This window comes from Longimicrobium sp. (assembly GCF_048594345.1).
GTDB lineage: Bacteria > Gemmatimonadota > Gemmatimonadetes > Longimicrobiales > Longimicrobiaceae > Longimicrobium.
The window spans coordinates 1-46,538 of sequence record NZ_JBMDXM010000116.1 but is presented as its reverse complement, the minus strand read 5'-3'; the positions used below and the strand labels follow the sequence as shown (position 1 = coordinate 46,538).

At 68.3% G+C, this 46,538-nt stretch carries 39 protein-coding genes and 2 tRNA genes; 35 read left to right on the top strand and 6 right to left on the bottom strand.

Features of this window, described 5'->3' with window-relative positions:
* The first annotated feature begins 164 nt into the window (after positions 1 to 164).
* From ACOJUJ_RS12735 to ACOJUJ_RS12660, 16 genes are all read left to right on the top strand, one after another.
* On the top strand, positions 165 to 500 hold the full coding sequence (locus tag ACOJUJ_RS12735) for a helix-turn-helix domain-containing protein (RefSeq protein ID WP_420127257.1): 336 nt from the start codon (positions 165 to 167) through the stop codon (positions 498 to 500).
* On the top strand, positions 497 to 1,759 hold the full coding sequence (locus ACOJUJ_RS12730; protein ID WP_420127256.1) for a type II toxin-antitoxin system HipA family toxin: 1,263 nt from the start codon (positions 497 to 499) through the stop codon (positions 1,757 to 1,759). The genes ACOJUJ_RS12735 and ACOJUJ_RS12730 overlap by 4 nt, the downstream gene beginning before the upstream one ends.
* Positions 1,760 to 1,798: 39 nt before the next feature.
* Complete coding sequence (locus ACOJUJ_RS12725) at positions 1,799 to 2,434, top strand: IMPACT family protein (RefSeq protein WP_420127255.1); 636 nt, start codon at positions 1,799 to 1,801, stop codon at positions 2,432 to 2,434.
* A gap of 118 nt (positions 2,435 to 2,552) precedes the next feature.
* On the top strand, positions 2,553 to 2,942 hold the full coding sequence (locus ACOJUJ_RS12720; protein WP_420127254.1) for a Minf_1886 family protein: 390 nt from the start codon (positions 2,553 to 2,555) through the stop codon (positions 2,940 to 2,942).
* A 158-nt stretch (positions 2,943 to 3,100) separates the two neighbouring features.
* Entirely contained in the window at positions 3,101 to 3,298 is a 198-nt protein-coding gene (locus ACOJUJ_RS12715) for a hypothetical protein (protein WP_420127253.1), read from the top strand.
* Between the two features lie 78 nt (positions 3,299 to 3,376).
* Positions 3,377 to 4,915, top strand: a complete 1,539-nt coding sequence (locus tag ACOJUJ_RS12710) for an NAD(P)H-hydrate dehydratase (protein WP_420127252.1) — start codon at positions 3,377 to 3,379, stop codon at positions 4,913 to 4,915.
* A 169-nt stretch (positions 4,916 to 5,084) separates the two neighbouring features.
* On the top strand, positions 5,085 to 5,327 hold the full coding sequence (locus tag ACOJUJ_RS12705) for a hypothetical protein (protein WP_420127251.1): 243 nt from the start codon (positions 5,085 to 5,087) through the stop codon (positions 5,325 to 5,327).
* Positions 5,328 to 5,585: 258 nt separating this feature from the next.
* On the top strand, positions 5,586 to 7,712 hold the full coding sequence (locus tag ACOJUJ_RS12700) for a hypothetical protein (RefSeq protein ID WP_420127250.1): 2,127 nt from the start codon (positions 5,586 to 5,588) through the stop codon (positions 7,710 to 7,712).
* Positions 7,713 to 7,818: 106 nt separating this feature from the next.
* Entirely contained in the window at positions 7,819 to 9,096 is a 1,278-nt protein-coding gene (gene eno, locus ACOJUJ_RS12695) for a phosphopyruvate hydratase (RefSeq protein ID WP_420127249.1), read from the top strand.
* Positions 9,087 to 9,401 (top strand): FtsB family cell division protein, encoded by a 315-nt coding sequence (locus tag ACOJUJ_RS12690; protein ID WP_420127248.1) that lies wholly within the window; start codon positions 9,087 to 9,089, stop codon positions 9,399 to 9,401. The genes eno and ACOJUJ_RS12690 overlap by 10 nt, the downstream gene beginning before the upstream one ends.
* 172 nt (positions 9,402 to 9,573) lie before the next feature.
* Positions 9,574 to 9,647, top strand: a tRNA-Met gene (locus ACOJUJ_RS12685).
* Between the two features lie 46 nt (positions 9,648 to 9,693).
* Positions 9,694 to 9,767: transfer RNA gene (locus tag ACOJUJ_RS12680), tRNA-Met, on the top strand.
* Positions 9,768 to 10,207: 440 nt separating this feature from the next.
* A complete protein-coding gene (locus tag ACOJUJ_RS12675; protein ID WP_420127247.1) occupies positions 10,208 to 10,558 on the top strand; it encodes a hypothetical protein in 351 nt (116 codons plus the stop codon).
* 284 nt (positions 10,559 to 10,842) lie between these two features.
* Complete coding sequence (locus tag ACOJUJ_RS12670) at positions 10,843 to 11,181, top strand: hypothetical protein (RefSeq protein WP_420127246.1); 339 nt, start codon at positions 10,843 to 10,845, stop codon at positions 11,179 to 11,181.
* 24 nt (positions 11,182 to 11,205) lie between these two features.
* A complete protein-coding gene (locus ACOJUJ_RS12665; RefSeq protein ID WP_420127245.1) occupies positions 11,206 to 13,524 on the top strand; it encodes a TonB-dependent receptor in 2,319 nt (772 codons plus the stop codon).
* 123 nt (positions 13,525 to 13,647) lie between these two features.
* Positions 13,648 to 14,073 (top strand): hypothetical protein, encoded by a 426-nt coding sequence (locus ACOJUJ_RS12660; RefSeq protein WP_420127244.1) that lies wholly within the window; start codon positions 13,648 to 13,650, stop codon positions 14,071 to 14,073.
* An 82-nt stretch (positions 14,074 to 14,155) separates the two neighbouring features.
* Here ACOJUJ_RS12660 and ACOJUJ_RS12655 read toward each other — a convergent pair whose 3' ends face one another.
* Positions 14,156 to 14,326: a hypothetical protein gene (locus ACOJUJ_RS12655; protein ID WP_420127243.1), complete on the bottom strand. Its 171-nt coding sequence runs from the start codon at positions 14,324 to 14,326 to the stop codon at positions 14,156 to 14,158.
* A 204-nt stretch (positions 14,327 to 14,530) separates the two neighbouring features.
* Between ACOJUJ_RS12655 and ACOJUJ_RS12650 the strand changes: the two genes are divergently transcribed.
* Positions 14,531 to 14,764, top strand: a complete 234-nt coding sequence (locus ACOJUJ_RS12650; protein ID WP_420127242.1) for a hypothetical protein — start codon at positions 14,531 to 14,533, stop codon at positions 14,762 to 14,764.
* A 199-nt stretch (positions 14,765 to 14,963) separates the two neighbouring features.
* Here ACOJUJ_RS12650 and ACOJUJ_RS12645 read toward each other — a convergent pair whose 3' ends face one another.
* Positions 14,964 to 15,641: a hypothetical protein gene (locus ACOJUJ_RS12645; RefSeq protein ID WP_420127241.1), complete on the bottom strand. Its 678-nt coding sequence runs from the start codon at positions 15,639 to 15,641 to the stop codon at positions 14,964 to 14,966.
* Complete coding sequence (locus ACOJUJ_RS12640; protein ID WP_420127240.1) at positions 15,642 to 18,986, bottom strand: Eco57I restriction-modification methylase domain-containing protein; 3,345 nt, start codon at positions 18,984 to 18,986, stop codon at positions 15,642 to 15,644.
* A gap of 299 nt (positions 18,987 to 19,285) precedes the next feature.
* On the opposite strand from ACOJUJ_RS12640, the gene ACOJUJ_RS12635 reads away from it, so the two are divergent.
* The 8 genes from ACOJUJ_RS12635 to ACOJUJ_RS12600 all read left to right on the top strand — a co-directional run bounded on the left by ACOJUJ_RS12635 (position 19,286) and on the right by ACOJUJ_RS12600 (position 30,076).
* Positions 19,286 to 19,633, top strand: coding sequence for a DUF2946 family protein (locus tag ACOJUJ_RS12635; RefSeq protein ID WP_420127239.1), 348 nt, complete (start codon positions 19,286 to 19,288; stop codon positions 19,631 to 19,633).
* 135 nt (positions 19,634 to 19,768) lie between these two features.
* A complete protein-coding gene (locus tag ACOJUJ_RS12630; RefSeq protein WP_420127238.1) occupies positions 19,769 to 20,452 on the top strand; it encodes a ferritin-like domain-containing protein in 684 nt (227 codons plus the stop codon).
* A gap of 2 nt (positions 20,453 to 20,454) precedes the next feature.
* On the top strand, positions 20,455 to 21,174 hold the full coding sequence (locus tag ACOJUJ_RS12625) for a hypothetical protein (RefSeq protein WP_420127237.1): 720 nt from the start codon (positions 20,455 to 20,457) through the stop codon (positions 21,172 to 21,174).
* Positions 21,171 to 21,944, top strand: a complete 774-nt coding sequence (locus ACOJUJ_RS12620) for a DUF4397 domain-containing protein (RefSeq protein WP_420127236.1) — start codon at positions 21,171 to 21,173, stop codon at positions 21,942 to 21,944. The genes ACOJUJ_RS12625 and ACOJUJ_RS12620 overlap by 4 nt, the downstream gene beginning before the upstream one ends.
* 2 nt (positions 21,945 to 21,946) lie before the next feature.
* Positions 21,947 to 24,475: a TonB-dependent receptor gene (locus tag ACOJUJ_RS12615; protein WP_420127235.1), complete on the top strand. Its 2,529-nt coding sequence runs from the start codon at positions 21,947 to 21,949 to the stop codon at positions 24,473 to 24,475.
* The gene (locus ACOJUJ_RS12610; RefSeq protein WP_420127234.1) at positions 24,475 to 28,167 is read left to right on the top strand and encodes a carboxypeptidase-like regulatory domain-containing protein; all 3,693 of its coding nucleotides are present in this window, start codon (positions 24,475 to 24,477) and stop codon (positions 28,165 to 28,167) included. Before ACOJUJ_RS12615 ends, ACOJUJ_RS12610 begins: the two co-directional genes overlap by 1 nt.
* 124 nt (positions 28,168 to 28,291) lie before the next feature.
* Positions 28,292 to 29,455, top strand: a complete 1,164-nt coding sequence (locus ACOJUJ_RS12605; protein ID WP_420127233.1) for a hypothetical protein — start codon at positions 28,292 to 28,294, stop codon at positions 29,453 to 29,455.
* Between the two features lie 111 nt (positions 29,456 to 29,566).
* The gene (locus ACOJUJ_RS12600) at positions 29,567 to 30,076 is read left to right on the top strand and encodes a hypothetical protein (protein ID WP_420127232.1); all 510 of its coding nucleotides are present in this window, start codon (positions 29,567 to 29,569) and stop codon (positions 30,074 to 30,076) included.
* Positions 30,077 to 30,472: 396 nt separating this feature from the next.
* Here the strand turns inward: ACOJUJ_RS12600 and ACOJUJ_RS12595 are convergent, their stop codons facing one another.
* The 3 genes from ACOJUJ_RS12595 to ACOJUJ_RS12585 all read right to left on the bottom strand — a co-directional run bounded on the left by ACOJUJ_RS12595 (position 30,473) and on the right by ACOJUJ_RS12585 (position 38,528).
* On the bottom strand, positions 30,473 to 31,468 hold the full coding sequence (locus tag ACOJUJ_RS12595) for a deoxyhypusine synthase family protein (protein WP_420127231.1): 996 nt from the start codon (positions 31,466 to 31,468) through the stop codon (positions 30,473 to 30,475).
* A 398-nt stretch (positions 31,469 to 31,866) separates the two neighbouring features.
* Positions 31,867 to 37,578 carry an amino acid adenylation domain-containing protein gene (locus tag ACOJUJ_RS12590; protein WP_420127230.1) on the bottom strand — a complete coding sequence of 1,904 codons (5,712 nt, stop codon included), beginning with the start codon at positions 37,576 to 37,578 and terminating at the stop codon, positions 31,867 to 31,869.
* A 740-nt stretch (positions 37,579 to 38,318) separates the two neighbouring features.
* Positions 38,319 to 38,528 (bottom strand): hypothetical protein, encoded by a 210-nt coding sequence (locus tag ACOJUJ_RS12585; protein ID WP_420127229.1) that lies wholly within the window; start codon positions 38,526 to 38,528, stop codon positions 38,319 to 38,321.
* A gap of 141 nt (positions 38,529 to 38,669) precedes the next feature.
* On the opposite strand from ACOJUJ_RS12585, the gene ACOJUJ_RS12580 reads away from it, so the two are divergent.
* The 10 genes from ACOJUJ_RS12580 (at position 38,670) to ACOJUJ_RS12535 (ending at position 46,253) form a co-directional block, all read left to right on the top strand.
* Positions 38,670 to 38,933 (top strand): hypothetical protein, encoded by a 264-nt coding sequence (locus tag ACOJUJ_RS12580; RefSeq protein WP_420127258.1) that lies wholly within the window; start codon positions 38,670 to 38,672, stop codon positions 38,931 to 38,933.
* A 599-nt stretch (positions 38,934 to 39,532) separates the two neighbouring features.
* Entirely contained in the window at positions 39,533 to 39,772 is a 240-nt protein-coding gene (locus ACOJUJ_RS12575; RefSeq protein ID WP_420127228.1) for a hypothetical protein, read from the top strand.
* A 256-nt stretch (positions 39,773 to 40,028) separates the two neighbouring features.
* Complete coding sequence (locus ACOJUJ_RS12570) at positions 40,029 to 40,265, top strand: hypothetical protein (RefSeq protein ID WP_420127227.1); 237 nt, start codon at positions 40,029 to 40,031, stop codon at positions 40,263 to 40,265.
* Between the two features lie 190 nt (positions 40,266 to 40,455).
* Positions 40,456 to 40,692, top strand: coding sequence for a hypothetical protein (locus tag ACOJUJ_RS12565; protein ID WP_420127226.1), 237 nt, complete (start codon positions 40,456 to 40,458; stop codon positions 40,690 to 40,692).
* 354 nt (positions 40,693 to 41,046) lie between these two features.
* Positions 41,047 to 41,319: a hypothetical protein gene (locus ACOJUJ_RS12560; protein WP_420127225.1), complete on the top strand. Its 273-nt coding sequence runs from the start codon at positions 41,047 to 41,049 to the stop codon at positions 41,317 to 41,319.
* A gap of 547 nt (positions 41,320 to 41,866) precedes the next feature.
* Positions 41,867 to 42,616 (top strand): electron transfer flavoprotein subunit beta/FixA family protein, encoded by a 750-nt coding sequence (locus ACOJUJ_RS12555; RefSeq protein ID WP_420127224.1) that lies wholly within the window; start codon positions 41,867 to 41,869, stop codon positions 42,614 to 42,616.
* Between the two features lie 139 nt (positions 42,617 to 42,755).
* Positions 42,756 to 43,742, top strand: a complete 987-nt coding sequence (locus tag ACOJUJ_RS12550; protein ID WP_420127223.1) for an electron transfer flavoprotein subunit alpha/FixB family protein — start codon at positions 42,756 to 42,758, stop codon at positions 43,740 to 43,742.
* Between the two features lie 260 nt (positions 43,743 to 44,002).
* Entirely contained in the window at positions 44,003 to 44,515 is a 513-nt protein-coding gene (locus tag ACOJUJ_RS12545; RefSeq protein WP_420127222.1) for a hypothetical protein, read from the top strand.
* Positions 44,512 to 45,198, top strand: a complete 687-nt coding sequence (locus ACOJUJ_RS12540; RefSeq protein WP_420127221.1) for a hypothetical protein — start codon at positions 44,512 to 44,514, stop codon at positions 45,196 to 45,198. The genes ACOJUJ_RS12545 and ACOJUJ_RS12540 overlap by 4 nt, the downstream gene beginning before the upstream one ends.
* Complete coding sequence (locus tag ACOJUJ_RS12535) at positions 45,195 to 46,253, top strand: HD domain-containing phosphohydrolase (RefSeq protein ID WP_420127220.1); 1,059 nt, start codon at positions 45,195 to 45,197, stop codon at positions 46,251 to 46,253. The genes ACOJUJ_RS12540 and ACOJUJ_RS12535 overlap by 4 nt, the downstream gene beginning before the upstream one ends.
* The last annotated feature ends 285 nt before the right edge of the window (positions 46,254 to 46,538 follow it).

Here is a 46,538-nt window from a genome sequence, read left to right as displayed (position 1 = left end):
CTCGCGGGGGTGTAAGACTCGACTTACGAGTCCACTCGAGAGCCGCCCGTCCTTGCGCGCGCAAGGACGGGCGTCTTTATGCACGTGAACCTTGCTCCGCTATTTAGAGGAAATTATCATTGCCCTTAAGAGACTTAGCGTAAGCGATATTTAACGTTAGAGTGATGAGCCGACAGGATCCAACTCTTCCATTGGCGGTGCGGCGGGTGCTCCGCAAACTCGGTGCGGACATGCGCGATGCCCGTCGACGGAGACGAATCCCCGTGGCGGTACTCGCCGAGCGGGCACTGATCTCCCGTCCTACCCTCACCAAGGTAGAGAGGGGCGATCCAAGCGTATCGCTGGGGATCTACGCGACTGTTCTGTTTGTGCTGGGGTTCGCCAGCCGCCTTGGCGACCTGGCTGCCGTGGAGGCCGATGCGGTCGGTCTTGCGCTCGAGGAGGAGCATCTTCCGCAGCGAGTGAGACTGCCACGCGCACGCGGAAAGAACTCGACGTGAGCGCGCCTGCCGCGTACGTGCATGTGGACCTCGATGGCGTCCCACACCGGGTTGGGCGTCTGTGGGTGCGTGCGTCGAAGGGGCGCGAGACCGCGACGTTCGAGTACGATCCGGAGTGGCTGGCGGCGCCGAGCCGGTATTCTCTGCAGCCCGCCACCATGCCCGTAGGTCCCGGACCGTTCCATACCGCGGCAGGGCAATCGCTGTTCGGTCCCATGGGTGACTCGGCGCCGGACCGGTGGGGGCGAACGCTCCTCGCGCGTGCGGAGCGCATGCGCGCATTGGAAGAGGGCCGGCAGCGGCGCACGTTGCGGGAGATCGATTTCCTGCTGGGCGTAAGTGATTTTGGGCGGGTAGGCGCGCTGCGCTTCACGGCGGAACCGGACGGTCCCTTTCTGGCCGAGGGCGGGCGGCACGGCGTTCCACCGCTGGTGGAGTTGCCGCGCCTGCTCTCCGCAACCGATCACGTGCTGGACGATTCCGAAACGGCTGCCGACCTGCGTCTTCTGCTGGCCCCGGGATCGTCGCTCGGTGGCGCACGGCCCAAGGCGTCGGTACTGGATCGCGACGGAACACTACTTATCGCAAAGTTCCCGGCCAGGAGCGATGCGCACGACGTAGTGCGCTGGGAGGCGGTTGCTCTTGGCCTGGCATCCCGCGCCGGGATTGAAGTTCCGGAGTGGCGTCTGGAGGTGGTGCTGGATCGCACCGTGCTTCTGGTGCGCCGGTTCGATCGGCAGGGAGAGGTCCGCGTTCCCTTCCTTTCGGCGATGAGCATGCTCTCGGCGTCGGATCGCGAGACGCGCAGCTATCTGGAAATCGCCGAGGCGCTGCAGCAGCATGGAGCGCGTACCCGGACCGATCTGTGTCATCTCTGGCGCCGCATCATCTTCACGGTGCTGATCTCGAACACGGATGATCACCTGCGGAACCACGGCTTCCTTTACCTTGGTGAGCAGGGCTGGGCGCTCTCCCCCGCGTACGACCTGAACCCTGTGCCGGGGCATGTGAATGACCGACTGCTCTCTACCGCGATCGGCATGGATGACGATCGGTCCGCATCGCTCGACCTAGCCCTTGAAGTAGCCCCGGACTTTGGTCTCAAGGCAGCGGAGGCGCGACAGATCGTGCACGAGGTCGCGGACGTCGTTGCTGGCTGGCGGAAGGCTGCGGAGCATCTTGGTTTGCCCGCCACCGAAATCGATGGAATGGAGTCCGCCTTCCAGCACCGCGATCTGGAGCAGGCGCAGACTTTCTGAACGATTCGTGACGCTCACGCACTCACGCACTCACGCACTTTGTCCTTCACCACCCTTTCCGCCCCGGCCGAAGCGCAGATCCGCGAAAAGGCGTCCGTCTTCCTGGCGTACGCGGCGCCCGTGACGTCGGAGGCGGAGGCGCGCGCGGTGCTGGCAGAGCGCGAGCGGCTGCACTGGGACGCGACCCACAACTGCTCGGCGTGGGTCATCCGCGGCGGCGTGCGGCGCGCCAACGACGCGGGGGAGCCGTCCGGGAGCGCCGGTGCGCCGATCCTGGCGGCCATCGAGGGGGCGGGGATCACGGACTGCATCGTCATCGTCACCCGCTGGTACGGGGGAACCAAGCTGGGCGTGGGCGGCCTGGTGCGGGCGTACGGCGACGCGGCGGCGCGGGCGCTGGAGGCGGCGCCGCGGCGCACCGGCGTGGAGGCGGCGCGGATCTCCATCCAGTATCCCTACGCCCACACGGCCGCGGTGATGCGGGCCATGGAGCGGGCCGGGGCGGAGGAGATGGAGCACGGGTATGCGCCGTCGGGCGACGCGGGGATCGTGGAATTCAGCGTGCCGGCGGGGATGGTGGACGCGCTGGCGGACGAGCTGCGGGAAGGGACGGCGGGAGCGGTGGCGCCGGAGCGGACCGGCGATCGCGTACTCTATCGGAACGCGGATTCCTGATCGGCGTATTCCTACGCAGCCACGCCGCGGGCCCCCGTCCGCGTGCCGACCACCAATCCCCCCGGCCGTTCTCCCGCGGCCGGTCCGCACCGCCGGAAGTCCTGAAGGAGACACACGGATGGATGGAGCCGTGCTCGCCGATCCCATCATGGAAACGCTGAGAAAACGCCACCCGGCGTACAGCGAGACCGCGTACCTCTTCATCCTTGCCGCACTGCACTTTACCATCGAACGCGTGGGCGAGTCGCGCCACATCACCGGCCCCGAGCTGGCCGAGGGGTGCCGCGACCTGGCGATCGAGCGATTTGGGCTGATGGCTCGCTCCGTCCTGGAGTACTGGGGGATCCGCAGCACCCGCGACCTGGGGCAGATCGTATTCGCGCTGGTGGAGTGCGGGGTGCTGGTCAAGCAGGACGGCGACTGCATGAACGACTTTGAAGGCGTGTTCTGCTTTGAGCAGGTGTTCGAGGCCAACTACCCCTGGTGCAGCGCCCGCCAGCCCAGCTGACCCAACCCCCCGGCCGGCCCGATCTTTCCCGCGATCCCGTTGACTTTGCGCCGTTGTGGCGCGTACTTGGAACAGGCCTTGCGGCGATTTTCCATCGTCCGCGTGTTGGGGGGTGCGTGCGCGCCCGGTGAAGGAAACTTCAGGGTGGGGAGGGAGTCATGCCGGACGAGCGTGAGTTTCCGCAGTGCAAGAAGTGCAACGAGGGCATTCTGGTTCCGCTCTCGGACTACGGCCGCGAGGGGGCGCCCATCACCTACAAGGCGTGGGTGTGCACCAACCCCGACTGCGGCTTCAACATCCGCATCGACAACGGCGAGATCAGCTTTGGCCGCACCATCGGCCAGAGCTTCAAGTGACCGCCGGTTCCCCGGGATGAATGCCCACGGCGCCCCGCGCGCCGTGGGCATTCGATCATCCGCCTTCCGTCCATCCCCATGACCTCGTCCGATCCCGCCTTCTTTGCCCCCGCGCGCGTGCCCGTGCTCACCGCGGCCGAGATGCGCGCGTGGGACGAGCAGGCGATCAACGCGTATGGCGTCCCCGAGCGGGTGCTGATGGAGTCAGCCGGGCGCGCGGTGGCGGCGACCGTGCAGCGGCTGTATCCCAGCGGGCGCGTGGTCGCGGTCACGGGGAGCGGCAACAACGGCGGGGACGCGGTGATCGCCGCGCGCACGCTGTGGATGTGGGGGCGCGACGTGGACGTGGTGCACGTGGGCAAGAGCCCCATCGACGCAACGCTGCTGCACGGGTGGGAGCTGTACACGGCGCAGGCGTCGACGGCGCTCTCCGGCGCGGCGGTGATCCTGGACGGACTGCTGGGCACCGGCGCGTCCGGCGCACCCACCGGCGCCTACGCGGACGCCATCGCCGCCATGAACGCCTCCGGCTGCCCGATCGTGGCGCTGGACGGGCCTTCCGGCGTGGAGCTGACGACCGGGGCGATGCCGGGGGATGCGGTCCGGGCGGACGTGACGGTCACCTTCGGCGCGCCCAAGCGGGGGCTGCTGCTCTTTCCCGGACGTGGGCGGGCGGGGCGGATCGTCGCGGTGGAGATCGGATTCCCGCGGCTGGCGGAGGACGGCGCGTCCGCGCGGCTGATCACGCCGGCGTGGGCGCACGCCGTCCTGCCCCCCGTCCCGCCGAACGCGCACAAGGGGACGATGGGAAAGGTCTCCATCGTCGCCGGGCGGCGGGGGATGGCGGGCGCGGCGGTGCTGGCGGGGCTGGGCGCGCTGCGGGCGGGCGCCGGGATGGCGGCGCTGGTGTCGCCCGCCGCCAACCGCGAGATCCTGCAGACGTCGCTCCCCGAGGCGCTCTTCATCGATCGCGACGTCCTGGAAGCGGACTTTCTCGCCGGGTCCAAGGCCGCCGTCGCCGGGCCGGGAATGGGGACGGACGCCGAGGCGCTGGAGGTGCTGCGCGTCATCGCGAAGGAGAGTGACATCCCGCTGGTGCTGGATGCGGACGCGGTCACGCTTCTCGCGGCCCATCCAGATCTCCGCGACGCAATCGGCGACCGCGCGCTGGTGCTGACGCCGCACCCCGGCGAGATGAGCCGGCTGCTGAGGATTCCGATCGACCAGGTCACCGCCGATCCGTTCGCCGCGGCGACAAAGGCGGCGGAGGACTTCGCCTGCACCGTGCTGCTGAAGGGCACGCCCTCCCTGGTGGCCACGCGCGGGCGGGAGACGCTGGTGAGCGTGGCCGGCCACTCCGGCCTGGCCACCGGCGGGAACGGCGACGTGCTTTCCGGCGTGATCGGCGCCTTTCTGGCGCGCGGTATGGAGCCGTGGGACGCCACCGGCGCGGCGCTCTGGTTCGCGGGACGCGCGGCGGAGCTGGCGGGGCGGGGGAGGGGCCTGCTTCCTACCGACGTGGCGGACGCGCTCCCGGCCGCGCTGCTGGAGGAGCCGGCGCGGGAGAGTGCGCTGGGGCTGCCCGGCATCGTCCTGGACCTGCCGCCGGCGCGGTGATCTACGTTCGGTTCGTGGGGCCCCGGGAACTTGCCGGCATTCCGGTATTTTCCGCGGCCTCATAGGGGTGCGGAGCGGGCTCGCGTGTCCGTTCTTCTGGATGCCCGGCGCGGCCCTCTCCCAGGCCGCTTGGCCGTAAAGGCGTCCGCTCCGCTGGCCAGGAGGCTGTATGCGTAAGCTGAAGCTGCAGGTGGAGGAACTGGTGGTCGACTCGTTCGAAGCGGTCGACAGCAGGCGAACGGCAGGTGGAACGGTTGGCGGGTATGAAAGCCTCGCTCCCACGGACGATCCGGGGTGCGAGACCATCCCCTCCAACGCGTACCAATGCTCCAGGTACTGCAGTGGGCCCAGCCAGTGGCAGACCTGCGACGGTCCCACCTGCAACTCGCCGGACTGTATCGATACGATGTGATCCGGTTCGCGAACTGCATGTCTGGACGGTGAGGGGCGGCTCTGCGACGACTGTCGCGGAGCCGTTCTCCCATCCATCCAGTTTTCCTGGGTCTCAACCGGCACGCGCCCCACATCTGCCGCACGCTCCGGGCTTCGGCCAGCGCGCTGGCATCGTCCATCTGCCCGCCACGGAGCAGCCTTGGAGAAACCCGGTCCCAGGCCACGATCCCGTGCTCCACACCTGCCTGCCCACGTTCCCCTCTGACCAGGAGCGGTCATGTTCGCCAACGTCAACGCAGCGACTCCCCCCGCGGTGGGCAATGGAGCCGCCGATGATTACGCCGCGTTCGTCAATGCGGACGGTGCCGGCGGGACGATCTACGTACCACGCGGGGCGTACAGGATCGGCACCTCCCTGACCCTGGCTTCGGACATCCGGTTCGAGCAGGGCGCGGTGCTTAAGCCGGACGCTGGCGTGGTGGTGACGTTGAACGGTGCGCTGGATGTACGGCTTCAGCGCTTCATCGACAGTTCCGCGGTCGGCAGCGCGGTGCTCATCAACAAGTCCGCGGAGCTTTTTCCCGAGTGGTGGGGCGCGGCGGGCAATGGAACATCGGATGACTGTCCCGCCCTGCAGGCCGCCATGACGGAGGCAGCCCGCACAGGGGGCGTGATGCTGCTGGGTCCCCGCACGTACTACATCGGCGCCAGCCTGGAGATCTGGCCCATCGAGTATGCCGGCAGCAACACCTCCATGAACTTCGAGATCCGGGGCACCTGGATGCACACGGCCAACACCGGCAGGCCTCCCAGGGGAACGGTCATCCTCGCCGGATCGAACGGGAACACCTGGACCGCGCTCAAGACGCACCCGCTCGCCAGCGGACAGACCACGTCGGACTACTGGTACAACTTCGTCACCCTCTCCAACCTGTACCTCAAGGGTCTGATGGGGCCGGGGTACTCGCCGCTCTCGGACGTGGGGCTGGATCTGAACGGCCTCTTCGTCGCGCGGCTGCAGAACATTCACGTGGAGGGGTTCAGCACCGGAATCCGCTACCTGGACGGAAGCGAGATCTTCAACACGGGGATCACCTTCGTGCAGAACTGCGTTACCGGCGTGGAGATCAAGCGCACCCCCACCGTTCCGCCCAGCGAAGTGGAGTGGGACATGCAGATCTGGTTCGAGAACCTGGTGACCCTCAACAACCGGGTGAACCTGGTTCTCGACAATCCCCGCTCCGTCTGGATCAACGGAGGCGAGAACATCCACAAGCAGGGAATCGTGGCCGCCGAGCGGCGCATCGTGATCAGGAACTGCGCGAACAGCCAGATCCACTTTCGCCGTTACACCCTGGAGCACCATGCGTACGTGGCCGATGAGACCAGCAGCTATCAGATCCCGGTGCACGTGGACGACAAAGGACTCTCCGTCCTTACTTTCGACGAGCTGAACTACGAGACCAGCCCTACGTCCGAGCTCATCCAGTGCGACGGGTACTTCGACGCCATCTCCATCCGGAACTCGGCCTTTCCGCGGGCCACACTCGTCGCCGCCACGCACCAGAAGCCGATCGTCACCCTTGCCGCGCCCGCGACGAACGCCTTTACCCGCGCCTGCCGGGTGGAGATGTCGGCGAACAGCCCGGCGGTGGTGAACGGCTGGGTGAAAAACGGGCGGACGAATCGCGATCCCCTGGCCGACGTGGTTCCGTACGGCTTTGGGCAGTACCACGGCCGGCCTCAGATGGATCAGGGCAACGACAACCGCAACACGGTTGGCGGAACCGGCACCTACGGCTGGACCACGTCCAACGTGCTGGTGGGGAACGCCCGCCTGTACTGGGACGCGAGCACCACGGGAACGGTGGCCTTGCTTTTTCCGCGCCCGCTGAAAGGGGTGCAGGTGGTCTACGTGTCGCTGGTGGTAGACGACGACAACGGCGCCACCGTCCCGGAGGTGAACACCATCCACACGGCCGGCGGCACCCTAAGCCGCTTTTCGGGCGATCCGTTCCTTACCGCGACCTGCCCGCTGGAGACGTACGGCGTCGGCTCGGGAACCTTCCAGAAGTACATGGTCTCCGTCATGCTCAAGGAACAGAGCACGATGGCGTCCGGGATGACGGCGCTGGTGCTGAGCAACATCCATGGCGGCGGGACCGGGACCGGGCTGGAGTGCGTGAGCGTGTACATGGACGCTCAACTGTGCGGAGAAGCGACGGTACCGCCCAGGATGATGTCCGCCAACGCGGCGCCGACGGCGCTGAACGGCTATCATTCGGTGGGAGACATGGTGCTCACGCCGGCACCCGCCACGCTGCAGTGCGTGGGGTGGGTCTGTACCGCCGCGGGAGTTCCGCCGGCCGCCACCTTTTCCAAGTTTGGCGCTCTCGTCCCGTAGGATCGGCTCTGGTCGTCCGTAAATCGTTGACACACCGCCGCGCCGAACCTACGTTCCGCGGCGTCACCGCACGATTTTTCCACGCGATCCACAAACAACCGACTACATGGCGATCATCCAGGAGATCCGGGCTCGCGAGATTCTCGATTCGCGCGGCAACCCCACCGTGGAAGCCGACGTGCTGCTTTCCAGCGGCGCCGTGGGCCGCGCGGCGGTGCCCAGCGGCGCATCCACCGGCGAGCACGAGGCCGCGGAGCTGCGCGACGGCGAGAAGAAGCGCTACCTGGGCAAGGGCGTTCGCAAGGCCGTGGAGAACGTGGAGGTCGAGATCGCCGGCGAGCTGATCGGCTACGACCCGTACGACCAGGGCGCGGTGGACCGGGCGATGATCGAGATCGACGGCACGCCCAACAAGGCGCGGCTGGGGGCCAACGCCATCCTGGCCGTGTCGCTGGCCACCGCCCGCGCCGCGGCCGAGGACGCCGGCTTGCCGCTGTACCGCTACCTGGGCGGCGCCATGGCCAACGTGCTGCCGGTGCCCATGATGAACATCCTGAACGGCGGCGCGCACGCCAGCAACAACGTGGACTTTCAGGAGTTCATGGTGATGCCGGTGGGCGCGGAGACGTTCAGCGAGGGGCTGCGGATGGGCACCGAGGTGTTCCACTCGCTCAAGAAGGTGCTCAGCAAGGCCGGCAAGAACACGGCGGTGGGCGACGAGGGCGGCTTTGCGCCCGACCTCAAGGACAACGAAGAGGCGCTTGCGGTGATCCTGCAGGCCATCGAGCAGGCCGGCTACCGCGCGGGCGAGGACCTGGTGCTGGCGCTGGACGTGGCCTCGTCGGAGATGTGGAAGGACAAGGGCTACGTATTTTACAAGAGCACGCAGGAAAAGAAGACCCCCGCCGAGATGGTGCAGTTCTACGCCGAGTGGTCGAAGAAGTACCCGATCCGCTCCATCGAGGACGGGATGGCGGAGAACGACTGGGACGGCTGGAAGCAGCTCACGCAGGAGATCGGCGGCACGGTGCAGCTGGTGGGCGACGACCTGTTCGTCACCAACACCGAGCGGCTGTCGCGCGGCATCGCCGAGGGGATCGGCAACGCCATCCTCATCAAGGTCAACCAGATCGGCACGCTCACCGAGACGCTGGAGGCCATCGACATGGCGCGCCGCGCGGGCTTCAACGCGGTGATGTCGCACCGGTCGGGCGAAACGGAGGACACCTTCATCGCCGACCTGGCCGTAGCCACCGGGGTGGGGCAGATCAAGACCGGCAGCGCCAGCCGCACGGACCGCGTGGCCAAGTACAACCAGCTCCTGCGCATCGAGGAGCACCTGGGCGACGGCGCCCGCTACCCCGGGCGGTCGCTGTGGCGCTAAAGCCCGGCATCGGGCGCCGCCTGCTGGCGGGCGGAGTGCTGGCGTTTGCCGGCTACATGGTCCTGTGGGGCGGGGAGTACTCCGCCTTTCACCTGCTGCGCCTGAAGAAGGAGCGCCGCGAGGCCGACGCGCGCCTGGCCGATACGCGCGCGCAGGTGGACTCGCTCAAGACGCTGGCCGGCAAGCTGGAGCGCGACGATGCCGAGGTAGAGCGCATCGCCCGCGAGCGCTTCGGGATGATCCGCGACGGCGAGCTGCTGTACCGCTTTGTACCCGTGGATTCCGGCGGGGCGGTGCAGGAGTAGGGTCCGCGGATTGATCCCCATGCCCGGCATGGCGAAGCCCCGCGTGGGTTGGCGGGGCTTTCCGCTTTCGTTGCGGCGGCGCGGCGGTTTCAGCCGCTTCGGTCGTTGGCGCGGAATGCCCGGCCAAGGGTTGACGGTATGGCTCAGTCATGGTAAATTGATGGCTCAACGTCGCGGGGTGGAGCAGCCTGGTAGCTCGTCGGGCTCATAACCCGAAGGTCGCGGGTTCGAATCCCGCCCCCGCTATGTCCCGGGCCGGCTCGCAAGGGCCGGCCCGGTTTCATCGGAGGTCGGCAGGGTAGCTCAGCTGGTTAGAGCGTACGACTCATAATCGTAAGGTCGGGGGTTCGAGCCCCCCCCCTGCTACTGGAAAGAGACAAGGCCACGCAACGGGTTCGTTGCGTGGCCTTTGTTCGCTTTATGCGCGCAGCGCCCAAGACAGTCATATCATAATCACAACGACCGGGCGCCAAGCCCTGGACCGTAACGAATCCCGCGCGCGTGGAGTTTTACTTGACTGCGCCCGATGCGGTCGTCAAGGCGAGCCCATCGCGTTATCCCAGTCGCTGCACTTTCAGAAGCAGGAGTTCCGCGCGCTGAGGGTGTATCGGTCCGCGTGCCGGAGAGCCGCAAGGTGGACCAGGGATTCATCGTCGAGAGCCGCCAACTGACCTGCTACGGCGTGCCGCAACTGCGCCTGAGCCCGCGTCCATGCGCGCCAGGGGTTGCGCGCCCCGTCTTTATGAATCAATATTGAGAAGTCAGTCTCGGTAATGGATGCGTAACGACCTACTCCGCCCGAACGCGTGCTCACAATCCGCCGTCCCCTTTCCGCGCTTTTCGCGCTTCTCTACCTGCTGCTGGCGGCAGGTGGGGAGGCGCTGCAGCACGGCGGGAGCCATCCGGCGAATGTATCCGCGGAGGCGCACCTTCACGCACCCGGCGACAGCAACGACGACTGTCCGCCTCCCCCACACGACGAGAACCACTGCCCGGCATGCAAGCTGACCGGGCTTCGCTTCATCGCCACCGGGTCCAGCCACGCCGAGTTCGCCAGCGTCTGGATCACCACCCGGACGACGGTCGCCAGCGACGAAGTCGCGCCGGCGCTCCGTTCGCACGCCCCACCCAGCTCTCGAGCCCCACCTCTCGGCTGACAGCTCCGTCCCGGAGCTGAATCTGGCACACTGCCGCGCGCCCTCTGGTCCCGCGGCGGGATCTGATCGCGTGCGCGCACTCCGCGCGGCGCTGTAGCCGAACAGCCGTACATCCAAATGAACCGTTCGACACCGGTGCCGCGGCCGGCGGTCCTTCCGTCTCCGGAAGCGCCGTCGCGGTCCCGTCACATCGCCTCACCGTTGGTCCGCGCCGGCGGATTCACTGGGTCGGATATCCAGTCCCGGTTGCTGCCGGAAGAGAAGCTGGAGCTCGTCCGCTCCAAGTGCAGGCATACACCGTCGCGATGGTGGGCGACGGTGTGAACGACGCTCCCGCGCTCGCCTGCACCCACGTGGGCATGGCGATGGGCACGCGGGCCAGCGCGCTCGCCGCGGAATCCGCCGGCGCCGTGCCGCTGCGCGACGACTGGCGCCTGCTTCCGGCGGCGGTGCGCCTGGCGCGTCGTGCCGTCCGGATCATCCACCTCAACCTCGCCCGCGTGCTCCTCTACAACGCGGTGGGTGTCACGCTGGCCGCCGCCGAACCGGCGCTGCACGGGGCGCCTCGCGGACGGATTCGCCGTCCGGCGACGAGGATGCCCGCGGCGCTACGCACAACCTGAATCAACCTGAAGGACATACATCTCATGCGCAGTCTTCTGCTCGCCGCCGCTCTGTCGATCATCGTGCTACCCGCCTCCGCGAGGGCGCAGGCGAGCCTGCAACGCGCGCCGATCGGCGTCTCCGCCGGGCGGCCCGCGGAAGCCGGCGCGCTGCACGGCACCGTGGCCGACGCCTCCACCGGGCAACCCGTGGCGGGGGCAACGGTGCGCATCCGCGAGGTGGGGCGCCGCGAGGTGTCGCACCAGGACGGCTCGTTCCATTTCGACGGGCTGCCGGCTGGAAGCTACACGGTGGCCGCCGAGCGCATCGGCTACGCGCCGGGCGAGTTGGCCGTCCGCGTGGTGGACGGCCAGACGGCGAACGCGACGCTCTCCCTCTCGCCCTCCGCGCTGCAGCTCTCCGCCGTCGTGGCGACGGGGACGGGGCGCGAGCGGGGCGGGGACGAGACGTATCGCCCGACGACGGTGGTGGGCGGGGCGGAGCTGCGGCGCCAGCTGGGCGCCACGGTGACGGCCACGGTGGCGGGGGAGCCGGGGATCGCCATGCGCTACAACGGCCCCGCGGCGAGCCAGCCGATCATCCGCGGGCTGGGCGGGGACCGCGTGCTGGTGCTGGAGGACGGCCAGCGCACGGGCGACATCGCCGGGAGCGCGGCGGACCACGGGGTGATGGTGGAGCCGCTGACGGCGGAGCGCATCGAGGTGGTGCGCGGCCCGGCCGGCCTGCTCTACGGCAGCAACGCGCTGGGCGGGGTGATCAACGTCATCCGCGAAGAGGTGCCCCGCACGCGCCCCGACCGCCTCTCCGGCGCCGTGAGCCTGCAGGGCGAGTCCGCCAGCCAGGGCTTCGCGGGCGGCGCGTCACTGCTGGGCGGGATTGGCGGATGGGCGCTGCGGGGTGAGGCCAGTGGCCGCCGCGCGGGAGACACGCGCACGCCGCTCGGCGACCTGCCGTCGACGGACCTGGGCGGATACAGCCTGGGCGCGGGGGCCAGCCGGGTAGGCTCGGACGGCTTCGCGGGGCTGGCGGTGCGCGACTACGCGATGGCATACGGCGTCCCCGGCACCTTCCAGGGGCAGGACATCCCCGGCGCGCACGAGGGCGGGGTGGACCTGGACGTCCGCCGCACGGCGCTGCGCGGCCAGGCGGCGTACCTGCACCGGGTGGGGCCGTTCGGCTCGGTGGAAGCCGACCTGAACCTGGTCCGCTTTCGCCACCACGAGATGGAGCGGGGGACGGACGGCAGCGAGTTCGTGGGCACCTCGTTCCTGCAGTACACGGGGACGATGAACCTGGTCGGCCGCCACCGGCACGAGGGCACCTTTCGCAACGAGGGCGCGATCGGCCTCTGGGGCTTCGGCAAGGACCTGGACGTGGGCGGATTGGCGACGGGGAGCCGCTCCGCACGGCAGTGGTCGCTGGCCGGCTTCATCTACGAGGAGCTTTCGCGCGGGCGCTGGGGGCTGGAGCTGGGCGCCCGCTACGACTGGACGCGCGTGGTGCCGGAGGATGATCGCCCCGTGGCCGGGATCGCGGTGGAGACGCGGGACTTCGGCGCGTTCAGCGGAAGCGCGGCGGCGGTCTACCGGCTGGGCGGGGGATGGCAGGCGGGGGCGCGGGTGGCGCGCTCGTTCCGCACGCCCAGCATCGAGGAACTGTTCTCCCGCGGGCCGCACCTGGCCGCCTACTCGTACGAGATCGGCAACCCGCAGATCGAGCCGGAGACGGGGCTGGGAGCGGACCTCTTCGTCCGCGTCTCCCGGCCGGGGCTGGACGCCGAGCTGACGGCGTACCGCAACAGAATCGACGCATTCATCTACTACGCGCCGACGGGGGAGCTGGACCCGCGCTTTGGCCGCTACCCCGTCTACCAGGCCCGCGGCGACGACGCGCGCTTCACCGGCGCAGAGGGGCGCATCCAGATCGAGCCGTTGCGCGCGTGGGTGGTGGAGGCCACGGGGAGCTACGTGCGCGGCGACCTGCGCGGCGAGGACGGAACCGACCCGCTCCCCGCCATCCCGCCCGCGCGCGGCGCCCTGCGCATTCGCCGCGACGTGCCTCGCTGGTTCGCCGAGCTGGGGGTGGAGAGCGGCGCGCGGCAGGACCGCGTCTACCCGGGGGTGTCGGCGGACGGCACTCCGCTGGAGACGCCGACCGCCGGCTACGCGCTGCTGAACGCATCCGCCGGCCTGCGCTGGGACGCGCGGGGCGCACTGCACACCATCACCCTCTCCGCCGACAACCTGACGGACCAGGTGTGGCGCGACCACCTGTCGCGCATCCGCGAGGTGGCCCCGCAGCCGGGGCTGAACCTGAGGCTGCTGTACCGCGTCGACTTCTAGACGCGCCGCTGGCCGGCCGTGGCCGCGGCGCGCGGCCGGCCTGATCCACCCGACCTCCACCGCGGAGGCGGAGAAACCTGAAGTGCAAGGAGACGGACGATGTTCGCTGGGACCAGGAATCTGATGAGCCGCGCCGCGCTGGTGCTCGCCGCGACGGCAATGCTGGGTGCGTGCGAGAGCGATGGCACCGGCCCGGACGATCACCACGAGCCCGCCGGGATGGTGATCGTGGGCGCAAACAACGCCACGCTCGTCACCATCAACGCCGCCCGCCAGGTGACGGGAAGCCTGACGGTGCGCGCGGGGCAGGGAGCGCACGTGGAGGTCTTCTTTGTGGACGAGGACGGCGACCGCTTTCAGCCGGACGGCGACGAGCACACGCTGGAGTGGACGGTAGCCAACGAGGCGATCGCCGAGATCCACTCGCACGACGACCACATGGATCTCGAGGGCGTGGCGGTGGGGGCCACGACCGTGGAGTTCAGGCTGATGCACGGCAACCACCCCGACTACACCGCGCCGGGCATCCCCATCACGGTCACGCCGTAACGCAGCGCGATCGTGCGGCGTTCGTAACGCAAGCGGCCCCGGCGACGTTCTCGCCGGGGCCGCTCTTCTGTCGTGCGGACGGTCAGGCCGCCAGGCGCCGCACCACCTCCTTCGCGCCGCGGCGGTAGACGGTGAGGCAGACCAGCTCTCCGCTGGGGTCCAGCACCTCCCACCAGCGCGAGTTCTTCCGCTTGCGGATGGTGTAGCCGGCGGGTTCCGCGGCGCGGGTGGCGCCCTGCTGTGCGTTGGCCATCGTGCACCTCCTGGCTGGCTTGACCCCCAGCGCCCGGCAGGGCTAGCTTTGGCGAGCGGGCGGCCTTCGGGTCGATTCGCGTGTGAGGCTGGCCGGCACTTCTTCGCGGGAGATTCGGCCAGCCTTGCTTTTTGCCCTGCGGTTAATAATATAGTTAACCGCAGCGTTGCTGTCAAGAGTAAAATTAACCAGAGGCAGAAGATCGTGGATTATAAGCGAGCCACGGATCGGCTGTTCGAGCGGATTACCGCGGAGGATCTGGCCGCGGAACTCGGCGTGTCGCAGAACACCATCGCCCGGGCCCGGCTGGATCCTGCAACGCGCGGGTACCGGCCGCCGCCGGCTGGGTGGGAGCGCGGAGCGGCGCGTCTGGCAGGCGAGCAAGCCGCGCGGCTGCTGCAACTACAGAAAGAGTTAGAGCGTCTCGCGGGGGAGTGAACGTTTTCCTACACGTCTCGAATCATAACGGAAGATTGCAACCTTCGGCAGATGTGTGAGCCGTCAAGTTTGCGGACGCGCTGGAGCATTCGCCCCCGTAACTGAAGATTAACTAGCCTGTTGGCCCCCCCTCTCACGGTCGCGGGAGAGATAACCTGCTGAGGTACGTGGTGTGCGCCAGGTCGCCGAGTTGTTCCTATCAATTCCGGAGATCAACCCAAAAATGGAGTAGGCCGAATGGTGTCACGCCAAACGTGCGTTCCATTGTATGCGCGAGGTGCGAGACTCCACGCAGGTTCCAGCCCTGAACCGGGGGGGGAACGCTCGGGATCGCTTCCTGCACAGTGGTCGCATTAACCTCTGCGGCGATTTGGGGGAAATCCATCGATTGAATATAACCAACCATCACGGCCTCTACATCATCGCAGGCGTATCCATGCTCTTCACGGACGAACCGCATGATACCGTTGCGCACATAGTTTTCATTGAGGGGCCAGCCGTGCCGTGTTGGCGCACCCAGCCGTTTGCATTCGATTACGATCGTCCGGACACTGCGTTTTGGATCCGGGGATTGGTGGTCGATAAACGTCCATTGAAAATCCGGTCTCTTACCTTCCCGGGCGGTCCGGACAAAATCATTTGCGCTCGGCAGGTTACGGCCCTCGTACACAGGAGCGCAGTCGAACGCGCCCAAAGGCCAGTGCGTCGCCTCGCGATTGGCTTGGAGCAAGCAGAAATAGAGCTTGCGATTAAGATCATCCTCCTGCTCATTTGCATCTCTTGGCTCGAGCAGTTCAAGTGCGCGGACCAAAATAGCAGACGTCTTCTGGACTTGGCGGCGCCATAGGCGGGCACCATTCAGCTTGGGTTGCGGCATCTATAAGAGCTCGGCAGTCTGCGGCAGTTGCATGGCTTGGACGAGCGTGGCGTGAGCATCCTCGCGGGCAGCACTCGCATTCCAGAGTCGCCGCTCGTTTCGTTTTAAAATCGTGATGGACGTCTCGGTCACAACTCTGACGATCTGATCTATGTAGACATGCTCAGAAAGCGGATGCCGAAGCGCCGCCGCGCATCGCTCAAGCGCCTTAACCCACAGCATTTCGGAATCGTGACCAAGGTCTCTCTCCTCAATCGCCTCGCCCTGTGCTTGCGTTTCGAACATTACTGCGAGAACCGAACGGTTTCTCGGAGCGATCACCTGCCACCGGAACTCACCTTCCGGTTCAATCTCTGGATTCCACAGCTCCAAAAACGCGCGGAGATAGCTTGTGATGTTCGGCGTCAGGGCTTCGGTTCTGTCAAGATCCGCTAGCGTTCCCTGAGCAAACGGCATGAGCCCGGCTAGCGGATCAAGTGCCGCCGATTCAGGGCCCCGATTAAGCAGATCAAACGCATGATTGAAAAAGTCCGTAATGAGACCTCGATCCAGACCCGAGAGATCAAAAAGGTCGAACACAGCTTGGTCTAACTGCGCCTGAAGCGACGCAAGAAGAGGATCACCTTCATCTCCGTCGCCTTCATCTTCCAGCAAGGACATCCCTCGCGGGACCCAAGAACGGATCGCGTCAACCGCAGCAATCACGCGATCTGCGGAAGCAATTCGCGAGTCCGGTTCCGTTGTTACGGTGCTTGGTAGGCGGATCGGTGTTCCGAGGATATCCTCGGCCGTGACCTTGTCGTACCATCCACCCCAACTACCAGAGGTCATAAAAAGGCGATACCGACCAAGCGACGACCACAAGGTCCCTAACACAAGTTTAGCCGCACGCTCATTCAATGAATGCAGAGGAACGCAATACATTGTATGGCGGAACGAAAATGGGGCAGTCTCAAGGCGTACACAGGGGCCGAAGGACGCTTTGATCCCAGTGGTCAAGAGTAGTCTCTGACCCTCGTACAAACGAATATCAGGTTGCCGCTTAACGGCTAGCGGAGGCCCTTCAAACCAACTTTTCCGCAGAGGCCCATGCCAAGTGACTCGCTCGCTGATCAGCTCGGGTAAATCCTTCAGTGTACCTCTCGGAACATTCTTCCCATCTTCGCGAGGTGGCTCACTACTGCGCTGAAAACCATAAGCTGGTTCAGGGTCTGCCGAATGCAATACCGCTCGCAGCGGCGTCTCCATCTTGAGTCGAGCAATCAGCGCAGCGTCCAAGTGGCTGCCCCACCAGTACGTCTTCCAGAGTGTATCATCACTGTAAAGATCGTCTTGATGGACGATTCGACGATCAGATCGCGTGAATACGACTGATCGAAGCTGCTGTGCGGCGCGAGTGAGTCGCGCACTCCAGTAAACAACAAAGGCACCAGCCTCACCCTCTGCACGTGGCTCAAAGCGCACGAAAATAAACGGGGCGATCGCGTGGTCGAAGAACACACGTCGTGCGTGAGTAAAGTTGACTACTTCTCGCACATGCGCATGCTCAAGCCAGTATCGTCGAAATGCCACACTCGTCTCGCGCTGGTTCCAGATCACCTTTGCGCTGACAAGCAAGCCGGCAGTACCATTCGACTTTAGGAACGAGAGTGCTCGATGAATAAACAATTGTGAGTAGCTGCGGTCTCCAATTGGGAATGCAAACGCCTGCGCCCACATGACCGCATGCTCATTAGCAATCGCGATGGTGTCGGAACCCTCCTTGGAATTATTTCCTGCTTCTAGCCAGGGGGGATTTCCCACGACTACGTCGAACTCCCCACATTCAAGAGGAAGAGGGGCACCGGAGGATCCTACCAATCGCTCTGAGATTACGCGACCAGAGAAACGCTTCCTTGCCAACAATTTCGCTTGGAGCACGTCCCGTTCACTAGGCGTGAGCGCGAAGGCGTTTGATGCGAATAGAATCGCGTAATGCTGTTCATCTCGGATTCCGCTGTACACCAAATGCGGAAGCGGTGCACTTTTGAGAATCTCGGGAGGCTCTTGGTAATTGAGGAGCGCAAGATAGAGACTGAACGCCGCGACTCGGGCGGCTTCTGGATTGAGCTCAATCCCGGCAATCTGAGCGCGCAGAATCGCACGTAGATCGTCAGGGGCAAGGGCGCCTCTCCGCTGGGTCTCATAGCGGACAATACGTCGGAACGCCTCGACAAGGAAGATTCCTGATCCGCAAGCCGGATCCAGCACGCGCGGACAACTCGCCAGCCGTTCAGGAGTCAGCACCCGAGATAACACATCATCGACTAAGGTGCTGGGGGTATAATGGGTGTTATCATCCGCATCGTCAGTGGTACGATAAAACTCCTCGTAGATACTGCTGATTAGTGAGATCGGAATAATGCCGAAGTCGTAAGCCCAGAAGAAAAGGGATGGTTGCTGAGTATCAATATCCCCTAAAAGAAAACGACGGAGATGTTCGAGATCATCAGCGGTGATGCCCTCCCGTTCGCTGTCATCTCTGGGGAACATATCCCCGTTGAAATCTCGTGCGAGTTGATCAAATAGGGCGTAGGTAAATTCATGACTACGCAGGACCCGGTCGTAGAGACGCATCCGCAGAGTGGGCGCGACCTCCGGCCGTTCGGGAGCTTGCGAGAGTAAATCCATCCAATCTGGATTTTGTTGCGCTATTTTCTCAAAGTAGGCAGGGGTGAGGACTTGGCGGTCCTCAAGATAACGGATGAAGATTGACCGACCAATCAGCGCATGCGCGTGCTCCAGACGCACGTTCCTCGCGAGCAGCGAACGGCGGATAATCCTTAGATCCTGTACTAGGCGCCGGTCAGCCCGAGTAACAGAATCACCGAAGCGGGAATCTCCGAATAGACGGCCAGACTCGACTTCCTCCCGAGAGAAATCTCGCAACGCTTCGGCAACATCCGCTACTCGCTGCACAATCTGAATGGGTTCGACAACCCGCGTCTCAACTGGCCAACGGACCGGAGGTTCGGTCAGGGCGTACACACGAAGTTCGCCCGGCAGCGCCAAAAAGAGGCACTGGGGTCCTGACATACACCATGCCTGCCGATAGACCTCCCGGATCCGCATCTCGGTAACCGGCTCCGACACTTCCCTAAACACCAGCACCGGCTCGGTGCCAACAAAGAAAACTTTGTCGGCCCCCATTCGGTGGGCCAAGGTTAGCCAGTCTCCAATCTCGACCCAACGAGATTTTGCCTCAGGACCACTACCAGGGTGGGCCGCAGCATCTAGCAGCACACCGTCTTCGTAGCCGAGAGTGCGATATGCCGAATCCAGAAACTCACGCGCTGGCTCAGCCATGCGAGAGACGATGTCCGGGTGTAGCGCCTGTCGAAAGCACGCGTCGTGCGGAGTGAAGTCGGATTTTGGGTTTTCTGCGCATAGGCGATAATGGCACCTTGGCAAACCAAACATAAACCGAATTTTCCCTAAATGCTAGGGTGTAAAGAAAGGCCAGACTCCAAGCAGGCCGATTTCGGGAAGACTTCCTCGAAGAAGCAATTCGGTCGGTGGAGAGTGAGCTCCCCCCTTGCGGGCCCACGCTCCGTATCCTATACTGATTTGTCGTTATCAACAACTGCATCCGAACCTCGGCTACCGTGAACCGCACCGCCCGCGCGCTCGTGTCGTTGTACGCGCTCCTCTGCCTGATGGCGGGGGTGTGCGTGCCGGCGCTGCACGCGGCCGACGTGGGCTCAGCCGGGTGGGCCACGGCGGATGCGGCGCAGCAGGACGGGCGCGACGACGCGCCGGCTCCGCAGCCGCACGACCATGAGCAGTGCGTCATCTGCCACGGCGGCCACGGCAGCCTCGCGCTGCCGGAGGTCCCGGCGCTCGAGTTCCGCACCCGGCTGATCGAAGTTCTCGACGCGCCGCGCACGTCCCCCGTGCGCGTGCCCGAGCCGTCCGTCTCGCTCCCGCCTTCGCGCGCACCCCCGCGCGCCTGATCTCTCCAGACACATCATCGGTCCATCCCGCCGCAGCCGTGTGATTTAGCGCGGTGCGTGGGGATGGGTGTGCCGCCCGCCGCGCCCGCGCGGAAGACGGCGCGCGCCCCAACACGTCTCATCCTCCGGAGATCCATGCCCGTACGCCCCGTCGCGTCGGTGCCGTTCGCCGTGCCCGCGTGCACCCGGCGCGACTTTCTGCGCCTGGCGCTCGCCGGCGGAACGGCGGCGCTGCTGCCCTTTGCGGCCGCCTGCAACGACGACCCGTTCGACCCCGCCGCGCAGGCCGTCATCGACCTGCGCACGGAAGACGGGATGCTGAACGGCGCCTACGCCCTGCTGCAGCTCAAGGGCGAGCTGTTCCACCGCGTCTACACCACGCCGTTCGTGGGGATGACCCGCGCCGAGCGCGACGTGTTCCTGGACGTGCGCGACCACACGGCGGCCCACATCCGCATCCTCTCCGACCGGCTGGGGACGCGGCGCATCTACGACCTGCTCCTATTCGACTTCTCCGCCATGGACCTGTCCGGGCGGAATGCCGCGCTGGGCCGCGCCCACGCGCTCTGCGAGGAGGTGTCCGCCGCGCACACGTGGATGCTGCCGCGCCTGACGGACGGCGGCACGCGGCAGGTGCTGGCCAAGGGCGCCTCCGTGCACGCCCGCCACGCCGCCGTCCTGGGTACGCTGGCGCAGGGGCCGGAGGGCTTCGCGGCCGGGATCGACGGCGCGACGGGGCTGGCGGCGCAGCGGCCGCTGGGCGACGCGCTGGAGGCGGCGCGCCCCCTCTTTCTCACCACGCTGGACGTGCGGAGCTGACCGTGGCAGACGTGAACGCGCTGAACCTGCTGCTGCGGGTGACGGACGTGCTGGACGCGCTGCACGCGTTTGGCCAGCAGGACCCCATGCTCCTGCCGGAGGGCTCGCCGGAGCGCGCTGCCTCGGAGCGCATCCGCCAGCATCTGCGGGGCCACGCCGCCCGCCTGCGCGCTCTCGGCGCCACGGCGCCGGCGCCCGCGGCAGAGGCGATCGACTGGACGGGCGGGGGCGGGAGCTTCGCCGGGCCCTTTCAGCTCGTCTTCTTCGATGGATGGGAGCTGTCGCGGGTGATGCAGCTGCTGCACGACTTGGCAGTCCGCGCCTTTTTGGGGCAGTTGGAGGCGCTCGCCGTCGATCCCGCCGCGTACCAGGCCGTGCTGCGGATGCACGCCGCGGCGGCGCGCCACACTGCGCAGGTGCGGCTGAACCGGCAGCGGGCGGAGCTCACGGACGCAAAGCCGTGGATTACGGGCGCCCAGCCGGGCTTCGACTTCTCGCTCTTTCCCCCCTCGGAGGAGGGCGCGGCGTCGCAGCTGGACGTCGCCGCCATGGTCTACGGGGCGGATGACCAGACGGGCACCGCGCCGGCCACATCCGCCGGGGAAGACAACCGCGTGCAGGGGCGCGTCACACTCCCCGCCGAACCCGCCTCCAGCGAGGCGTACGACGAACCCCTGGCGGCCGAGAAGGTGACCGCCGTCCTCGCCCTCGTCCTGCCATGAGCTGCCGACTCCTTCGCCACGCCGCGCTGATCGCGGCGCTGCTCCTCGCCGCCTGCGACGGCGACGGCCCGGTAGACCCGGGCGCCGGGCCGGCCCGGCTGCGCGTCTTCAACGCCGTCGTCAGCCCCGGCGCGGACCCCATCGAGGTGCGGGCGGATTCGTCCGCCGTCCTCGGCGCCGCCGTGCCGCAGTCGGAATCCACCGCGTTCGCGGAGATTGGCGCGGGCACGCACCGCTTTGAGGCTCGGCTGGCGGGCGCCACGCGCGACCTGTTCGGCGGGAGCGCGCGGGCGGTGATGGTGGGCGGGTTTGGCTACACGCTGCTGGCGGTGGGGACGGTGCCGGCGTTCGGCACGCCGGACGTGCGGCCCCTGCTGGTTGCGGACGATCCCTTTCCCCCATCGCGCGTGCCGGGCGGCACCGCGTATCACGCACGGATCCAGGTGGTGAACGCGGCCCCGTTCGCGGGCACCACGGGGACGGGCGCGCTGGTGCAGGCGTACATCACGGAAGGCGACGCGCCGGCGAGCATCGGCGGGGTCGCGCCGTCGCTCACCATCGGCTACCGGAACGCGTCCACGCCGCTGGAACTGCCCGCCGGGCGCTACACCGTCACCCTGGCGCGGCTGAACGGCGCCGTGGTGGCGCGGCAGACGATCGAGCTGGGCGCCGGCCATGCGCGCACGCTGGTCCTGGCGAGCAGTGGGGCCACCGCGTCCCCATCCCCCGACAACCACCGGATCGTGGTCCTCGCGGACCGGGACTTCTGACGATGCTGATCGCGATCGAATCGAGGGTGTTCGCGCGGCCGGGCGTCCGGCACGCGCGGCGGGCGACGGGCCGGGGGCTGTGGTTGGGGGTGGTGCTGATGATGTGCATCCTCTGCGCGCCCCTGCTCTCCGCGCAGACCACGGCGGGCACGGTGACGGGGCGGGTGATCGACGCCGGGACCAACGAGCCGGTGCCGGGCGCGCGGGTGACGGTGGAAGACGGCGCCGCGCGCACGGTAACGGGGGCGGACGGCACCTACCGCCTCGCCGGCGTGCCGTCCGGCCGGCGGAGCATCGGCGTGCGGGCGCTGGGATACGGGCGGCTGGTGGCGGAGGTGGACGTGCCCGCGGGCGGGGAGGCGCGCCGCGACTTTGGCCTGGCGGTGGCGGCCATGCCCCTGGACGAGTTGGTGGTGACGGGGACGACCGGGCCTACGGAGGTGCGCGCCATCCCCAACACCATCACCGTGCTCACCGCCGAGCAGATCGAGCGGCGCGGGGTGACGCAGGTCCAGGACCTGTTCCGCGGCGACGTGCCCGGCCTCTTCAGCGCGGAGGCGGCGGGCGGCGCGGCCACGGACCGCGGCAGCCGCGTGCGCCTGTACTCCCGCGGCGGCAGCAACCTGCGCGGCGAGGCATCGCCCCCCAAGGTGTACGTGGACGGCGTGCTGCTGACCGACCCGAGCCAGTTGAACGTGATCGATCCCCGCTCCATCGAGCGCGTGGAGTTCGTCCCCGGCCCGCAGGCGTCCACGCTGTACGGCTCCGGCGCCATCAACGGGGTAATGCAGATCTTCCTGAAGAAGGGGAGCTTCGGCGCGCCGCGGCCGCGGGTGACGGTGGAGGCATCCGCCGGCACGGTGCAGAACTCGTTCGATGACCGGATTGTCGCCGCGCAGAACCACCATCTCGAAGTCTCCGGCGCGCGGGCCAGCACCACCTACACGCTGGGCGTGTCGTGGCAGAGCGAGGGCCCGTGGATCCCGCGCCGCGACGAGGAGCGCCTCGGATTCAACGGCGGGATGCGGATGGAGCTCGGCCGCTTCACGGCGGATGCCGCCGTGCGCTACGGCCGCCTGTCGTTCGACGGCAGCTCGCGCCCTTTCGAGGCGGGCGAGGTGCGCGAGGGGCGGCGCCGGCTGGACAACCCGCTGCTGCTGTTCGGCACGGGGCTGGACGACCGGTGGACGCAGCGCGCGTTCTCGCTGAACCTGAACTACGCGGCCACGCCCTGGTGGCGCCACCAGGTGACGGCCGGCTACGACTCGCGCCGCGCGGAAGGGCGTACGCCGCCGGGCTTCTCGTTCTTTTCCGATTCGCTCTACACCATCAGCGAGTCGGACGGAAGCGCGACCACGCTGCGCTACGCCAGCACGATGGACGTGCCCCTGCGCGGCGCCATCCGGCCCACGCTGACGGCCGGCATCGAGTACAACGGGGTGACGAACGTCTCCAGCTCCGGCTTGGGGACGCTGGAGACGGGCCCGTTCGAGGCGTCGTCGTTCGGGCGGGTGGAAAACTCCACGACGGGCTTTTTCGCGCAGTCGCAGGTGTCGCTGTGGGACGCCGTCTTCCTGACCGCCGGTGTGCGCGCGGAGGACGACGCCAACTACGGCCCGGAGTACGGCACCAGCGTGTCGCCGCGCGTGGGCGCCAGCATCGTCCGCGACCTGGGCGCGCTGACGCTCAAGGTGCGCGGCGCCTGGGGCCGCGCCACCAACCCGCCGGACGCGGAGGCGCGGCTGGATGTGTTCTCCACCGACCTCTCCGGGCAGCGCATCCGCAGCCGGCTGGGGAATCCGGAGATCGGCCCGGAGACGCAGCAGGGCACGGAGTGGGGCGTGGAGATGTCGTTCGATGCACGGACGCTCGTCTCCCTTTCCCTCACCGGCTACCGGCAGACGGCGGACGACCTGATCGACGACGTCCTGCTGATCGTGGTCGACAGCACCTTCCTGGACGACCTCGGTAATCCGCTCGTCTACCCCCAGGTGCAGACGGTGAACCTGGGCCGCGTGCGCAACACGGGGTGGGAGGCGCAGGGGCGCGCGGTGCTCGGCGCCTTCACCATGCGCGGCGCCTTCGGGACGTCGAAGAGCCGCGTGCTGCGGCTCAACAACCCGGAGGACCAGCGCTACGCCATTGGCCGCGCGCTGATCGGCCCCGCACAGGAGCAGGGCTCGCTGGACGTGTCGTACACGGGGCGGCGGCTGCGCGGCGGCATCCGCGTGCTGCACGTAGGTTCGGTTCGCCTGCTGCGCAACGACCTGCTGCAGGAAGGGGCCACCCGCGCCCGCTCGCCGCGGCTGAGCCCGCGCACGTGGGACCCGTTCAACTTTGACCTTGGGGTGGGCAGCTACACCGCGCCGTCGTACCGGCTGGTGGACCTGGACGCGGGGTGGCGGCTGATGGCGGACGCGGACCTCTTCGTCCGCGTGTTCAACGCGCTGGACTACTACCGCAACGACGTGGTGAACACGGGCGTGGCGCGCGGCCGCCGCACCCTGGCCGGCGTGCGGGTGACGTTCTGATGATGCGCTTCCGCGCCCTCCTCCCGCTGATGGCGCTCGCCGCCCTCCTCGCGCTGGCTGGCCGTCCCGCCGCCGCGCAGAGCATGGCGGGCGATATCGTGCGCGGCGTCGTGAACGGCGCGGACTCGCTGCCGGTGCCGGGCGCGGAGGTGACGGTGCGCTCGGCGCGGACGCTGGAGACGCGCCGTGTGCTCTCGGACGCGGCGGGGCGCTGGCGGGTGGTCTTTCCCGACACCAGCCACGCGTACGAGGTGGCGGTGCGGCGCATCGGCAACGGGCCGGCGCGGGTGCGGGTGGAGCGGCGGGGCGGATCGATTCCCCTTGCTGCCGTCGTGCTGGAAGCCGAGGCGCTGGTGCTGGATGCGGTGACGGCGACGGTGGGGCGGCGGCCGCCCGTGGTGACCACCATGCCCGGCGGCGACCGGCTGCCGCACGAGCGCTCCGCCGTGCAGAGCTGGGACGGCGGCGACCACACGCGCTTTGACCGCGGCGAGCTGGACGCGGTGGCGGCGCTGGGCAGCGGGGCTACGGTGCAGGAGGACGGCACCGTCTCCGTCGGCGGGCTGTCGCCGGGGCAGAACGCCTTCCGCATCGGCGGGCTGAGCTTCGGCGGGCGCAATCTGCCGAGGCTTGGAACGTCGTTCGGCTACGGCACCTCGCAGGCGGCGGATGCGGCGCGTGGCGGCTTCAGTGGCGGCGAGGTGACGGCGTCGCTGGTGGAGGGGCACTTCCAGTCCCCCGAGCTGGCGTTTTCGCTCCGCGGATCGGACCCGGCGCTGCAGGCGGGGGGGGCGCAGGTGGGCGGCGTCGGCAGTGGCTACCGCGACCGGGAGATGGCGTTCGCCTACCAGGCCGGCATCCTGGACCAGCGCGCCAGCATCGCCGTCTCCGGCGACCTGCGCAGCCGCACGGCACCGCTCCGCACCCTGCGGGTGGATGATCCGTCGGCCCTGCGCGCCCTGGGCGTGTCGCCGGACTCCGCCGCGCGGCTGACGGGCATCCTCCAGCGTCTGGGCATCCCCGCCGCGCCTGACGGCGTTTCGGACCGGAGCGAGCGTGACGCGGTGAACGTCCTCGCCAACGTGGGGCTGCACCAGCTGTTCGGCGGGATGGACGGCGGCGTGCACGTGCAGGCGGACCGCACGACCAGCGGCCCGCTCGGCACCGGCCCGTCCACCCTGCTCGCCGCCGGCAGCGAGGCGCGCGACGAGGGGATGAACGTGGGCGGATCGCTGCGGCGGACCATCGGCAACGGCTTTCTGCACGAGGCGGGGTTCGTGTGGGACGGGCGGCGGTCGCGGTCGGCGCCATACCTGGCGCTCCCCGGCGCCAGCGTGCGCGTGGCGTCGGACCTGGAGGCGGAGCGAACCGTGGGCAGCCTGCGCTTTGGCGGCGGCGGCGCGCGGGCGGAGACGCGGGCGTCGTTCTGGGAGGGAAGCTGGTCGATGCGGTGGAACTCGCTGGACGAGCGCCACCAGCGGTCCGTCGGCGCGGAGGCGCGCTCGGAGGGCTACCGGGAGCACGCGCCCGTGGATGGCGGCGGCAGCTTTACCTTCGCCTCGCTCGCGGACCTGGAGGCGGGGCGTCCGTCCGCGTTCACCCGCATCCTGGGCGCGCGGGAGCGGAGCGCGCGGCTGCGTACGGGTGCGCTGTACGCGGAGGATCTGTATCGCCCGAGCGAACAGGTGGAGGTGCGCTTTGGGTTGCGCGCGGAAGGATTGGCCGGCGCGCGCGTGGGCGCGGCGAACGACGCCGTGGCGGAGCGCTTCCGTGGGCGGACGGGGCGGCTGCCGGGGGAAATCGCGCTGACGCCGCGCTTCGGGTTCGCATGGAGCCAGCCGGGCGGGCTGGGTGGGCGGGGACGGGCGCCGTACGGCACGCTCTCCGGCAGCGTCGGCCTCTTCCGCGACCGCCCCGCATCCACCGAAGCCGCCCTCTACGGCGGCGAGGACGGGACGGGCGAGGGGTCGCTCGTCGTCTCCTGCGTGGGCGGCGCCGTTCCCGCGCCGGACTGGGCCGCGTACCTGCGCGATCCATCCGCCGCCCCCGCAGCTTGCCTGGACGGCGGCGGGCCGGTGGCGGAGGGCGGGACGCCGTGGGTCTCGTACTTCGCGCGGGGCTACCGCGCGCCGGCCGCGTGGAAGGGCGCGCTCCGCTGGTCGGGGCGCATCCCCGTGCCTTCGCTGACGCGCGGCGACCTGCGGCTTACGGTGGAGGGGCAGTACACACGCGGCATCCGCCAGCCCAGCACCGTGGACGTGAACCTGGCGGACGCGCCGCGCTTCACGCTGGTGGAGGAGGGCGGGCGGCCCGTCTTCGTCCGCGTATCCTCCATCATCCCGGAAACCGGCGCGGTGCCGGTGGATGCGTCGCGGCGGGACGCCGGGTTCGGCCTGGTGAGCGAGCGGCGGTCGGACGGGGCGGTGGATACGCGCCAGGTGACGGTGCGCCTGGCGCCGCATCAATCCAACTACGGCCGGTTCCGCTACGAGCTGGCCTACACACGCTCGTTCAGCCGCGCCTTCGTCCGCGCCTTCGAAGGCGCGCCCACGGGCGGCGACCCCCGCGGACTGGCGTGGCAGCCGAACCCGTACCAGGCCGCGCACGTGCTGCAGGCGTATGCCTCGCTCCCGTTGTGGGAGCGCGAAGGCGGCGGCGCGACCCTGCACCTGACCGCGCGGGTGCAGTCCGGGCTGCCCTTCACGCCCGAGGTGGCGGGGGACGTGAACGGCGACGCGCTGGCGAATGATGCCGCGTTCATCCCCGATCCGGCGTCGGCCGCCGATCCCGCCCTCGCGGAGGGGATGCGCGCGCTGCTGGAATCGTCTTCGGCGGCGGAGTGCCTTTCGCGGCAGCTGGGGCGCATCGCCGGGGCGGGGAGCTGCACCGGGCCCTGGACGGCGGACCTGCGCGCCGAGCTGCTGGCGGGCATTCCGCTGCCGGTAGGGCGGGGGATGACCATCGCGGTCCGCGCGGACAACATCCTCGGCGGCGTCGACCGGCTGCTGCACGGCCCGGCGGGCCGGCGGGGCTGGGGAGATGCGGCGCCGGTGGATCGAACCCTCCTTTCCGTGCGCGGCTTCGATCCCGGGGCCAACCGGTTCCTGTACGACGTGAACCCGCGCTTCGGCTCCGCCGCCGCCGCGCGGGAGCTGTACCGCCGGCCGTTCGTGCTGGAGGTGTCCGCGTCGTTCACGCTGGCCAAGAGCTGGCCGCACGTGGCCACCGGCCAGCTGGCGCACGCGCTGCGGCGGGAGGCGGGTACGGCGGAAGACACGCTGGCGGTCCTGGCCGGGTCCGTCCGTCCCGCGAACCCCATGCGCAACACGCTGCAGTACAACGCGGACCGGCTGCTCCTCACCGGCGAGCAATCCATGGCGCTGGAGGCGATGTCGGACGCGTTCGAGGCGGCGGTGGACTCGCTGACCGCGGACGACGTGAAGTACCTGGCCGGAGCCATCGGCCGCGAGCCGTCCGCCCGCATCACGCGCCGCGTCCGCCCCGTGCACCAGGCGGGAGAAGCACTGAGGGTCGATTACCTCCGCTGCATGCGCACGGTGCTCTCGGAGGACCAGTGGGCGCTGATGGATGCGGGGTGGATCCAGGACGTGGAGCGCGCCGGGGACGAGCCGATGCGGATCGACTGTCCGCCTGCGCCGGGGCGGGAGACGGAACCGGCGGGGATGCCGTAAGCGAAGTCTCAAGGGGACAATGCGGAATCCTGCACTCCCCCCAAGAACCGGATGACGACGAACTTCAACGGGTACACAGATGATAAGGATAAATCTGTATCAGCTTATGAACGCTGAGGCTCCTATGCGCGGGCAGCGCGGACCGGGGGTGCTGGCCCGGTGGATGGTGGTGGCGGCGCTTGCCGCCGCGCCCGCCCCGCTGGCGCCGCAGGAGGTCCGGCTGGAGGAGGTGAACTGCCCCGGATGCCGCCTGGAACTGCACCGCGTCGTGGAGTTGGGCGACGCGCAGGGGCCGGGGCGGCTGGACCAGACGCTGGCGTCGTGGGCGGCGGATTCTCGCGGGCGCATCCTGCTCGCAAGCGGCTGGCAGGTGCCCGTGCGCGTCTTCGGGGCGGACGGCCGCTTCGCCGGGACGATCCAACCCACGCTGCCGGGGGACACGCTGCCGCTGAGCATCGGCCTGGTCGCCGTGACGGCCGGCGACACGGTGAACCTCGTGGATGACCTGCGCGGCCTGCACCTGGTGCTCCATGCCGACGGCAACCTCGTGCGGACGCACACGCCCACGCCGCTGCGTCCCGCCAGCATGCGGCTGCTGCTCCCCGGCGGCCGCGCCGTGGGCACGGGAACGGTCGCCACGCGCGACAACGTGGGCTACCCGCTGCACCTGCTCGGTCCGGACGGCGCCGTGCTGCGCTCCTTCGGCGCCGACGTGGCCGAGGACGTCCCGGGACAATCCATGGACCTGCGCAAGCTGGCGCTGGCCGGGCCGGACGCCGTCTGGGCCGGCCACCTCACCCGCTTCGGAATCGAGCGGTGGACGCTGGACGGCGAGCGGCAGGCGGCGCTCGTCCGTGACGTCCCGTGGTTTGCGCCCTACACCGACATGCGCTGGCGCCCGGACCAGGCGCCGCACCCCATCCTCATGGCCCTGCGCCAGGATGCGGCCGGCCGCCTGTGGTCGGTGGTTCGCGTGGCCGACGAACGGTGGCGCGACGCGCGTCCCCTGATCGCCGACACGCTGCTGGCCCGGCGCAACCCCGCCGCCCAGTACGACCCGGAGGAACTCTACGACACAATGGTGGAGGTGATCGACCCGGCCTGCGGGCGCGTGCTGCTGTCGCGTCGCTTTCCGGGGCTGATCGCCGGATTTCTGGACGACGGGCGAATGGTTTCGTGGAGCGACCGCCCCGGCGCCCACCCGCGCCTCACCGTCTGGCGCGTGGACGCCGCCTTCGACGGCGCGCCGGCCTGCGCCGTCGGAGGTGAGCGCCCGCTGTCCCAGTAGCCGGAAGTGAAAACCGAGTTCGAGCATCGCGGGGCGCGGCACAACGGCGCGCGCTCCGAACCCGCCCGGCGAGTGGCGCGCCGGGCACTACATCACCGAGGAGAGATGACCATGCGGAAGATGACCAAGCTGGCCCTGTCGGCCGCGGCCGCGCTGTTCGCGAGCGTGTTCGGCGCCGATCGCGCGGAGGCGCAGATCGTCACCAACGACTGCTACTACTGCATTTCGTGCACGATTAACGGCCAGCCCGGGCACCGCGTGCTGAACGTGCGCGTGCCCGCCAACGGCACCACGGTCGGGCTCACCATCCCCGAGCCCACCGAGTGCGGCCCCGGCCCGTGCAGCAACCCGCAGGACCCGGACGTGAACCACCAGCGCTGCGTGCGCCCGCGACAGACCGCGTTCAACCTGAACTCGCTCACCGAGGCGGTCAAGTCGGGTGACATGGCGCAGGTGGCCGTGCTGATGGAGCAGGGCGGCGAGATCGTGGAGGTGAACACGGCCCGCAGCGCGCTGCAGGTCGTCGGATGCGACGGCGCCATCGTGGCGCACCTGCCCCTGAACCAGGCGCAGCTCACGCAGCTCGCCGCGCCCGCGGCGCAACTGGCCGCCGCGGAGTAACCGAGCGGACGACGCGCGCGGACGCCACACGCGCGCGGGGGGAGGCGGGCCGTCCGGCCCGTCTCCCACGTCCCATCACCCCTTCCAGGAACCCCATCGTGAGCAGGTTCGCCCGGAAGGTACGCCGCGCCCGGCGTGAGGCCGTTCCGGCGCCCTACGAGCTGCTTCTGTTCCTCGCCGTCTTCGTCGTGCTCTGCACCCTGCTCTTATGGTGGGCCGAAAACGCGCCGCCGCACTTCCACGGGTCGGTACACCGCCACGCGCACTGATCCCTGCGCATGCGTCGGACATCACGTCGGTGCCCCCTCCCAGGGCTGCCGGTCTACTGCACGAGGCATCCCGGGAGTCCGGCCCCCGGCCTCCACCTCGCGACCTCGCAGGAAGTCGATCCCTGGCTCACCAGTCCAGCAGAAGGGCGAAGATCAGGGGCGCCACGATCGTCGCGTCGGACTCGATGACGAACTTGGGCGTGTGCTGTCCCAGCTTGCCCCAGGTGATCTTCTCGTTGGGCACGGCGCCGGAGTAGGAGCCGTAGCTGGTGGTGCTGTCGCTGATCTGGCAGAAGTATCCCCAGAGCGGAACGTCGTCGCGGCGCAGGTCCTGGTGCAGCATGGGCACCACGCAGATGGGAAAGTCGCCCGCGATCCCGCCGCCGATCTGGAAGAAGCCGATGGACGACTCCTCCGCCGTAGAGGTGTACCATGCGGCCAGCTCCATCATGTACTCGATCCCCGTGCGCACGGTATGGACGTTCTTCACGTCGCCGGAGATGACGTGCCCCGTGTACATGTTCCCCAGCGTCGAGTCCTCCCAGCCGGGCACGAACATCGGCAGGTCGGCCTCGGCCGCGGCCACCATCCACGAGTTCCTGGGGTCGATCTGGTAGCTGTCACGCAGCACGCCGCTGCGCAGGATGCGGTACATGAACTGGTGCGGAAAAAGCCGCTCGCCGGCCCGGTCGGCCGCCGCCCACTCCTCCAGGACGGCGCTCTCGATGCGCCGCATGGCCTCCATCTCGGGGATGCAGGTGTCGGTCACGCGGTTCATGTGGCGCTCCAGCAGCGCCTGCTCGTCGGCGGGGGTCAGGTCGCGGTAGTTGGGCACGCGCTCGTAGAAGTCGTGCGCGACCAGGTTGAAGACGTCCTCCTCCAGGTTGGCGCCGGTGCACGAGATGGCGTGCACCTTTCCGCGCCGGATGAGCTCCGCCAGCGAAAGGCCCAGCTCGGCCGTGCTCATGGCGCCCGCCAACGTGACGAGCATTCTGCCGCCCTGGTCCAGGTGGGCGCGGTAACCCTCCGCGGCGTCGACCAGGGCGGCCGCGTTGAAGTGGCGAAAGTGGTGGCGGATGAACGACGAGACGGCGCCGCCGGGCGCGGAGACAGGATGCGTCATGACGATTCCCCAAGCGCGGGTGCGGACCGCGGACGTGGGCGCTCGCCATGCCGCGGCGCGCCCTACGGCCCCACGGGAACGTGGAGGCCGCCATCGGGACGCGAGGTGGCAGGTACGAAAACGCTATCGCGCACAAGGAGTTGCGTCAAGAAGCCGGGTGCGTGCGCAACCGGCTTCGTCCGGGTGAACCGTCTGCTCCACGCAGGCGTGAACACGTGCTGCAGGTTTTTACCACGACGTATGCGGAACACCTTCCTTTCCCGCGATCAGGCCGCTTTGTACAGCGTAGCCCAGTCCCCCTCGAACCCGCCTTCGCGACCCGTTCTCCAACGTCATGTCGCCGGCGGATGCGGCCGTGGCGCGACCGCATCCGGGGCTGCACGCGCAATCCTGATGGCTCAGGCGCTCGATGGGGCGGATGCCTGCCCTTGCGCCACCCCCATGAATCCGGCCCGTTCCCGGGCGGCGGCCAGCGCTTCGCGCACGTGCTGCGCGAGGACGCCGACGTGCGGCTCGGTCATCATGGTGGTGTGGCTGCCGGGGACTCGACACACCTCCACACGGTGCTCGGTCAGCAGAGACCAGCCCAGAGTACGCTTCTCCTCCTCCGTGGGTGCAAGGGCCAGCCACTCGTGCTCGCTTGGGGCGATGTAAGCCCTGAAGAGGGTGAGCCTGCCGGCGAACCGGCCCGGAGCGTACCCGTCGATGCTCCTGTGGCGTGCCTTCGTCACCTCGTATATGTCACGCAGGTCCGCCTCGGCAAACTCCTCGGGTGCGACCCCCTGGGCGTGGAGGGCCTCCAGCAGCCACCGGATCTGCTCGTCCGCGCCCATTCCTTCCAGCTTCTCTTCGTCCACCGAGAACGGGCGCCGCATCCGCGCCGCGACCACCCGAGCGATTCTGATCGGCGTGGTCATGTCCCGGGTCCGCGTCCAACGTCGCGACATGTCGGGCGTAATGGTGTCCAGCAGGCCCACGAAGGCTACCCACTCGCCCTCCCGCTCCAGCAGGCGCGCCATCTCGAACACGACGTACGCGCCGAAAGACCAGCCGCACAGGTAGTACGGTCCGTTCGGCTGGATGGAGCGGATTGCCTCCACGTACTCGGCCGCGAATCGTTCCATTGGCCGACCAGGGTCCTCGCCCAGGTCCTGCATGGCGTATACGGCCTGATCCGTTCCCAGATGCCGCACCAGGTTGACGTAGTTCACCACGCCTCGGGCGGAGGGATGGACGAGGAACAACGGTGGGAGCGAGCCCTTGGGCTGGAGCGGCACCACCGGTGAAGCTGGCGTTGGTGTGGAGCATGCCTGCTCGGGAATGGCGCCCGCAGCATGCCTCACTGCCTCTTCGTCCCGCTCACCACGGAGGGGCAGGTGCAGTTTCGGGTGGTCGACGCCGCGAGCCTCGGCGCCGACCTCGTCTCGCAGGGTTGGCGAGCCGTGATCAACCGGTCCCACGGGGAAGCCTGACACAGCGTAGCCGCTCGACGCGGCGCGGCAGTGCTCCACGATCTCGCGCAACGCCGCCTCGTAATCAGCTGTGACAGCCTTCAGTTCGGCCGCGCCGTAGCGGCGTCCGGGGTAGACGAACGCAACGCGCAACCGGCCGCTCCGCACGGATGCCAGAACTTCCACCGCGCTTGTCCGCCGCTCGTTCGGGGAGAAGACGGAGCCAGACGCGCCGTCCGCGCGGCTCAGCCACTCCTCACCGCCTGCCGACGTTCCGCCGCCGAACTGGCTAAGGTAGTTGAACGAGACTTCCGGCCATGGGATCGACGCCAGCCGCTCGCGCACGCCCTCGTCATCGGAGAGCCAGCGCAGGATGCCGAAGCCGACGCCGCGCGCGGGGATCTCCCGCAAGCGCTCCTTCATCCCGCGCAGGAGCGCGCCGGGGTCGTCGCCCTCGGCCTCCAGCAGTACGGGGAACGTGCTGGTGAACCAGCCGACGGTGCGCGTCAGGTCTACATCGGCGAACAGCTCTTCGCGGCCGTGTCCCTCCAGCTCGACGGCCACCGTCCGGCCACCTGTCCAGCGGCCCAGCGCGCGTGCCAGCGCCACCAGAAGTACGTCGTTGATCTGCGTGCCATAGACGGGCGGCACCTCCTGGAGGAGTGCCCGCGTGGTCTCATCGTCCAGTTCCATCACCACCTGCCGCGCGTCCGCGTGGATGTCTTTCCCTTCCGACGTGCCGGTGGGAAGCGGCGCGGCCGTCTCCCACGGTCGCGCGAGCCACCAGTCAGCCTCGGAACGCATTGCCGGTGTGCGCGCGTGGCTGATCAGCCGCTCGGCCCAGCGGCGATACGAGGTCGTCCTTGGCGGGAGACGGACGGCCTCGCCGGCCGTGACGTGACCGTACGCCGTCTCCAGATCTTCCAGCAGAATGCGCCAGGAAACGGAATCGATCACCAGATGGTGGGCGATCCAGAGGACCCGGTCGCGTTCCCGGGTCCCCCCGCGGTACAGGACGACGCGGGTGACGGGTCCGCGTGCCAGGTCGAGGCTCGCCTGTACGCGTGAGGCGTGCTCGTGGATGGCGGCGGACAGCGCGTTGCCCTCCAGCGCCGTGAAGTCGACCGTTTCCACCGGCGCAGCCCCGCCCGGCGCGGCGAACGACTGCCTCCACTCCCCGGCCGGGCCGGGCGAGAACCGCAGGCGCAGCGCGTCGTGGTGTTCCAGCACGGCGGCCACTGCGCGCTCCAAGACGCGTGGATCGAGCGGCGCGGAAGCCAATCGGAACTGCGCCATGTTCCAATGCCACGGTTCCGCGAAACCACGCGCGAAGAATGCGCGCTGGATCGGCACGAGCGGCGCCGGACCCACCACGGGAGCCTGCGCCTCGGCGACCAGCGGAGTGGTGAGGGCTTGTGCGTGGAGCGCGAGTTCGGCCACGCTCTGGTGTTGGAAGATCTGGCGCGCGGTGATGCGCACGCCGGCCCGCGCCGCGCGCGAGACAACCTGGATTGCCAGGATCGAGTCGCCACCCAGGTTGAAGAAGTGGTCGTGCACGCCGACGGCGTCGATCCCCAGCACGTCGGCCCATACGGCGGCAAGCGTCTCCTCCATGGGTGTACGCGGAGCCGCGTCAGCCTCGACGGCATTCGGCTCCGCGACGGGCGCGGGCAGTGCCCGGCGGTCCAGCTTGCCGTGGGGTGTCAGGGGAAAGGATTCCAGCCGCACGAACGCGCTTGGTACCATGTACTCGGGCAGGTGCTCGCGCAGATGCTCCCGCAGGTTGACCAGGAGCGCTCCCCACGCGTCTTCTCGGACGGGGACGACGTACGCCACCAGCCGCTTGTCGCCCGCCCCGTCCTCGCGCGCGATCACGGCGCAGTCGGCCACGCCCTCATGCCGCCGCAGCACGGCCTCCACTTCGCCCGGCTCCACGCGCATTCCGCGCAACTTTACCTGCTCGTCCAGGCGGCCGATAAAGTCCAGCGTCCCGTCCGGTCGCCACCGGGCCTTGTCGCCGGTGCGGTACAGCCGCGCGCCTGGGGCGCCGTACGGATCGGGGACAAACCGCTCGGCGGTCAGCGTCGGCCGCCCCAGGTAGCCACGCGAAACCCCCACGCCGCCCAGGCACACTTCCCCCGGCAGGCCGGCCGGCACGGGGCGCAGGCCGCCGTCAAGGACGTAGGCGCGCACGTTGGTCACGGGGCGACCGACGGGCGGCGGCTCCGCCCTTGCCGCGCTGCAATGGTGCGAGGTGGCGTAGATGGTGCTCTCGGTGGGCCCGTAGATATTCAGCATGCGTCGTCCCGGCGCCCACTGCGCCACCGCCTCGGCGGGGCAGCGGTCCCCGCACACCGCCAGCGTCCGCAATTCGGGAAAGCTGCTCCCGTCAAGGTTCTTCAGGAGCGCCGGGGTGGGGACCCACATCTCCACCCGCTCCCGTCTCAGAAGCTCGCCAAACGCCTCCGCGTCCAGGAGGGTGTCCCGGCTCACCAGCACCAGGGTTCCCCCGCCCAGAAGGGCGATGAAGATCTCCAGCACCGAGGCGTCGAAGGTGAGCGACGACCCCTGCAGGATCCGCGTCCCTGGCCGCATTTCAAAGCTCTCCAGAGAGGCCGTGATCACGTTCACCACGGCGCCGTGCTCCACCATCACTCCCTTGGGCCGGCCGGTGGAGCCGGAGGTGGAGATGACGTATGCCATGCCGTCGGGGTGCACAAGGACGTCGGGGGCGGTGGCCGGGCGGGCGGCGATGGCCCGGCTCTCGGCGCGCAGGTCCAGCAGGTCCAGCAGGTCGGGGATGAGCCCGGGGAGCTCCGGGCGAACTCCCTCCGGGGCGATCACGGTCCGTATGCCGGAGTCGGCCAGAAGGTACCTCAGGCGCTCCACGGGCGAGGCGGGGTCCAGCGGGACGTACGCGCCCCCTGCCTTGAGAATCGCCAGGATGGCGACCATGGTCTCCGGTGCGCGCTCGGCGAAAATGCCCACCCGCGACTCGGGCCGCACTCCACGCGCGGCCAGGTGGTGGGCAAGGCGGCTGCTCGCCTCGTCCAGTTCGCGGTACGTGACCGCCCGGCCGTCGAGGCGGAGCGCCTCCGCTTCCGGTGCGCGCGCGGCTTGTGCCTGGAAGAGGACGTGAAGGCAGGCGCCGGAGGCGTCCACGTGATCACGGGCCGTGCGGTTCCACTCCTCCAGTACAAGGTGGCGCTCGTCGTCGTCCAGCAGATCCAGCCCGGAGAGGCGCCGGTCGGGATCGCCGGCCAGCTGTTCCAGCACCAGGTCCAGGTGCCGCACCATCCGCGCAGCGGTGTCATGCTCAAACAGATCCGTACTGTAATTCAGCACACCCGAGAGCCCTTCAGCGTGGGTGTTGATGCTGAGCGTGAGGTCGAGCTTAGATTCGTCTCGCAGCGCGCCCATGTCCCGAATCCGGAGCCCCGTCCCGTCGTCGGAGGCCGGAGGATCCTCACCGAAGTCGACGAGCTGGAACGCCACCTGAAAGAGCGTTGCGTGGCTGAGGCTCCGTTCCGGCCGCACCTCGGCGACGATTCGGTCCAGCGGGACGTCCTGGTGCTCGTAGGCGCCCAGCACCACGTCCCGCACCCGATCCACCACGTCGCGCAGTCGGGGGTCTCCGGACAGATCGGTCCGCAGCACCAGCGTGTTTACGAACAGCCCGATCACGTCCTCCAACTCCTTGTATCTCCTGCCGGCCATAGGGCTACCCACAACCACGTCGTCAGTCGCGCCGTACCGGGCAAGCAATACCTTGAACGCCGCCAGGATCACCATGAACAGCGTGGCACCCTCGCGTCGGCCCAGCTCACGCAGCTGTTCCATCCGCTCCCGGGATACCTCCACGCGAACCCGGCCGCCACCGAACGAGGGCACCGACGGCCGCGGAAAGTCGGTGGGCAGGTTCAACAGCCCGGGAACGCCCGCGAGCTGCGACTTCCAGTACGCCAGGTGCGCCGTGTGTGCTTCGCTCGTTGCCTGCTCCCGCTGCCACAGCGCAAAGTCCACGTACTGCGCCGGCAACTCGGCCAGCGGTGACGTGCGCCCGTGGGCGTACGCGGCATAGAGCGTCCACAATTCGCGGAACAGCACACGCTGGCTCCACCCGTCGGTGACGATGTGGTGCGTGCAAATAAACAACGCGTGATCATTCCTGCCCAGCCGCAGCAGCCGGGTGCGGAAGAGGGGTTCGGCCGCCAGGTCGAATCGGTATGCGGCCTCCTTGCCGGCGGCGCGCCGCACCTCGACTTCGGCCTCCTCTTCACCAAGGCCAGAAAGGTCATCCACCGGCAGCGTGAAGCCGGCAAAGGGCGCGACCACCTGTACGGCGACCCCATCCACCGAGCAGAACGTGGTCCGGAGCGCCTCCTGCCGCCTGACCAACTCGCCCAACGCCCGTTCCAGCGCCCACTCATCCACGTCACCGCTTATGCGCAGCCCCGTGAAGACATTGTATGTGGTGCTCCCCGGATCCAATCGATCGATGACCCACAACCGCTCCTGCGCGAATGAGGCGGGCGCCTCGGCGCGGTGGGTCCGGCGCACGGTTGCCGCCGTGCGGCTCATCCCCTTGAGTCTCGCCTCCAGGAGAGCGCGCTTGGCCGGGGAAAGAGCCGCCTGCGGCGGCTCAACGACATCGGTCATCCCATTCCTCCAGTTACGTGGTTGGTTCGGCCAGCTACCCGTGCTGGTCCATGTCACGGCGAAGCACCTTCAGCGACTTCAACTCAAATATTTTCTAAAAAATGGATTGAAATGATTGATGCAGACACGAGCCAAAAACCGAAAAGTGTGTTGATCAACACCGAAGAAAGTTTCAATCTACGAGATGGCCCGCAGAGGGACGCTCCTTTGGGGTTGTCGCACACTATAGCGGTTGAATGCATGACGCACAAGCGTCCCAGTGGAGCAGGAATAGCAAACCATTGTACAGCTTTTAGATACGAGTATACATGGGTTTGCGCAGGCAAGTGAGGTAAGGTCAGGATTACCCTCAGAGGCGCTGTTTGGGGTTGTTCGGACAACCTTCATGAGGTGATTCGTATTCACACGGTGAACATCCGCGCGCCAAGTAACTATTATGTCCTGTAATCAATGGTTTGGGATCACGGAAAGTTCCCTCACGTTTCGGTGTAAGTTGATCCGCCCGGGGCTCGCGGTCTGACCCTTTCGTCGGTCTGGCGCGATTGCCAGCTCTGCTGCAAGGCAAAGCGCCGCAGCGCCTTTCGCTGCGGCGCCTGGTGCGTTTGTGACAACCCCAGGCATGCGCAGGGATTGGATCAGTCGAGCATTGCTGGCGCGGCGCGCCGGTCCCTGGTGTGTTGTCGTGGGGAGCCCGGGGACGATCCGGGAGCCTGGTGGAGGGCGTGGGGGCCTGGCGCGCATCAAGGCGGAGCGGGACGGTTCCGAGGTGCGCGCGGCTGGAAGCCATCCGCGCTGCCGCCCAGCGTTACCGTCGCCTTTACGACATCGATGATGTGCGGCATCCGGTTGTCGGTGTCGCGCACATCCGGTCGGGCGCCGACGGCACGCAGCACGTGGCGGCCCGGGGCGACAGCGTCGCGAGCCACGTGCGCGGCGGGGGTGCTGATCATCGTATGAAACAGAGCAGTTTTCGAGAAGCAAGTGCCGCAGGGCGTGATTAGCTTCGATGCCATGATCCTTTTTCACTCAGTGAGGCTGCCATGGACATCAACATTCACGCGAGCTTTCCCACGGCGCCGGCTACGGCCGGCGTGTCCGATCCACATGCGGCTGGTCGCCGGGGAAGGGCCCCGGCGAGCGGGAACAGCCGGATCCGGCAGATCCACCGCTGGCTGTCCATCGTCTTTACGGTAACCGTGATCGCCAACTTCGCCGCGCTGGCGCAGGGAGGAGGAGCGCCGCCGGCCTGGGTGACCTACGCGCCGCTGCCCCCGCTCTTGCTGCTCCTGCTTAGCGGCCTGTACCTGTTCGCGCTGCCGTACTTGGCTGCGTGGCGCCGGCAGCGCACCCGCTGAACGCGCCGCCAGCCGAACGACCGATACGAACACCCCTGCCCGACGGATGGAGACACGATGATCGGGCCGACACCTGCTTGCATGAGCCGCCCGGTGGTCGTGCCACCGGATGGAGAGTACGTGGACACGGTTCGCCTGCGTGCCGCGGCGGACATGTATCGCAGGTTCAGCGTTGCCGACGTTGCGGCGCGTACCGCCTGGTCTGGCACGGCGTCGTGCATTCCTGTCGCAACGAGCCCTCGCTCGGCACCCCGCTTGCGCAGGACGAGCGCACGTCCAACGTGTTGGCGCTATCCGCCCGCGACGGTTGGCCATGGTCGCTGTTTTCCGTGCGCCATCATCGTCAGCGCACCCGGGCGACCGCCACGCGGAATGCCGGCCGCTCCGCGATGCATCCTGGACGCGGCGGACGTGGGGCCCGCGATCCGGGCGCTCGCTGCCACTGGCGAAATTCGGGGCGGCGCAACAGTTTGGTCGCGCGGCCTTTGTTCGCTTGTGGGCCCGGCACAACGATCGCGATAAAGCCGGTGTCGTTACTGCGCACGAACGTGTACCGTTGCGTTGGCCGTGGTCCGTGCTATGCCATGGAACCTGGTTGGATGGGGAACGAACACTTGCACGGGGAGGAGTCGATGGAGGGCAGCGAAGGAGTGATCGTCGCGCGGCGCGGGCTGCACGATGAGGACGAGGGCTGGGAAGAGCGCCTGTTCGACATTCCGGACGATGACGACGAGGACGACGAGGGCTTCGACGACGACGAGGACCTTGACGACGACCTCGACGACGATCTGGATGACGAGGACGACGCGGACCTGGAAGATCTGGACGAGGACGAGTGATCACGGAAAGGGCGCGGAGCACGGCTCCGCGCCCTTTCCGTTTGCGTCCGGGCCGCTCCGCGACGGGACGGGCCTGCCACGACGGTACGCCTCGGGTACGATCGATCTCCTTGTGCGCCATGTGTTTGGTTGCCTTCCGGATCCGGACTGGCGAGAATGCAGGCACGTTCCGTGTGCGTGGGCGATCTGGATCGGGGCGACGGGGAAACCCGCGGCACACGGACCTGGACCGTCACCTCTCAGCCGGAGCAACACCATGCGCAAGCTCACGCTCGAGATCGACAATCTGAAGGTGGACTCGTTTGCCACCGGCGACGAGCACCGCCGGATCGGCACCGTGCACGGCCACGACACCATCGAGACGGAGTGGTGCACCGGGTACGGCTACCCGGGCTGCTACGTGTCCAAGAAGAACTGCCAGACGCCGTACAACACCTGCAACGGCAGTTGCGGGTGCACGCAGGGGTGCCAGACCCTGGCGCCGTACTGCTGAGCCCGATCCGGCCGGATCAACCAATGCGCCCCCCGCCCGAGTTTCGGACGGGGGGCGCGCCCGCGTAATCACGTGTTTGATTGCTTTTATCCAGCCGCCCATGCAACCATGAAGGCGCAATCCGTACGTGCGTGTGTCGAAGTCCCGCGCCGCGACGGGCATCAACGTCACTCTCAGCCGGAGCAGTCTCATGGCCAAGCTCACGCTCACGATCGACAACCTGAAAGTGGAGTCGTTCGACACCGGAAACGAGCACGGCAGGAGCGGCACCGTGCACGGCCACGACACGGTCGAGACGGAATGGTGCACCGGCTACGGGCATCCGGGGTGCAACATCTCCAGGCGCCCCGACTGCCAGACGCCGAACAACACCTGCTACGGCACCTGTGGATGCAGCAACGGCTGCGAGACCTACAACTGTGCGTAGCCGGCGGCACGGCGCGGTGAAAACGCCCCCACCGGTGGTTCGGGTGGGGGCGCGGCTTTTGGGGGATTGCGCAGAGAATGGGATTTCTGCCCGTCCACAGAAGGATTGGCCTCACACAGAGTCGACAGGGTCAACAGAGTTTATCGTGCCGTTTCCTCTGCTCGCGCAGCGGCCCCCACCCGGACTCCGGGTGGGGTGTGTTTTGATCGGTTGGGGTCCCTTCGGGGCTCTCGACGGGATCATTGTCTGGCGGTGGGCTGACCACTATGCTACCCAAGTGGCGCAATCGACGCTCTATCTCCTCGCGGGAGGATTTCCTCCTCGACGCACCCCTGCGGCAAACTTCGCGGAATCATGCGCATCCTGCTCTATGTCTCGCTCGCGGCGTTCGCGTTTACCGCCGTTGCCCCGGCCTCCGTCCCCGCGGCTCTGGCCGATCCGCAGCGTTGCCATCCGTCGTATCCCGACTACTGCATCGCGCCGCCGCCGCCGGACCTGGACTGCCCTGACATCACCGGCCCCAAGCCGTTCCGCGTGCGGCACGACGTGCGCGGCGCCGATCCGCACGGCTTTGACCGCGACAAGGACGGCCGTGCCTGTGAGCCGCCGCGCCGCCGCCGGTCCTGATCCCGAGCGGATGGTTTGCACGATTGCGCATCAGGTGGTGCGCTCGACGTGCTCCGGTGCGCTCCGGACGTCCCTCGACCGATCCCACATCCCTCCTCAAAAAAACGCGGATGGCCTCCTGCCGCGCTTCCATCCCTCTGCCGTTTCCGACATCCCCGCCACCTTGTGCCTCCGCTCACTTTTCTAATGAGACGCGAGAGCAGGGGAACGACACGAGTAAACTCTGTTGACCCTGTTGACTCCGTGTGAGGCCCATTCTTTTTTCCGAACCCGGAGCCCGAAGGAGCGGCACGAGAAAACTCCGTTGACTCCGTTAACTCCGTGTGAGACCCATTCGTTTGGAGATCCTGTCTCACGTGAGGGCTTTTCTGGACGCGCGGGCAGTCGGACACGTGGCCGCGATGATGTCGAACGAACATCCGAACGCGAAATTCCCCAGCAAATCCGCGCCTGAACGGCTTGCCGAGAGTGGATGGGACACGCTATACTCCCCGGCTTCGGAGCCGCCGGGCGGCTCCGATGTTCATCCGAGCCAAGGGAGATGCGCGTGAAGAGCATCGTGTGCGTGAAGCGCGTCCCGGACACCGAGGCGCGCGTGCGCATTGCAGGTGACGGGAAGTCCGTGGACGCGGCCGGGGCCAAGTTCATCCTGAACCCCTATGACGAGTTTGCCGTCGAGGCGGCGCTCAAGCACAAGGAAGCCGCCGGCGCCGGCGACGTGACGGTGGTGAGCGTGGGCGACAGCGGGAGCGCCGAGACCCTGCGCACCGCACTGGCCATGGGCGCCGATTCGGCCGTGCTGCTCAAGACGGACGGCAAGCCCGAGGGGCTGGCCGTGGCGCGCATCCTGGCCGAGGAGCTCAAGGGGCGCGAGTACGACGTGGCGCTGTTCGGCATGAAGGCCATCGACGACGACCTGCAGGCTGTGGGGCCCATGGTCGCCGAGCTGCTGGGCATTCCCGCCGCCACCGCGGTTACCGAGTTCTCGGCCGAGGGCGGCAAGATCACCGCGCAGCGTGAGATCGAGGGCGGCCACGAAGTGGTGGAGCTCAAGACGCCGTGCGTGATCACGCTCACCAAGGGCGCCTACGAGCCGCGCTACGCGTCGCTCAAGGGGATCATGGCGGCCAAGAAAAAGCCGCTGGAGGAAAAGCCCGCCGCCGCCGGCGACGCCGGCGTGGAGGTGCGCGGCCGCAAGCTTCCGGCGGAGCGCCAGGCCGGCCGCATCGTGGGCGAGGGCCCCGACGCCGTGCCCGCGCTGCTGAAGCTGCTGCGCGAAGAGGCGAAAGTGATCTAGGGAATAGGGAACAGGGACTAGGGAACAGCCTGCGAAACCGCGCGAGGCGCCGGATCTGGCGCGCCGTTGCAGTTGTCTTGCTATTCCCTATTCCCTATTCCCTATTCCCTCTCCCCTGTCTTTTGAGAGGACCCCAAACATGCCAGGCATTTTCGCGTTCGCGGAGACGCGCGACGGTGAGATCCGCAAGGTGGCCCACGAGGTGGTGACCGCCGCCCGCACCCTGGCCGACGCGCTGGGCACCGAGGTGCACGCCGTGCTGCTGGGCGGCGCCGGCACCGCCGCCGCGGCCGCCGAGCTGGGCCGCTACGGCGCCGACAAGGTGTTCGTGGGCGAGAGCGACGCCTTTGCGCGCTACTCGGCCGAGGGCTACACCACCGTCATCAGCGCCTTTATCCAGGAGCATGGCTGCGACGCCGCGCTCTTTCCGGCCAGCTCGCTGGGCCGCGACCTGGCGCCCCGCGTGGCCGCCCGGCTGGGCGTGGGCTACGCCAACGACTGCACGGCGCTCGAGGTGCAGGGCGGCCAGATCGTCGCCACGCGCCCCGAGTACTCCGGCAAGCTGATCACGCAGGTGGCGGCCACGGGCAAGCCGGCCGTGCTCACGCTGCGCGCCAACGTCTTTCTCCCCACGGGCGAGAGCGGCAAGGCGGGCGAGGTGCAGACGCTGGACGTGTCGGTGAACGAAGCGGACTTCGGCGCCATCGTCCGCGAGATCAAGGCGGGCGCGGCGGAAAAGATGGACGTGGGCGAGGCGCCCATCGTGATCTCCGGTGGCCGCGGGCTGCAGAGCCCCGACAACTTCAAGCTGCTCGAGGAGCTGGTTGAGGCGTTTGGCGGCAAGGCGGCGGTGGGCGCGTCGCGCGCGGTGGTGGACGCCGGGTGGCGCCCGCACAGCGAGCAGGTGGGGCAGACGGGCAAGACGGTGTCGCCCACGCTGTACATCGCGGTCGGCATCTCCGGCGCCATTCAGCACCTGGCCGGCATGCGCACCTCGCGCTACATCGTCGCCATCAACAAGGACCCCGAGGCGCCCATCTTCAAGACGGCCGACTACGGCATCGTGGGCGACCTGTTCCAGATCCTGCCGCGCATGACCGAGGAAGTGCGCAAGATGATGGCGTAAGCCGTCGTTTTCGGAGCAGTGGGCCTGGTCCGGAACTGAACGGGTACAGAGGGACAGAGAAAAGCCTGAGGAACAGAGAACTTGATTTTGTCTCTGTTCCTCAGGCTTTTCTCTGTCCCTCTGTACCTCCCATCTGTTCAGGAGGCTGATTGGCACATTCGGGCCAGTCGATCCGTCGAGGAGCCGGCGGCGTGATATCCGCGAATGGCGCTCCTTTCCGACCGGGGGCGGCGGGCTTTATGTTTCCCGGCCATCGCACCATGCAGCCAATCAACGGAAACGTGAACGGAACCGCGCCCCAAACACGCGCCCGCTGGCTTGCGCCCGCGGCACTCGCGGTCGCCCTGCTTTCACTGGCGCTCAACGGCGTGCTGCTGTGGACGCTGCGCAACCCGGAGCGGCTGCTGGCGCCGGCGCTGGGGCGCGTGGTGGAGCGGCTCAAAACGCAGGACGCCACCCTCAACTACACGGTGCGCATCCCCGCGGGAACGCCGGTGCACTTCGACATTCCCATCGACCAGCGGTACAACGTGCGGGTGAACACCACGTTCCCCATCGACACGGACTTCAACCTGCCGGTCAACACGCCGTTCGGAAACCGCAACGTGCGGGTGCCGGTCAAGGCCAACATCCCCATCCGCACCAACCTGCCCATTCACCTGCGCGACACCTTTCGCCTCCGCACCCGTACGGAGGCCGAGATCGTGGTCCCGCTGGAAATTCCCATCCGAGACCTGCCCCTGGACGCACTTCAGAAGTCGCTCGAGCCATGAGCCCGATGAAGCACATCGTTCCCCTCGCCCTGCTGCTGGCCGCGGCCTGCGGCGGCGACTCCCGCGCGGCCGAGACCGAGGCCGCCGACTCCGCCGCGCCGGCGCGGCCGCCCGTGGCCCAGCCGCCCTCGCCCGCCGCCGTGGGGACGACGTGGGCCACCAACCCGGCATCCGGCGTCACCCTTACCCCCGGCGAGGTGACGGTCATCGAGACGGGCCCCCACGCGCTGCTCTGGCCCCAGGGCGCGGCGGAGCTGGCACCGCCGTACAGCGTGCGCGCCAGCCTGCGCAAGCGCGCGGGGCGGCTGCACGAAGGGTACGGGCTGATCTTTGGCGCGTCGGGGCTGGAGGGGGACGAGGCCGGGCAGCGGTACAGCTACTTTCTGGTGCGCGGCGACGGCAGCTACCTGATCAAGCGGCGCGACGGGGCGCAGACCCCCGTCGTCCGTGACTGGACGCGGCACCCCGACATCGCGCGCGACGCGAACGGACAGGGGCGCCACAACGACCTGGAGGTGCGGGTGGAGGCGGATTCGGTGACGTTCCTGGTCAACGGCGGGCCGGTGGCCACGGTGCCCGCGTCGGACCTGCTGGTCAGCGGGCGCGCGGGGCTGCGCGTGGCGCACGACGTGGTGGTGGAGACGCAGGGCTTTGCGGCCGAGCCGGGCACGGTGGCGCCGTGACGCAGCCGCTGCGCGTGCTGGTGGCCGACGACGACGCGGCGATCCGCGCGGTCCTGCGCTCCATCCTCCCCACGGACCGCTACACGGTCGCCGAGGCGGAGTCGGGCGAAGAGGCGCTGCGGTCGTTCGAGGCGCGGGGCGCGGACCTCATCCTGAGCGACCTGCAGATGCCCGGCTTTGGCGGGCTGGAGCTGCTGCGCCGTGTGCGGGCGATGGACGACACGGTGGGGTTCATCATCCTCACCGGCGCGGGGACGGTGGAGAACGCGGTCGAGGCGCTGCGGCTGCAGGCGGACGATTACCTGGTCAAGCCGTTCAACGTGGCCGAGGTGCTGCTGGCGGCCGAGCGCGCGCTCAGCTACCGCCGCCTGCTGCGCGAAAACCGCAGCTACCAGGCGCACCTGGAGGAGCGCGTGGCCGAGCAGGCGGGGCAGATCGAGGCGCTGCTGATGGATGCGCTCCGTTCCCTGGCCGCCGCCATCGAGACGCGCGACGACTACACGGGCGGCCACGTGGAGCGCGTGGCCCGCTACGCCGCCGCCACCGGGCGCGAGCTGGGGCTGCGGGGCGACGAGCTGCGGTCGCTGTGGGTGGGCGCGCTGCTGCACGACGTGGGCAAGATCGGCGTGCGCGACGAGGTGCTCAAGAAGCCCGGCGCGCTGACGACGGATGAGTACGACGAGATGAAGCGCCATCCGGAGATCGGCGCCACCATCATGGAGCGCAGCTCGTTCCTGCGCCCCGGCCTTCCGGCGGTGCTGCACCACCAGGAGCGCTACGACGGCTCCGGCTATCCGTACGGCCTGCGCGGCGAGCAGATCAGCCTGCAGGGGCGCATCGTGGCGGTGGTGGATACGTACGACGCCATCATCAGCTCGCGCCCCTACCGCAACGGAAGCACCTGCGAGCACGCGCTGCAGGAGATCCAGCGCAACGCCGGCCGCCAGTTCGACCCCGCCGTGGTGGAGGCGTTCATGCGGGCTTCGGAGAAGGGATTTCCGGAGGATCCGGATACGCCGCGCCTGCCGGAGCTCGCGGTGGCGGTGGAGGCGTAGCACGACGCCCTGATCCGTTTTCGCGAGCTTCGCGGTCCGGAGGGCTTCAGGGATGGGCCTCACACAGAGTCAACAGGGTCAACGGAGTTTTCTCGTGCCGGTCCGCGGGTTCGGGGCGAGAGGGAGAAGGAGTGGAATGGCGTTGAAGTTTCCGCGGAAGTTCGTGGGGGCGGCCGCAGGCGGCGGGCTGGACGCGCTGCAGTACGAGATTGCCCAGGAGAAGGCGGGCGTCCTGGCGCGGCTGGGCCGGCAGGTGGAAGCGGCGCTGGACCGGCTGCGGGCGTT

Excerpts from the sequence above, each read along its gene's own strand:
- ACOJUJ_RS12610 (WP_420127234.1), top strand. The coding sequence starts at position 24,475 with ATGATGCGCTTCCGCGCCCTCCTCCCGCTGATGGCGCTCGCCGCCCTC.
- ACOJUJ_RS12560 (WP_420127225.1), top strand. The coding sequence starts at position 41,047 with ATGCGCATCCTGCTCTATGTCTCGCTCGCGGCGTTCGCGTTTACCGCC.
- ACOJUJ_RS12600 (WP_420127232.1), top strand. The coding sequence starts at position 29,567 with ATGCGGAAGATGACCAAGCTGGCCCTGTCGGCCGCGGCCGCGCTGTTC.
- ACOJUJ_RS12570 (WP_420127227.1), top strand. The coding sequence starts at position 40,029 with ATGCGCAAGCTCACGCTCGAGATCGACAATCTGAAGGTGGACTCGTTT.
- ACOJUJ_RS12550 (WP_420127223.1), top strand. The coding sequence starts at position 42,756 with ATGCCAGGCATTTTCGCGTTCGCGGAGACGCGCGACGGTGAGATCCGC.
- ACOJUJ_RS12655 (WP_420127243.1), bottom strand. The coding sequence starts at position 14,326 with ATGGCCAACGCACAGCAGGGCGCCACCCGCGCCGCGGAACCCGCCGGC.
- ACOJUJ_RS12595 (WP_420127231.1), bottom strand. The coding sequence starts at position 31,468 with ATGACGCATCCTGTCTCCGCGCCCGGCGGCGCCGTCTCGTCGTTCATC.
- ACOJUJ_RS12720 (WP_420127254.1), top strand. The coding sequence starts at position 2,553 with ATGGATGGAGCCGTGCTCGCCGATCCCATCATGGAAACGCTGAGAAAA.
- ACOJUJ_RS12605 (WP_420127233.1), top strand. The coding sequence starts at position 28,292 with ATGCGCGGGCAGCGCGGACCGGGGGTGCTGGCCCGGTGGATGGTGGTG.
- ACOJUJ_RS12540 (WP_420127221.1), top strand. The coding sequence starts at position 44,512 with ATGAGCCCGATGAAGCACATCGTTCCCCTCGCCCTGCTGCTGGCCGCG.
- ACOJUJ_RS12590 (WP_420127230.1), bottom strand. The coding sequence starts at position 37,578 with ATGACCGATGTCGTTGAGCCGCCGCAGGCGGCTCTTTCCCCGGCCAAG.
- ACOJUJ_RS12575 (WP_420127228.1), top strand. The coding sequence starts at position 39,533 with ATGGGGAACGAACACTTGCACGGGGAGGAGTCGATGGAGGGCAGCGAA.
- ACOJUJ_RS12630 (WP_420127238.1), top strand. The coding sequence starts at position 19,769 with ATGCCCGTACGCCCCGTCGCGTCGGTGCCGTTCGCCGTGCCCGCGTGC.
- ACOJUJ_RS12665 (WP_420127245.1), top strand. The coding sequence starts at position 11,206 with ATGCGCAGTCTTCTGCTCGCCGCCGCTCTGTCGATCATCGTGCTACCC.
- ACOJUJ_RS12700 (WP_420127250.1), top strand. The coding sequence starts at position 5,586 with ATGTTCGCCAACGTCAACGCAGCGACTCCCCCCGCGGTGGGCAATGGA.
- ACOJUJ_RS12735 (WP_420127257.1), top strand. The coding sequence starts at position 165 with ATGAGCCGACAGGATCCAACTCTTCCATTGGCGGTGCGGCGGGTGCTC.
- eno (WP_420127249.1), top strand. The coding sequence starts at position 7,819 with ATGGCGATCATCCAGGAGATCCGGGCTCGCGAGATTCTCGATTCGCGC.
- ACOJUJ_RS12640 (WP_420127240.1), bottom strand. The coding sequence starts at position 18,986 with ATGGCTGAGCCAGCGCGTGAGTTTCTGGATTCGGCATATCGCACTCTC.
- ACOJUJ_RS12620 (WP_420127236.1), top strand. The coding sequence starts at position 21,171 with ATGAGCTGCCGACTCCTTCGCCACGCCGCGCTGATCGCGGCGCTGCTC.
- ACOJUJ_RS12710 (WP_420127252.1), top strand. The coding sequence starts at position 3,377 with ATGACCTCGTCCGATCCCGCCTTCTTTGCCCCCGCGCGCGTGCCCGTG.
- ACOJUJ_RS12705 (WP_420127251.1), top strand. The coding sequence starts at position 5,085 with ATGCGTAAGCTGAAGCTGCAGGTGGAGGAACTGGTGGTCGACTCGTTC.
- ACOJUJ_RS12615 (WP_420127235.1), top strand. The coding sequence starts at position 21,947 with ATGCTGATCGCGATCGAATCGAGGGTGTTCGCGCGGCCGGGCGTCCGG.
- ACOJUJ_RS12565 (WP_420127226.1), top strand. The coding sequence starts at position 40,456 with ATGGCCAAGCTCACGCTCACGATCGACAACCTGAAAGTGGAGTCGTTC.
- ACOJUJ_RS12585 (WP_420127229.1), bottom strand. The coding sequence starts at position 38,528 with ATGATCAGCACCCCCGCCGCGCACGTGGCTCGCGACGCTGTCGCCCCG.
- ACOJUJ_RS12645 (WP_420127241.1), bottom strand. The coding sequence starts at position 15,641 with ATGCCGCAACCCAAGCTGAATGGTGCCCGCCTATGGCGCCGCCAAGTC.
- ACOJUJ_RS12715 (WP_420127253.1), top strand. The coding sequence starts at position 3,101 with ATGCCGGACGAGCGTGAGTTTCCGCAGTGCAAGAAGTGCAACGAGGGC.
- ACOJUJ_RS12660 (WP_420127244.1), top strand. The coding sequence starts at position 13,648 with ATGAGCCGCGCCGCGCTGGTGCTCGCCGCGACGGCAATGCTGGGTGCG.
- ACOJUJ_RS12545 (WP_420127222.1), top strand. The coding sequence starts at position 44,003 with ATGCAGCCAATCAACGGAAACGTGAACGGAACCGCGCCCCAAACACGC.